The following is a 56,049-nucleotide window of genomic DNA, read 5'->3' as shown; positions in this document are numbered from 1 at the left end:
TCAGCACACCTGCCGCGGCAAGAACGCCCCAATCCATCCCTGATGCGGAAACCGTCCGCGTCATTGTGGCTGCGATGGGTTTTGCCGCGACGGAGGTCAAAGTGCGCGACAGGAGCAATTCTACCCAAGAGAACATGAAGCAGAAGAAGGCGACAACGCCGACGCCGGATGCGATGAGCGGCAAGAAAATCTTGGCGAAGAATGCACCGAAGGAATAGCCGTCGATATAGGCCGTTTCATCGATTTCCTTCGGCACCCCGCGCATGAAGCCTTCCAAAATCCAGACCGCGAGCGGGACGTTAAAGAGGCAATGCGCCAATGCCACCGCGATATGCGTGTCGAACAAGTTAACTGACGAGTAGAGCTGGAAGAAAGGCAGCGCAAAGACGGCCGGCGGCGACATTCGGTTGGTCAACAGCCAGAAGAACAGGTGTTTGTCGCCCATGAAGCGGTAGCGCGAGAACGCATAAGCTGCAGGCAAGGCAACGGCAATCGAGATGATCGTGTTGAGCACCACGTAGATCAAGGAGTTGACGTAGCCCATGTACCAGCTTGGATCGGTGAGGATCGTCACATAATTGGCGAAGGTCAGATCGCTCGGCCACAGCGTGAACGCGGAGGTGATTTCAGTGTTCGTTTTCAAGCTCATATTTACCAGCCAGTAGATCGGCGTGAGCAAAAAGAGCAGGTATATCCCCATGACGACGGGTTGGGATTTCAGGCGCATTATTTGCCCTCCGCTTTATCGAGGCTCGTCATCACGGTGTAGAACACCCATGAAATCGCGAGGATCGTTAGGAAATACATGATCGAGAACGCTGCAGCGGGACCAAGATCAAACTGACCAACCGCCATCTTGACGAGGTCGATCGACAGGAAGGTTGTTGCATTGCCTGGCCCGCCGCCGGTTATCACGAACGGCTCCGTATAGATCATGAAGCTATCCATGAAGCGCAACAGAACTGCGATCAGCAAGACGCCCGACATTTTCGGCAATTCGATGAACCGGAAGATAGCCCAGCGTGACGCCTGATCAATTTTGGCGGCCTGATAATAAGCTTCTGGAATGGATTGCAGGCCCGCATAGCACAAGAGCGCGACGAGGGAAGTCCAATGCCATACATCCATGACGATGACCGTCGCCCAAGCGTCGACGGCATCTGACGTGTAGTTATAATCAATGCCCAGCGCGGCCAAGCTGCGGCCAAGAAGACCGATGTCCACGCGGCCAAAAATTTGCCAGATGGTGCCAACCACGTTGAACGGAATCAGCAGCGGAAGCGCCATCAAAACGAGACAGAACGAAGCCCAAAATCCCGATTTAGGCATATTCAACGCGATGAAAATTCCCAGAGGAACCTCAATCGCGAGGATGATTCCAGAGAAGGCGATCTGGCGTCCGAGCGCAGCCCACATCCTGTCGGATTGCAGCATTTCTTCGAACCACTCTAATCCGGCCCAAAAGAACTCGTTGTTCCCGAACGTGTCTTGAACCGAATAATTGACGACTGTCATCAACGGGATCACCGCTGAAAACGCGACCAAAATGAGGACTGGTAGAACCAGAAACCAAGCTTTGTTGTTGAGCGTCTTGTCCATCACTTGCCCTCCCCGACAGGTGCGACACGCCAGTCATCGGCGTAGACGTTGATTTTTTCCGGCGCAAAGAGAACGCGGTTTGCGCCGCTTGTGATTGGGGTGCCCTCGGGCACCGTAACGTTAAACGCCGTTCGATCGATTTCTCCGCGGATGATCCGGTGGCGGCCTACATCCTCGACGCGCAAGATTTTGAATGGCAGCCCGCCGCTTTCGGCAAGAATGCAGAATTCGGGGCGGATACCGATCTGGACGCGGCCCGCAATTGGCCCGTGGGCCGCGCCCAGCGGCACCTCGATACCGTGCACCACGGCCGAGGATCCCCTTACGTCGGCCTCCAGAAAGTTCATTCCCGGAGAGCCAATGAAATACCCAACGAACGTATGCGCTGGGCGCTCGAACAATTCCTGCGGCGTGCCCATTTGCACAACGCGACCTTCCGACATCACAACCACCTTGTCGGCAAATGTGAGAGCTTCCGTCTGGTCGTGTGTGACGTAAATCATCGTGTGCCCGAACTCGCGATGTAGTTCTTTTAGCTGTGTGCGCAGTTCCCATTTCATATGAGGATCGATGACGGTCAGAGGCTCGTCGAATAAGATCGCATTGACGTCTTCACGTACCATGCCGCGGCCGAGCGAGATCTTCTGTTTCGCATCCGCCGTCAGGCCCCGCGCTTTCTGGCCGAGCTCAGCTTCCATCCCGATCATCTGCGCGATTTGTGCGACGCGGTCCTTGATATAGGCTGGATCCATGCCGCGATTGCGCAGAGGGAAGGCGAGGTTATCGCGGACGGTCATCGTATCGTAAACAACGGGAAACTGGAAAACCTGCGCGATGTTGCGCGCGGCGGTATCGGCCTCCGTAACATCCTGATTTCCAAACAAAACCTTGCCGTGCGAGGGCTTTAGCAGGCCGGAAATAATATTGAGCAGCGTTGATTTTCCGCAGCCCGACGACCCAAGGAGCGCATAGGCCGAGCCATCCTGCCAGACGTGATCCATTTCTTTCAGCGCAAAATCAGCATCAGACTTTGGATTGGGGTAGTAGCTATGCGCCAGATTTTTCAGGGTGATTTGTGCCATGATCTTACCCTGCCATCGCGTAGGAGGCAGGCGCTGCGAGTGCGCCGTCCTCGGTGAAGAGATAGATAAAGCTCGGATCCACCGCGATTTTCAGTTCCGTTCCACGATGCAAATCGTGAACGCCGTGAATAAGCCCGACCCAAGCTTCGTTTGAACCGACGTCGCCGTTTCTTCCAAGATGCAGGAATGTTTCAGAGCCTGTGATTTCAGTTCCGCCTAAGCGACATGTGAACTCGATTGCGTTGCCATCATGGCGCCCCGCCAAGGCCAGGTGGTTGGCCCGGAAGCCTGCGACGTAACGGCCATCAGCTAAGGCGGCGAACTCGCCGCTTGCGGGAGCGTGAACGCCGCCACCGAAATCAAGCTGGTTGCCGCGCTTCACAAGGGGCGTGAAGTTCATCGGCGGGTCCGAGAATACGCGCGCGGTTTGGCGATCTGCGGGGCGGCGGTAGACCTCCGCCGTCGGGCCGAATTGCGTCACGCGCCCCTCCCACAATGCTGCGGTGTTCCCCCCCAACAGCAGCGCCTCCTCGGGCTCGGTCGTCGCGTAGACAAAGATCGCGCCGGAGGCTTCAAAGATTTTCGGGATTTCGACGCGGAGTTCCTCGCGAAGTTTGTAATCGAGGTTCGCCAATGGCTCATCGAGCAAAACGAGCCCTGCGCCCTTCACCAATGCGCGTGCTAAGGCGCAGCGTTGTTGTTGGCCACCCGAAAGCTCCAACGGTTTGCGGTCGAGCATCGGCGTTAACTTCATCATGTCGGCGGTCGCACGAACCTGCCGATCAATCTCGCTTTGGGAGACTTTCATTAGACGTAGGGGGGAGGCGATGTTGTCGTAGACGCTCATCGCAGGGTAGTTGATAAATTGTTGGTAGACCATCGCGACCTTGCGATCTTGCACACGCATACCCGTCACGTCGCGCCCTTGCCAAAACACGCGGCCACGCGTGGGCTGATCCAAGCCCGCCATTAGCCGCATCAACGAGGTCTTCCCCGCCGATGTGGGCCCCAAAAGTACGTTCATCGTCCCCTTTTCCAGGGTCAGATCTGTCGGGTGTATGTGCACACGCCCTTCGGCGGTGCTTGCCACCGCTTTCAATTCCAAAGTCATTCTCTCTCCCCTGACCGCGCAGCCCTCCTCTGGCTGCTACGGCCTTTTTAGCTGTGCTGGGATATATACATATCCAGCGCCGCAATCTCCTCAGGCGTCATTCGCAGGCCAAGCTTGGTACGACGCCAAACGACATCCACCGCGGATCGCGCCCATTCTTTTTCAATCAACCAACGCACCTCAGCGGCATAGAGTGTCGCGCCAAAGCTTTCCCCCAAATCGGTCACAGAATGTGCCGAGCCGAGGATGTCCCTGGCCTCAAGCCCGTAATGTCGGATCATCCGCTCCGCCCACGCATGGGTCATGAAGGGGTAGTCACGCTCAATTCCGGCGATCAGCGCGCTCGCATCATCCGGAGCAAACGCGCCTCCTGGCAGCGTCGTGCCTTCCGTCCAAGGCGCGCTGAGCCCTGCGAAATGTGGGGCGAGCTTCTCCATCGCGGATTCTGCGAGGCGCCGATAGGTGGTGATCTTCCCGCCAAACACGTTAAGTAAGGGCGCGCCTTTCGCATCCAAAGACAGAACATAATCGCGGGTTGCCGCCGTCGCGGAGCTTGCGCCGTCGTTATACAATGGGCGCACGCCGGAATATTTCCAAACGATATCATCACGTGTGACGGGGCTCTTGAAGTAGTTCGAGGCAAAGTCGCACAGGTATTGCTGTTCTTCGGGCGTGCATGAGACGTCAGACGGAGCGCCTTTATGATCGGCGTCGGTGGTCCCGATCAGGGTGAAATCCTGCTCATAGGGAATGGCGAAAATGATGCGCCCGTCTTCGCCTTGGAAGAAATAGCAGCGATCATGGTCATAGAGCTTGCGCGTGACGATATGGCTGCCGCGAACCAGTCGAACGCCTTCGGTGGAATTCACCCGCACAACGTTGCGGATCAGGTCTTCAACCCAAGGTCCGCCCGCATTTACCAGCGCCCTCGCGGTGTGTTCTTGTGTGCCGTTTTCTGTTTGGGTGACGATATGCCAAAGCCCATCGCGGCGCTCGGCTGAGACAACTTTCGTGCGGACCATAATCTGCGCGCCTCGTGCTTGGGCATCGCGCGCGTTGAGAACGACAAGGCGGGAGTCTTGAACCCAGCAATCGGAGTATTCGTATGCCTTACGGAATTTGCCATTCAAAGGCGCGCCGGCCGGATCTTGCGCGAGGTCGAGGGTCCGTGTGCCAGGCAGGAGTTTCCGCCCCCCCAGCGTGTCATACAAGAAAAGCCCGAGGCGGATGAGCCACGCAGGGCGACGACCTTTCATCCAAGGCATGATGAAAGACAAAAGCTTCGACGTCGGCGTCTCGCTCTCGAAGCGCATATCGGCGTGATAAGGAAGAACAAACCGCATGGGCCAGCTGATATGCGGCATCATCTTCAGCAGGATTTCGCGCTCCTGAAGGGCTTCGCGCACAAGACGGAATTCGAAGAATTCCAGATAGCGTAAGCCGCCGTGGAAGAGCTTTGTCGAGGCCGAGGACGTCGCTTGCGCCAAGTCGCCCTGTTCGGCCAGTCGAACCGACAAGCCGCGACCAACAGCATCGCGCGCGATGCCGCAGCCGTTGATGCCGCCACCGATGATGAACAAGTCGATTGGTTGAGTCTCTTCCATCGCGCCGTCGCTTCCTATCGGGTTCACGCGTCAGACGCGTTCAGGTTTTCTTAAGGGGCGCGGATTTGCCCCGAATGTCAAACATATTTTTCGAAAATGTTCGGTTTTGACAAATTCGAACATCATTTCGCACATGCGGCATTTGCACTGCGCTGCGGCGCCATGCCTTCGTTTTGACCAGCCTGACTTTACTTCACGATATTCGAATGACATTTGTTCTCGAATGTATTGATGGGAGGCGCCGCCGTGGCCCATAATTTCCGCCAAACCGAGATCTTGGAAATCGCACGCAGTGAGGGGCGTGTGGTTGTCGAATCTCTGGCCGAGCGTTTCAATGTAACTTTGCAAACCATTCGCCGTGATTTGACGGAACTTGCCGATGAGGGTCTCGTCGATCGGGTGCATGGTGGCGCGGTCATTCGAACAGGGGTGACGAATTATGCCTACGCCGAGCGGCGGAAAATGGCGGAGGCCGCGAAAGCCGCAATCGGTCGAGCCTGCGCACAAAATATTCCGGATAACTGCTCGCTGATCCTCAACCTTGGGACGACCACTGAAGCGGTCGCGCGGGAATTACTTCATCACAAAAACATTACTGTCGTGACGAATAATATAAATGTCGCAAATATACTTTTATCAAATGAAAGCTGCGAGATAATGGTCGCAGGGGGAAACCTGCGCCGTTCCGACGGTGGGCTTGTGGGTGATCTTACGGCAGATTTCATGAATCAATTTAAAGTTGATTACGCGGTAATTGGTGCATCTGCGTTAGATCTTGATGGAGATCTTTTAGATTATGATTTAGCAGAGATCCGCGTTAGCCGAACGATCATCCGTCAGGCGCGCACGAGTTTCTTGGTCACCGACCAAACCAAACTGGATCGGGTCGCGCCTGTTAAGCTGTGCTCGCTAGAAGATATTGATGCGGTGTTTATTGACGCTCCGCTCCCCGACGTTCTGTCAAAGCGGTGCGCTCAGTGGGGAACACGGGTAGAGCTATGCCCCTCCGAATAATGTAAGGGTTTTCTGGAAGCTTTAGGTCATGTTGTCAAAAGACGCAGCCAGAGGCGGATGGACGTGATGTCTATGAAGCCGAGGAAGCTCTCGGCGCTTTTGTCGTAGCGGGTTGCGACGCGGCGAGCGTTCTTCAGCTTGTTGAAGCACCGTTCGACCAGGTTGCGCAATGAATAGAGGGAGTGATCGACTCCGACGCGCATCTTTCGTGATTTGCGCATGGGGATTTGGGTCAACACATCCCGCGCATCCATCTTTTGGCGAATGCTGTCAGCATCGTAACCTCTGTCTGCCAGCAGAACGCTCGGCTCGGGCAAGTTGTCGGCCATGACCAGATCAAATCCCATGTAATCGGATGTCTGGCCCGGCGTGATCTCGGTTCTCATGGGCAGGCCTGCTGCGTTGACGCGGAGGTGGATCTTGGTCGTGAAGAACCCTCGCGAACGGCCGAAACCCTGCCGCGGAGTCCCCCTTTTGCGCCCGCTGCCTGATGATGGGCGCGGATGACGGTGCTGTTGACCATTTGCAAGGCGTCCGGCACGGCACCGCTTTGGTTCAGCGCGTCCATGATGTCCTCCCACAGCCCGCGAGCGTCCATCGTCGGAACCGGCGGTAGACGCTCGACCACTTGCCAAACTCTTCGGGCAGATCCCTCCAAGGGGCGCCCGTGCGGGCAATCCAGAAAATCCCATCAAGAACAAGACGGTGGTTGGTGGGTTTCCGCCCGTTCGGGGCGCGGACTGCCAAGATGAAACGTTCAAAGAACGCCCATTCCTCGTCCGACATCAGGTCTCGTGCCAAGCTGGTCTCCATCGCAGATACCAGCTTGAATCACGCTCACGGCACGGTGTGAATCCCTTTTGTCAACACGGCCTAGCCACCAGAAAACCCTCTCACAGAGCTACATGCGTTACGCAGATGGTTCAGATGGAAATGTCTTCCATCGTCTTTCCTGATTCCAACGCCTCAACAACCCAGCGCGGCTTACGGCCACGTCCCGTCCACGTGTCGGACGGATCGGCGGGATTGGCATATTTGGGTTCAACCGCTTTGCGTTTTCGCGCCACGTGAACGCCGGTTAAATCAGCCAAAGAATACCCCATCTTCCGAGCGGTCTCTTCCAACTCGACGAGGGCTTCGTGTTTTTTGCGTTCTTCATAGCTATTAATCGCGCGCTCTACTCGGGAGCGAAGATCTTTTAACTCTGGCAACGACAGAACATCGAGATTATCGGTCATTTGGTTCCCTCTTTATTTAAGGGTCCAAGTAATTTTCATTTCTACACTTAATCAAGCGTAAAATGAGCCGATCATCAAATGTTTACTCAAAGGAATAGTTATCTTGGCCCGCGCTTGGCGAGAATCCGCTGCAATGTCCGACGGTGCATGTTCAAACGGCGTGCTGTTTCAGAAACATTCCGGTCGCATTGCTCATAGACCCGCTGGATATGTTCCCAACGAACGCGGTCGGCGCTCATAGGGTTTTCGGGCGGCGGGGGGAGCGACTCTCCGCGTGCTAAAAGCGCATTCGTGACATCTGTCGCGTCGGCGGGCTTTGATAGGTAATCAGTTGCCCCCATTTTTACCGCAGCGACAGCGGTTGCAATTGCGCCATAGCCGGTAAGGACAACGATACGCGCGTCTGCGCGTTTCTCGCGCAATGCCTCCACGACATCGAGCCCACTGCCATCTTCGAGCCGTAGATCGATTACCGCATAAGCGGGCGCTCGTGACTGGGCTATCGCCTTGCCCTCCGTGACCGTCTCGGCGGTGAGGGTGGTGAAGCCGCGCTTTTCCATCGCACGTGCGAGGCGGCTTAGGAATGGCACATCATCATCAACCAGCAGCAATGTGCGGTCTGGGCCCAGAGCAGCGAATTCATCCTCGGACATAAGACCTCCCAAACACTTTGATGTGGGTAGATGTAGGGCGAGAGGGGCGGCGGGTCAAACCATCGGATAAAATCGGATAGAAAGGTCTACCGACACAGGTTTTATCCGCCGCCCTCCGCCCGTTTACGCTTGCTCGGCGGCTTCGAGATAGCAGGCCATTTTCTCGGCCACGAGATCGGCGCTGTCGTTATGACTGAAGAAATCGACGAAGCCGTATTCGGGGAGCATCAGGTATGACTGTGTCGAGTGATCAATAAGGGTGTAGGGATCGCCAGGCGTCTGGACGCTGTAATAGGTTTTGTAGGCTTGGCTTGCGGCCTTAATTTGCTCCGCGGAGCCGGTGAGGCCAATCATTCGCGGGTGCATGATGTCGGTGAACTCCGCAAGGACTTCCGGCGTGTCACGCTCTGCATCCACCGATATAAAGACCGGAGTTACGTCATATCCCTGTTCGTCGAGTTGGTAGGTTGCCTCGGCGTTCCGCGTCAAATCGAGCGGGCAAACATCAGGGCAGAAGGTATATCCGAAATACACAAGCGTCGGGCCGGTGATGACATCGGTGTTCGTGACGGTTTTTCCAGTTTCGTCTACCAGTTCGAACGGACCGCCAATGGTGCTCGCGCCGCCGGCCACTGCGCCGTTGCGGCATGCGGCGAAAAGATCGGCCGCGGGACGGGTAAGGGTTGCAATTGTCATTGCGCCGATGCCGACTAGCGCGACGCCTCCGGCTAGAAACGCGGCTGTTTTCGGGGCGATGGACATGAAAAACTCCTCATCAGTTTGGCGCATTGATCGCTGATTGTAGCTTCGGTATCAATGCCTCCAGCGAAGATGTGACAATTCGACCATTCGGGCAGGCGTCGTCGCGCCGGGAAAGTCCCAGACGTCTTGAGGAGAGCCGCACGATGAAACAGGGATCAAATCTTCCCGCGCTCGAAGCTCACGGCGATTGGGTGCGCTTGCGAACCTTGATTTTCCTACGCTGGACTGCCGTTGTGGGGCAGTTATGTGCGATTTTCGCGGCGCGTCTCGTCTACGACATCGCGATTGACCTGCCGCTTTGTTTGCTCACGATCGGGGCGGCGGTCGCGGGTAATCTTGTCGCCATTTTTCTGTTCCCCGAGACAAAGCGCCTGACGGAAAGTGAAACATTGGCGATGCTGATGTTCGATGTCGCGCAGCTCGCCTTGCTTCTGGGGTTGACGGGGGGGCTCGAAAACCCGTTCGCGCTGCTGATTATTGTTCCTGTGACGATTGCCGCGACTGCGCTGCAGACCCGCGCGACCATTTTTCTTGGCGTCGTGACGATCGTGGTGGTCTCGTTGATTGCGGTGACGGCCTTGCCTTTGCAATTTGACGACGGGACGCTTTTACAGGTGCCGCGGCTGTTTCTCTTCGGGTTTTGGCTGGCGATCGTGATCGGCGTTATATTCCTCGGCGTCTATACGCACCGGATCGCGACAGAGAATCATTCGATGGCGGATGCGCTGATCGCGACGCAGCTTGCCTTGGCGCGTGAGCAAAAGCTGACCGATCTTGGCGGCGTTGTGGCCGCGGCGGCGCATGAACTGGGTACGCCTTTGGCGACGATTAAGCTCGTGAGCGCCGAATTGGCCGATGAGCTGGACCGCGAAGATCACCGTGAAGATGCATTGTTGATCCGCGCGCAAGCCGATCGATGCCGCGATATTCTGCAATCGATGGGGCGTGCGGGAAAAGATGATCTCCATCTGCGCTCGGCCCCGCTTCTGGCGGTTTTGCGAGAGGCGGCTGAGCCCCATACGGCGCGCGGGAAGGACGTCCATTTTGAGGGTGTCGGGCAAGGTGGCGCGCCGCAACGCCAGCCAATTATTTATCGCTATCCCGAGTTGATCCACGCGTTGCGGAACCTTGTGCAAAACGCAGTGGATTTCGCACAATCGACCGTTTGGGTTGATGCGTCTTGGACGAACGAGACGCTGACCGTACGTATCTCCGATGACGGGCCGGGGTATCCGGCAGGGCTTTTGGGCCGTATCGGTGACCCTTTCTTGGCGTCCAAACGCACAGATGCCGCGCGCCCTGGATATGACGGGATGGGGCTAGGGCTGTTTATCGCCAAGACGTTGTTGGAGCGCACGGGCGCGCGCCTGTCGTTCACGAATGGGAGTGACCCGTTTTTGACGGCATCGGAGGCGGGGCTTGATCGCGGAGCGATTGTGGAGGTCACCTGGCCGCTCGAGCGTTTGCTGGCGGAGACGTCCGGCGGGCTGGGCGCAAATATGGCATTCGAGTAGACAATTCGCGCCGCTTCGCTCTATCGATCAATCAAGATTAACGCGACATTAACTATTATTGACGAACCTCTCCCGATAGAACGCGTGATCGGAGAATGCGGCGTTGGACCATTGGATCTTGGCGGTTATCATTGTGACAACGTCCGTCGCCTCGGCGGTCGTGGCCCTCATGATCCTCGCGGCGACTGGCTCGACCAGAAAAAGCGCCGCGCTCCGGCTTTCAACGGGAGACCGATTGGAGCAAACCGTCTTCTTGTTTGACGGGGAGGATTTGCTCGATGCCACTGCGAGCGCGCATCGATTGCTAGAGGTTGCGCCTGTCGCGCACACGGATTGGGCACGGCTCGCAGCTTTTCTGATCCCTCGGTTTACGAATTTCCTCCAAACGATGGGCCGCTTGGCAGAGGAGGGCCGCCTCGAAATGTCCTCTCGCCTCTCCCCTGGCGAGCACGCCCCGATCCGCCTCGTCGCTGAAAGCGTGAACGGAATGGCGCGCATCACGCTGATCGATCCGGATGCGGAAGGGCACGGTGTCTTGGTTGACGGGTTGAGCCAACGAGCGTTGGAGGACGAGCTGGATTTGCTTCGCAATACCGTTGATCGCGCGCCGATTTTGGCGTGGCGTGAAAGCTCCGATGGCTCTGTGACATGGGCAAATCGCGCGTATATCTTAAGGTCCGGGGCACTGAATCTGACGGATGATGTATTGGCATGGCCGCTCCCACGGATTTTCGCGAATACGCCGATGGGCACGGGCACCGTTCCGCGCCGGCTGAAAGTCGATGGCGATGACGACCGGGTGCACTGGTATGAATGTCACTCGCAACTGCTGGAGAATGGCGCGCTCCATTTTGCGCTGCCGAGTGACTCACCAGATAGGGCAGAACGCTCTTTGCGTGAGTTTGTGAATACGCTTTCCAAAGCCTTTGCGGATTTACCAATCGGCCTTGCGATATTTGATCGCCAACGGACCTTAGAGATCTTCAACCCCGCCTTGCTGGATTTGCTCGGCTTGAGCGCCGAATTCCTCGCGGTCCGTCCAACGCTTTACGCCTTCTTCGACCATCTCCGCGAGGGGCGGGTGATGCCCGAGCCAAAGAATTATCGCAGCTGGCGACAGCAAATGTCCGCGCTCGAAAAGGCGGCGTCCTCTGGCGATCATACGGAAATCTGGAGCCTACCGTCTGGCCAGACTTACCGTGTGACGGGGCGGCCGCATCCCGACGGCGCTATCGCGTTCCTGTTTGACGATATTTCCTCCGAAATCTCACTGACACGCCGTTTCCGCGCCGATCTTGAGCTGGGGAATGAGGTTCTTGACACGCTTGGAGAGGCGATCGCGGTCTTCCAATCCTCCGGTGATCTGATCTTGTCGAATGCGGCCTATGTGCGGATGTGGGGTGTTGACCCGTCTGAAACGCTGGGCCGAACGTTGATATCGGATGCTATCAAAGGCTGGAAATCCCATTGCGAGGAGGCTGAGGCCTTTTCGAAAATCCAAGAGTTTGCCGATCAACTCGGTAAACGCGAGCCTTGGTCGCACACTATAACCCGTAAGAACGGGCTGGTTTTGACGTGTCGCGTTGTTCCAATGTCGGCAGGCGGGACGTTGATCGGATTTTCGTTACCGTCGTCTGTCTCGAGCGCAGGTGAACCGCTTTGCGCAGAACACCAGCGAATTCTCAGTTAGGCGCATAGCGGCTTGCAGCGGAGGCTGGGCAGGATAAGACTGCGAGCATGATTGAACATGACGCGCTCACCGATCCGATTTTGACGCTACACCTCCCCGACGCTGAGGCAACGGGACGATTAGGTGCGGCTTTTGCTACAATTCTGAATGCTGGCGATACGGTTTTGCTCGACGGTCAGATTGGCGCGGGAAAAACTCATTTCGCGCGATCGGTGATCCAAGAAATCCTTGCGCTGCATGGGATTTGGGAAGATGTCCCAAGCCCGACCTTCACCCTTGTCCAGACCTATGAGGCGGAAGGCGTGGAGATTTGGCATGCAGATCTCTATCGGCTTTCCAATCCGTCAGAGGTCGATGAGCTTGGCCTGACCGACGCCTTTGGCAATGGGCTCTGTTTCGTCGAGTGGCCGGATCGGCTTGGCCCGCACCTCCCTAGCGATGCCCTACGCATAGCGTTCAGACTCTATGGTGACGGGCGGACAGCGCGCCTTTACGGCGATAATCGGTGGGCCGAACGATTGGCAGGGGCGGATTTATGACGGCAGCAAATGATCAAGCCATGTTGCGCTTTTTAGCGGACGCTGGTTGGGGAACTGCGCATCGGGCACCGCTCGCCGGAGATGCCTCGGCTCGTCGGTATGAGCGCCTGACGCCGGAGGCCGGTGCCGACAACGCCGTCTTGATGATCGCGGAGGATGCGGAAGACGAGATCGGGCGCTTCGTGCGCATCGCCGGGTGGCTCAATGATGCGGGGTTTTCGGCACCGCGTATTTTGGCGCAATCTGCCGCGCAGGGCTATGTCTTGTTAGAGGATCTAGGGGACGATCTAGTCGCCCGCCTCGTCGCCAAAGCACCGTGCCGGGAGGATGAACTTTACCGCGAGATTACGCGGTTTCTGCTCGCGCTACATACCCACGCGGCGCCCGAGGATTTGCCGGGGATCAATGTTAGTAATTTCGGCGAGATGACTTCGCTCTGCGGCGATTGGTATTTGCCCGCCGCAGGCCGCGCGCGCGCCGATTTCGCCACTCCGCAGGCGCTTGCGAGGGCCTACGGCCGGTTAGCGCCTGTGACAAGCGTGATGTGTCTTCGTGATTTCCACGCTGAAAATCTGCTATGGCTTCCGGAGCGCGAAGGTGTCGCGCGACTCGGCTTGCTGGATTTCCAAGATGCGGTTACGGCGCATCCCGCATATGATTTGGTGTCTGTCTTGCAAGATGCGCGACGAGATGTGAGCCTTCTCGTCGAGGCCTCCGAGAGGGATTACTACGCCCAGTCTGCCGGTTACGACTTGGCAGATTTTAAGGCTGCTTACGCGCTGATTGGTGCGCAGCGCTCGATACGTATCTTGGGGATTTTCACGCGGCTTTGTTTGCAAGCAGGAAAAGCCGCGTATGTTGACCTCATCCCGAGAACTTGGGGCTACATAGAACGCAATCTATCGCACCCCAACCTCGCGACATTGGCAGATGAATTTTACGCGGCGACTCCTGCGCCGACTGACGCTTTACTGCAAAGGATTAAAGATCAATGCGGAACACTCCGGACGCGTTAATGCTATTTGCGGCAGGCTTTGGTACGCGGATGGGCGCGTTGACGAAAGATCGCCCCAAGCCGATGGTCCAAGTGCAAGGGCGGCCACTCATCGATTACGCACTTGATCTGGTTCATGGAGCCGAAATTTCGCGGGTTGCGGCGAATGTCCATTATCTGCCTGATCAAGTTCGGGCACATCTCGCGCCGCTACTGGTTGCGATTTCTGACGAGAGTGACGAAATCCTAGAAACGGGCGGTGGGTTGCGCAAAGCGCTTCCGCTTTTAGGAACGGGGCCAGTTTTCACGTTGAATACCGACGCCGTGTGGCAGGGCGAGCAGATCATCTCGCGGCTTGGGGCGGCGTGGGATCCCGACAAGATGAGCGCGCTTTTGCTGCTCGTTCCAACATCTCATGCGGTCGGGTATCGTGGCGAGGGCGATTTCAGCCTTGGCGCGGATGGGCGCCTCGCGCGGGGGAAGGGGTATGTCTACACCGGCTTGCAGATCATTGATCCCGCAGGATTGGCCGATGTTCACGAGCGCGCGTTCTCGCTGAATTTGGTGTGGGACAAAATGTTGGCGGAGGGACGGTTATTCGGCACGGTTCTCGCAGGCCGTTGGTGCGATGTTGGTCGTCCTGACTCAATCCCACTCGCGGAGGCGATGCTGCGAGGTGAAGATGTTTGAAGCGCAAAGCTCCCCTCGGTTCTTCGGATTGCCGCTTGGCGCTGACTTCCCGCAGGCTTTTGTAGACGGTCTAATCGACCGGATGAAGGATGCGCCGCCGCATGAGATGGCGCGTGTCGAGGTCTACCTGAACACCTCGCGCATGCTGCGGCATGTTCGTGAGGCATTTGATCGTCGCGGGGCGCGCCTGCTGCCAAGGTTGCGTTTGCTTACCGATCTCGCACATCTGCCCCTTGCGCATATACCGCCAGCGGTCCCGTCTTTGCGCCGTCGGTTGGAGCTTGCGCAGCTTGTGTCCGGTTTAACGCAAACGATGCCGGATTTCGCGGCAGGAGCGAATCTTTATTCGCTCGCGGATAGTTTGTCGGGCCTGCTGGCGGAGATGCAGCAAGAAAACGTTCACCCCACGGCGCTTGCGCAACTCAATATCGCGGCCAATCATGCGGCGCATTGGCAGAAAAGCCTCAGCTTCATCAACATTATTACGCAATTCTTTGACGATACGGATGCGCCCGATGGGGATGCGCGCCAGCGGCTTGTGATCGACCATCTAAGCGATCAATGGGCGAAGGTTCCGCCATCGCATCCAATCTTGATCGCGGGTTCCACGGGCTCGCGTGGCGCGACTTCCGCCTTCATGCGTGCGGTTGCAAATCTGCCGCAAGGGGCGGTGATCCTGCCGGGATTTGATGCGGATATGCCCGCATCGGTCTGGGCAACGCTTTCGCAAGGGAAGATGCCGATCGAGGATCACCCGCAATATAGGTTCGCGGCGCTGTGTGCATCTGCGGGTATTACGCCGCAAGAGGTGCGTGATTGGGCCAATTCGCTGGCCCCTGCGCCCGCGCGCAACCAAGTTGTGTCTTTGGCATTGCGTCCTGCGCCCGTCACCGATCAATGGATTGATGAAGGCAAATCATTGCCCGATCTAGACGAGGCGATGTCCGGTATTACCCTGATTGAGGCACCTGACGTCGCGCGAGAAGCCATGGCAATCGCGCTGGTGTTGCGTGAGGCGGCCGAGAATGGAACGCGATCTGCGCTCATTACGCCCGACAGGACTTTGACGCGCCGCGTCGCCGCCGCTTTGGGTCGTTGGGGGATTGTGCCCGACGATAGCGCGGGGGAACCGTTGCAGCTTACGGCGCCCGGAACGTTTTTGCGCCATGCCGCGCGGGCCATGACCGAGCCTATGACCATCGAGACGCTTCTCGTGTTGCTCAAGCATCCCTTGACCGCGACAGGGGCGGAGTTGGCGGTAGATGCGAGCTTTGATGCCGAAGCTCAGGGTCACAGTTGGCGCGGTATGCATAAGCTGTTCACGCAACGCCTTGATTTGCATCTGCGCCGGAACGGACCCGCCTTCCCGAATGCCGAGGCGCTCGTGGCATGGGTCGACACGCAGAAAGATCCTTCAAGCGGGGTTTGGGCGCAATGGCTGATGCAGGTTCTGGAGGCCGCGCTTCCCGCGGACGCGGGCCATCTGCGCGAATGGTTGGATCGTCATCTTGCATTTTGCGCCCTTTTGGCGGCCGGGCCGGAGGGCACGGTGGAGGCAAGTGAGCTATGGTTGAAAAAGGCAGGGACGCAGGCACAAAAGGTGATGGCAGGTCTGCAAGCCGAGGTCGAATTCGGCGGCGCATGTACAGGGCCGCAATATTGTGACCTGTTAGACGAACTTCTGGGCGAAGATTCCGTTCGTGAAAGCGAGGCGGCCCACCCCCAGATCGCCATCTGGGGAACATTGGAAGCGCGTGTCCAAGGCGCGGATCTCGTCGTCCTTTCAGGCCTGAACGAGGGAATATGGCCGCCCGCGCCCGCGCCTGATCCGTGGCTGAGCCGTCAGATGCGGCACGAGGCGGGATTGCTTTTGCCTGAACGCCAAGTCGGGCTTTCCGCGCATGATTTTCAGCAAGCCATGGGGGCGCCCAAGGTTGTGCTCACGCGTGCGGTGCGCGACTCGGAGGCCCAAACGGTGCGGAGCCGCTGGCTCAACCGTTTGCTCAATATGATGGAGGGTTTGCGCGAAAAGCACGGGCCCGAGGCGATTGCGCGGATGCGCGCAGATGGGCAGGTGTGGCTCGATCAGGTGCACGCCCTTGAGCAGGTGACCCCGACCGCGCCTGCGTTGCGTCCCTCGCCCCGTCCGCCCGTGGCCTTGAGGCCGCGCGAGTTACCTGTGACGGATATCACGCGGCTCATTCGTGATCCCTATGAGATCTACGCGAAGCGCATTTTACGCCTTCGCAAACTTGATCCGATCCGCCCGAATCCCGATGCGCGCTTACGGGGGCAAGTGTTGCATTTGATTGCCGAAGGATTCACACGGGCCGTGGGGGACGAAGGGTGCACGGCGCTCACGCCTGAGAGGATGGTTCAGATCGCGGAAGAAGTCCTTGAAAAGGAGGTCGTCTGGCCAACCGCGCGCCGCTTGTGGCTCGCGCGGATCAAGGCGATTGCGTCTGTATTTGTCGAGGCCGAAACCCAACGTCGTGCACAGGGCGCTCCGGTCGTGTTGGAGCAATCAGGTGCGCTGGAACTCGGTCAGCCGGTGTTCCGATTGACCGCACGGCCTGATCGGATTGACCTGCTCGTAGATGGCACGGCGCATATCTATGATTACAAATCCGGGGAGCCGCCGAAAGATAAAGAGATGCGGCTTTTCGATAAGCAACTGATACTTGAGGCGTTAATGGTTGAACGTGGCGCTTTTCCTGCTTTGGGGCCGCGGCCCGTCGCGGGGATAACATATCTGCGCTTGGGTGGAGGGGGAGAGGTCGCGCCGCGCCTTTTGTCTCCAGAACTCCTTTCGGATACATGGTCGCGACTGCGCACGTTGATTGCACATTATATGCGTCCTACGCAGGGGTACACCGCCCGTCGCGCGCCTCAGTTTATCACGCATAGTAGCGATTATGATTTGCTGTCGCGTTACGGCGAATGGCGCGATGTCAACGAACCCGTAGGGGAAGCGGTCGGCGAGGATCTTCCATCGGTGTCGGCACAGGAGCAAAACCAATGAAACGCAACGCAGCGAGCCAAGCACAGTTGCGGGCGGCCGAACCAACGGCTTCCACATGGCTGTCCGCCAACGCAGGATCTGGCAAAACGCGTGTTTTGACTGACCGTGTTGCGCGGCTTTTGTTGCGCGGCACTGAGCCGCATAAAATCCTTTGCCTCACCTATACCAAAGCCGCCGCCGCAGAGATGCAAAATCGTTTGCTTGAGCGGCTCGGCACTTGGGCAATGCTGAATGAAGAAGATTTGCGTAAGGAGCTTTGGCTCTTAGGGGAGGAGGGCGAAATCCCGCCTGAGAACTTGCGCGAGGCAAGGCGATTGTTCGCTAAGGCGATCGAGACACCCGGCGGCCTTAAAATTCAGACGATCCACTCATTTTGTGCATCATTGCTACGCCGTTTCCCTTTGGAAGCAGGCGTCTCGCACGGCTTTAAAGAAATGGACGATCGATCGGGTGCTTTGCTCCGGTCGGAAATTGTCGATGAGATGGCAGGGCAGGGCGATACTTCCGTTCTCGATGCGATGGCGCCATACCTGCCCGAGAAAGATCTTGATCAGTTTTTGCAAACGCTCGCGCGTCATCATGCGCTTTTTGCCAAGCCGCTGGATCTTGCTGGGTCGCGGGCGTTGTTTGGTCTCGCGCCCGATACCAGCTGCGAGGGTTTAATTGCGCAAACCCTGCCCGCCTCCGACATTGACATGCTGCAAAAACTTGCGCCGATCCTCGCCAAGGGGGGGGCCACTGACATCAAACTGGGCGACACTTTCGCACGCCTCAAGGCGCATGATCTGGCGTCCTATTTGCGCCTTGAGGCGGCGTTGCTATTCGGTCCGACTGCTGCGGTTCCTTACGGCGCGAAGGTGGATAAAATTCCCACGAAGGCGCTTCGTGAGGGTGCGGCTTCGGCGTTTATGCCCGAACTCAACGATTTGATGGAGCGCATGATGGCGGCGCGTCCGGAGCGGCTCGCGATATTGGCTTCCGATCAAACCTACCTCTTGCACCGTTTCGCGGATGCCTTCCTTCCTAAATATCGTATGCGCAAAGCTGCCCGCGGCTGGCTCGATTTCGATGATCTGATCGAACGGGCAGGCTCCTTGCTGTCAGATTCCTCAGTAGCACAATGGGTCTTGTTTCGCCTTGATGGCGGCATTGATCATATTCTCGTCGACGAGGCGCAAGATACCAGTCCTGCACAATGGAAGGTGATCGAGGCGCTGGCTGATGAGTTTACCGCCGGTGAGAGTGCGCGCGACATTGGCCGAACATTGTTTGTCGTCGGAGATAAAAAACAGTCCATTTACTCATTCCAAGGCGCGGATCTGTCCGCGTTCGGGCGGATGGAGACGCATTTCAGCGAGCGCTACGCGGCGCTTGGCGTGCCGATGCAATCGCTTGATCTTGCATACTCCTTCCGGTCTTCCCCGGCCGTTTTAAATCTCGTCGATCAGACGTTTGACGAACGCGTGCGTCATGGGATCGGCGGCGAAGCAAAGCATATCGCTTTCTTTGGTGACATGCCGGGGCGGGTGGATCTTTGGCCGGCGATTTCAAAACCGGAAAGTGCTGATGCGGACGAGAACTGGGAGGATCCACGCGATCTGCGCGGCGAAAACGACGAGAATGTTGTCCTAGCAGGGCGTATCGCGGATGAAATCAAGCGCATGATTGATACCGGCGTGCAGATCCCCGATGGGGCTGGCGCACGGGCCGTGAACGAAGGCGATTTTCTTATTCTTGTGCAACGGCGGAAGGCGCTGTTTGATGAGATTATTCGTGCCTGCAAAACGCGCGGATTGGCGATTGCGGGGGCGGACCGCTTAAAGCTCGGCGCGGAACTCGCCGTGCGCGATATCGGGGCGCTGATCGCATTTTTGGTGACGACGGATGATGATCTATCGCTTGCAGAGGCATTGAGATCCCCTCTGTTCGGGTGGTCGGAGGATGCGCTTTTCCGGCTTGCACAACCTCGCAAGGGCAGGCTTTGGGCCGCGTTGCGCGCGGACGAAAGTCATACAGAAACCCGCGCCATCCTGAGCGACCTTTTGGATGGGGCAGATTTCCTACGTCCCTACGAGCTTATCGAGCGGCTCTTGGTGCACCACGGCGGGCGGGAGCGATTGATTGCGCGGCTCGGGCGTGAGGCCGAGGAGGGCATCGACGAATTGCTGTCGCAAGCGTTGAAGTTTGAGCAAAGTGAAATTCCGAGCCTTACCGGTTTTCTAAGCTGGCTGTCGTCCGGCGATGTCGAGGTCAAACGGCAGATGGACGGAGAAGGTGCCGCTATTCGGGTCATGACCGTGCACGGGGCGAAGGGGCTTGAAGCGCCGATTGTCATTTTGCCTGAAACGCAAGACCGTAAAAATCCGAACGCCAGCCCTTTGGTGGAGTTTGGCGGAAGTATTGTCATGGCCGCATCCCGAGATCGTGTGCCGCAAGCGCAGGCGATCGTTCAGGCAGAGCAAGTCGAGCGCAGCGTCGAGGAGCGATTGCGGTTACTTTACGTGGCTTTAACCCGTGCAGAAAAGTGGCTCATTGTCTGCGGCGCGGGGAAAATCACCGAAGGAAGCCAAAGCTGGTATGCATTGGTGAAGGATGCGATGGCAAAAAGCGGCGCTGTGTTGTCGGAGTTGTCTTCCGATATGGGCGAAATTCTCCGTGCGGAATTTGGTGTTTGGCCCGCGGATGGGGTGCCGCGCAGCACACAGTCGCAATCGATCGCGGATCTCTTTCCTTGGGCGCAAACGCAAGCTCCTCGCGGAAAGGAGCCCGAGAAAATCCTGTCACCATCTGACCTTGGTGGATTGAAGGTAGTTCTTGGGAGCAGTTCAGACTCGGAGCAAACTCACGACGCGTTGTTACGTGGAACATTGATCCACGCCGTAATTGAGGCGGTCTTCCATCTCCCTTCTGACGCTTGGGAGGCGGCTACTGAAAGTGTCATGCACGCCTTTGGTGACGTGCCGCCAGATATGTGGGAGGGCGTGAAGGCCGAGGCATTTCGAACGGCAAGCTGCTCGCAACTTGATCCTTATCGCGGTGCAGATACTTTTGCTGAGGTTGCGTTCACGGCGCGCCTCGAGGCGTTGGGTGATGCATTGATCAATGGGACGATTGATTTACTTAAGGTCGATCCCGATGCGGTGAAGCTTGTCGATTTCAAATCCAACGCTGTCGTGCCCGACAATCCCGCTGATGTGCCGGTTGGAATTTTGCGACAGATGGGGGCCTATCAGGCGGCAATTAAACAGATTTATCCTGATCGTGACGTTGTGGTCGAGATCTACTGGACCGCGAACAACACGCTAATGCGCTTGGACGGCGCACAGGTTGATGCTGCTTTGCGTCTGGCTACTGCATCTTGACGATAAGGGGGGGCGAGCATACCTTGGCCCCAACAACGTATTAGGAGATTCCCATGTCTACTGTCGCAGTGACCGATGCAACTTTCGATGCTGAAGTTCGCCAATCCAACGTTCCTGTCGTCGTCGACTTTTGGGCTGAATGGTGCGGTCCTTGCCGCCAGATCGGTCCATCGCTCGAAGAACTCTCCGCAGAATACGGCGACAAAGTGAAGATCGTCAAAATCAACGTTGATGAAAACCCGGACAGCCCTGCTCAACTCGGCGTGCGCGGCATCCCGGCGCTCTTCCTGTTTAAAGACGGGCAACCGATTTCCAACAAAGTCGGGGCGGCCCCAAAAGCTGCATTGAAAGTCTGGATCGACACAGCGCTCTGAGCACGATCCTTCGAGCAACCAATTGAAAACGCCTCCGACTTGGATCGGGGGCGTTTTTTTAAAAATAGCTTCGTACGAGTGCGCTGGAGAGCAGTGTCCACCCGTCCGCCACCACAAAGAACGCGAGTTTGAACGGCATCGATACAACTGCCGGAGGGACCATCATCATCCCCATCGACATCAGCACCGCAGATACGACTAAGTCGATGATTAGAAATGGTAGATAGACCAGAAAACCAATTTCGAACGCGCGTGAAATCTCGGATAGCATAAAGCTCGGGATGAGCGTCGACAGGGGCGCTTGAGTGAGCGATGCGAGCGGCTCTGATGCGGGCCGCAGTTCCGCAATTGCGGTGTAGGTGTCCAGATCTGCGCGCCCGGCCATGAACACGCGAAACGGCTCTACCCCCTCCCTAAACGCGGTTGGTAGATCTATGGCGCCGTTCATCAGGGGTTGCAGCGCTGTTTCCCAACTCTCGGTAAAAACCGGCTCCATAATGAACCAAGTCAGGAATAGCGACAGGCTGATGATTAACATATTGGGCGGTGCTTGTTGCAGCCCAATTGCCTGTCTCAGGATCGAAAACACCGTCACGATGAACGGAAAGCAGGTCACCATAATCGCGAGCCCTGGGGCGAGGCTCAGGAGGGTAATCCCTGCAATCAGCAACATTGAACGTCCCGCGAGGCTATCCCCCTCTCCCAAGTTAAGAGAAAGTTCTTGCGCAGCGGCCGGCGCCGACAGCATTGCTAAGATAGTGAAAGCGCCAAGGAGCGACTTCTTATAGCCCATTTTGAAGGTCCACTACCTCTGTCAACCGGACAGCCAATTGCCCCGCTTGATCTCCGTCTAGCTCGGTAAGCTCGCCGCGCGCGATGAGTTTATCGCCGATGTAAAGCTCAACCGGGTCGTCAATTCGCCGGTCAAGTGGCAGGATTGAGTCCGCTTTCAGCCTGAGCAAATCACGGACGAGCGGGCGCGCTTTTCCGACCGAGATCGTGATCTCAATAGGCACTTGTGTGAACGGATTCGCAGGAATTGTGTCTGCGCGAGTGGGCTCAGTCATGGGGTAACTCCGCGGGTTTAACTTTGAAATACGTGTCGATCGCCTCTCCGATCGCTTTGGTTACGCTATCCATGTCAATGTGTTGCTCGGATTGATCCATGCGCAGATAGACTTGTCCTTCGCCTAAGGTGGGCTCCGACACGAATTGCAGGGGTAAGCTTGTTTCCGTTGATAAGAGATCACGGACTTGGGGTAAGTTTGTTGGATGGCATATCACTTGGATCGGCGCACCGGACGACGCATCCGCGAGGGGGATCAGGTGCTCCATCACGATGTGTGGCAAAGAGGATTGTGCAATTCGCGGCATGACTTTCGCAACCATGTCATGCAGGAGAGGATGAATGGCTTGAAGTAGATGGCCTCGAACGGTTTCGTAAGTCGCAGAGAGTTCCGCCATGTTACGGCCCAGATCGCCGCGCAATCGGGCGGTTTCCGCATCCTGTGCCGCTGTCGCATCTTCCCACCCTGCGGCATAACCCTGTTCGAATGAAGCGAGTTTCGTTTCCTCGAATTCGATTGGCCCAAATGAAATTTGGTCACTTGGAGCCTCAGGTTCGGCAAACTCTTCGAGCTTTAAAGGGGACATCACGCGGTCTCCTCTTTATCTTCCAGCCAGCCTCGCAAAATCTCTACAGACTCGGTCTGCCGCTCTTCGATCAGTTTCCGCAAGCGCTCCACAGGATCGGAGTCTTCGCCGCCACTGCCAAAGTCGCCCATCGCCATACCCATGGTTGGCAAGCTCAGGTCTTCCATATCGAAATTGGAAACGACTGACATGTTCGGGTTCATTGTATCTGCTGAGTTGTCGATCTCGCCGGTGAGTGCGGGGTAGTCTGCTTGCCGATAATCCGGCCCTGCGAGTGCATTCTCTTGGGGCGTCTCGGCAGGGCTGTTCGTCTGGGTCAACATAGGCCGTAGAACGAATAGGCCTAGCACCAGCGCGACAAGCGCGAGCACGGCACTTTGGATGATGCTTGTCAGATCTATCGACATGTTATTCATCGGGCTGGCGATCGCTTCGGTCCCCGCTACGGCCACCGGTTCGAATGTCATTGAGCGAAGCGTGATCGTATCGCCACGCGCTTCGTCGAAGCCGACAGCGGAAGCCACAAGCTCTTTCAGGTTCTCAAGTTCTTCTGCTGGACGGTCTTCCCATGTAACGTTGCCATCCGCATCCGTGCGCTGGATGCCGTCTATGAGGACGGCCACCGAGATCTTTTTGATCGTACCAGGCGCGCGCACGATTTCGCGCGTTGTTTCTGAGACTTCGTAATTTGTGCGCTCTTTGGTTTCGTTTGATTGGCTTTGGGAGCTGCTCGGCTGGGCGCCCTCTCCGGTGGGGAGATTCGAGGCAACAGTGACCGCGCCAGATCCCGAATCGTCCGCTTTACTGTTTCGCTCTTCGACCTCGGATGAGATCGCGACGCGAGAGTCAGGGTCAAAACGGCGTTCTGTTACGGCTTCGCTTTCGGTCACGGTTTCCACCGATACCTCGACGACCGCCTTTCCATATCCGACGCGTGCCTCAAGAAGGCGTTCGACGTTTTGTTTGAGCTTGAGAGACCTATCGTTTTCGCTGGTTGCGAGGTTTTCCTGATCCCCCGAGGAGATCAAACCGGTTTCGCTATCGATGACGGAGACATCCTCTGGTTTCATGCCAGTGACGGCGGAAGCGATCAGAAACTTGAGCGCCTTGGCTTGCGCTTGGGAAACAGAGCCGTTCGCCGAGGTGATCCAGACAGATGCAGAGGCGCGAAGGTCCTTTCGAAAGGGTTGCGCGGTAGCGTTTGCGATATGAACTCGTGCAGCGCGAACCTGTGAGCTTGCGAGAATTGTTCGCGCCAATTCCCCCTCCTTGGCGCGCCAATATGCAGCATCAAACATTTGGGATGTTGTTCCAAAACCGGTCAGACTATCCAGCAATTCGTAGCCATGGCCGTTGGCCGCAGGGAGGCCTTCGCCCGCAAGCATCATTCTCAGCTCATCGCGCCGCGGTGCTTCGACGAAAATCGAATCGCCTTTTATCTCGTAAAGGGCGCCACGTTGTTCAAGCGCGCTCACGACTTCAGCTGCGGCTGTCCCTTCCAGCCCCGCATATAACAGCGACATCGAAGATTTTCCCGCGATACTGGAGAGGCCTAGAACCGCGGCAAATACCAAGACTGTCGTTCCGGCAACGACGGCCCGCCGACGAGTATCCAAGTTTTGCCACAAGGCAATCAATTGCTGCACAATGCTTCTCCTCTAAATGGGCTTCTGCCTCATCGTCGTCATCAGGAGTCGCAGATCGCGCTTAACAATCGGTTAGTGTGTCTCGGTTTATATCGGAGGAGGATAATAAAAGCGGGTGATCAAATGGCGGAAGCTGCCTCGGAGGCCGATGAGGCCCCTAAGAAAAAAACGAAACTACCCTTGATTATCGGGCTCGTGCTTATGCTCGTATTGGGGGGGGGCGGTTTTTTTGCTGTATTCACAGGCATGATTCTCGGCGGTGGGGAGCCCCCCGCACCGACCACACCCGAGATTGTCCCGGAGGCGATTCCCGATATTGCCTTCATCCCCTTGGACCCAATGGTTGTCTCGATGCAAGGGACCGCGGCGAGACATCTGCGCTTTACGGCACAGTTGGAGGTTTCCAAGGCATTTGTCGCAGATGTGGAATTGCTTAAGCCTCGCGTAATGGATGTGTTGAATGGCTATCTACGCGCGGTTGATGCGAAATCTTTTGAAGAACCTGGCAGCCTTGTGCGGTTGCGCGCGCAAATGTTGCGCCGGGTTCAGATTGTGACGGGCGAAGGTCGTGTTCGCGACCTCCTAGTCATTGAATTCGTTCTGAATTGAGGACCTCACTATGCAACTGGTTTCTGATATTTTGCTGGGTGTAAGTGCAATTTGCGTTGCCGCCTACTGTCTGGTTCATGCGCGTCGGATGCGACGCTTTAATCAACTGGAAACCGGCATGGGGGGAGCCATCGCCGTTCTTTCCGCCCAAGTTGACGAGATGACGCTTGCGTTGAAAAAGGCGCATGCTGCGGCAGAGGTGTCGTCACAAAGCTTGGTCGAAGTTACGCAGCGCGCAGAGCAGGGGGCCGAACGTATCGAGCTTTTGCTCGCATCATTGCATGATCTTCCCGATCCAGAGGAGTTTACGCGTCGAAGGTTGTCACGTCGACGCGCCCGTCCCGATGCGGGAGACAGTGAATGACACAGAGCAACGAACCGGAAAATGCCCCGCGCGCAGCCAAAGCAATTGAGGGCGCGAATTCTCAGTCGGTAACGACGAAAGCGACGTCGGCAACAGGTGATAAATCTACGACCGATAGAAAAGCGCCGACCAAACATCGACAAGCGAAACGCAAGAAAGACTCCGGTTCCGGCCGCAGGGTTATGATTGCGATAGCGGTCTTATTGGGGTTCTCCGGTATCGTCCGGCTCGCGCAAGGAGCGGAACGGATATTCATGCCGCATGTTACGAATCAAGTCGCTGCAGTGCCCGATGAGACATGCGCGCCGATTGTTGATGAGTCGAAATTCTTGATAGATCTGCGTGAGCGCGCGGCGGTGTTGGCCGAAAAGGAACGCGACATCGAGGCACGCGCGCAGACAATCACGATTGCCGAGGCCGCTATTACAGCAAAGCTGGATGAGCTTGCATTGGCAGAGGCTGAATTAGCTAAGACGATGGCCTTGGCGGATCGTGCGGCTGATGATGATGTCGCACGGCTCGTGACCCTTTATGAAAACATGAAACCCAAGCAGGCGGCGCCTCTTTTCGAGGAAATGGCGCCCGAATTTGCTGCGGGCTTCCTTTCAAGAATGCGACCCGACGCAGGTGCGGCGATCCTCGCTGGGCTTGACCCGAAGATCGCTTATTCGATCAGTGTCTTAATGGCCGGCCGCAACGCAAATGCTCCAAAAAATTGAATTGAATAGGGTTTTTTAAGACCTCGCAGTGCAATTTATAGGCCAACCGGAGGTGTAGATATGATTGGTGTAGCTGGCATTGTAATTGTCTTTGTCATGGTTTTTGGCGGGTACGTCGCCCACGGCGGCAAGATGGGGATCGTCATCGAGGCTGCTCCGTGGGAAATGATTATGATCGGTGGCGCAGCTGTCGGAGCCTTCGTGCTTGGCAACGATATGAAATCTATCAAACACACACTGAAGGATGTCGGGAAGGTATTTAAGGGGCCGAAATGGCTTCCGCAGGATTACCGAGATCTCCTGTGTTTATTGTTCGAGCTCATTCGCCTCGTGCGTCAGAACCCTGTCGCGATCGAAGAACATATCGAAGCTCCTACGGAGTCGTCGATTTTCGGCAAATATCCGAAAATTTTGAGTGATCACGAAGTTGTCGATCTTATCTGTGATACCTTGCGATCTGCCTCAATGAATTACGACGATCCGCATCAGGTCGAAGAGGTTCTCGACAAGCAACTTGATCAGCAGCTCGCACACGCGCAACATTCCGCCCATGCTTTGCAAACAATTGCCGATGGGCTGCCCGCATTGGGAATTGTTGCTGCTGTGCTTGGGGTTATCAAGACGATGGCGTCAATCGATCAACCTCCGGAAATTCTCGGTGGGATGATCGGCTCGGCACTCGTTGGGACCTTTATGGGGGTGTTCATGGCCTACGGTCTCGTCGCGCCATTTGCCACAAAAGTGGGCACTGTGATTGCTGAGGATAGCCACTTCTACAAACTCGTGCGCGAAGTTTTGATCGCAAATTTGCATAATCATGCAACCAACATTTGCATCGAGGTTGGTCGACAAAATACCCCGCATCACATTCGCCCAAGCTTTTCGGAGCTCGAGGATGCACTCAAAGCTGTGAAGCAGGATGCAGCATGAAATGGGTTGCTTTAGGACTTTTGGTCGCCTTGCCAACTTACGCAGAGACCATAAAAGTACAGACTGGCGAACACACAAATTTCTCGCGCGTTGTTTTGTCGCCGGCCCGCATTACGGCTTGGAAACTCGTGCCGACGGAGCAAGGATATAACGTCAATTTCTCACGGGATGATATTACCTTCGATACGACGAATGCCTTTGATTTGATTCCCAAAAACCGGATCGAGAGCATGCGCGCGCAAGGGCCTGGCGGTACGCTAGAACTCATCTTGGCGCCACGTATGGTCGCGCGCAGCTTCGAGACTCGCGAAGGCGCCGTCGTGATCGATATTCTGTCTGAGGAGGAGGCGAAACTCCTCATATCCCTCGACGCAGAAGGTCAGCTAGCGCCGCCGTTTGACGTAGGTCGCCAATCGCCGGTTCGGAACGCTTCTCGTCAACCCTTAAGCTCGCTCGGCGCGAGCCAACAGGTGCAGGCCGATTTCTTCTGGAATGGAGTTTTGGACGGCTTGCCGCCGGCTCAAGCCGCCCAAACGACATCCGACACGCCGGCAGTGATGCTTGAACAGCTCGCCTCAAATCCGCGTGTCGCCCTAGTTGAGGAACAACTTTTGCGGCAATTGAGCCGTGCGGCGTCCCAAGGCTTGGTTCGCGTCGAACCCACTAAGCAAGCCCCTCCACCATCCGCGGGCGATGAAGATCAAAGTGAGCCTTTGGATCAGATTTCCCAAGAGACCGGCGTCCCCAGCGACATTGCTGCCAAACAGCAAGAAGCTGACGCGAGAACTGAGCAATCTGACCTAGCATATTCGATGAAAACGTCACTTGATCGTGAAGTCGAAACACGGCCGTCGAAGCATGGTTACACCGACGAAGGATTAAGCTGCCTTCGTGACGATGCCCTCAGGCCGCAAGATTGGGCAACTGATAGTTCACCGGTTTCGCAAATTGCGGAAACGAGATCAGTTTTGTTAGGTGAGTTCGACACTGTAAACCAAGAGGAAGCGGTTAAACTTGCTAAGCTCTATCTATCTTTCGGATTTGGAGCTGAAGCGGAAGCGGTACTCGACGCGTTTGCAATAAAGACCGAGGAAGTTGATCTTTTGCGGTATGTCGCTCGCGTGTTGGATTCTCGGTCTGTCGATGCGTCGTCGCCTATCTTGACGATGTCTGGCTGTGAAGGTCCGGGCGCGATGTGGGCCGTTTTGGGTTCGCAGAAGGATTTAGACACCGACACGATTAACGTTGAAGCTGTTCAACGGTCGTTCGCCGCGCTCCCTCAGTCCCTGAGAAATCTCATAGTCGATCCACTCGTCGAACGCTTAATCATGAACGGAGAGGTTGCAACAGCGCGTATCATTCGCGGTATCGCGGAACGCGTCGCGCGCGATGACATGCCTATGGACATGATCGATGCGCGGATTAGCCTCGCGCGGGGCGATACTGAAAACGCGACCGAGAATTTGAAGACTGTGATCAAGGATAACGGCGCAGGGGCCGTCGACGCGATGGTTATGTTAATCGACGCGCAGGTAGGGGCTAATGAAACCGTTGGGGATGATTTGGTCGAACAAGTCTCAGCTATGGCGTTCGAGCATCGTATGACGCCACGCGGACCAAATATTGAGCGCGCGTTTATCTTGGCGGCAAGTGCCAACGGCCAGTACGCGCGCGCCGTCGACGCACTGACACGTTGGCCTGAGGATGAACCAGGTTCGCGAGAGGAGATAAGCTTGAAAGTCTATCGGGCGCTGTTGCAGCGCGCTGGAGACGTAGACTTTCTGCGGTTTTCTATTGAAAACGCTGCGTTGTGGGGAGCCCTCTCCACGGACGAAAATTTGAGCTTGGAGACCGCTAAACGTTTCATATCGCTTGGGTACTTTGATCAGGCGTCCCTTGTCTTAGAGGCTGAACTGAAGTTAAGCGATCAATTGCGACTCTTGCGTGCTGAGGCATTTGTCGGGCTTGGTGACGGGCAGGCAGCCCTCGACGCGCTAGACGGACTTACAAATGATCAGGTTGGCTCACTGCGTGGCGAAGCACTGGCGCTAGTTGCTCAGCCCATAGCGGCGGCGGAGGCGTTTGCGCTGAGTGGCGAAAGTGGAGAGGCGAGTAGGCAGGCATGGAAGGCTGGCGCACCTGACCTGATCTCTGAATTTGGTAGCGATCAGCAAAAAGAGGCTATCGACTCACTCGCATCGACGAACGCCGACAATCAACAATCTGCGGAAGGTCCCTTGGGCCGCGCGGAGGTTCTAATTGATGGCAGTTCCCGTATGAGATCCGCGCTTAGATCTTTGTTAGATCCTAAGATTTAGCCCATTGCTTTGTGGGCATTAACTTTTCTGATCTGCCTAATTTGGATTTCTGGAAGCTGACGTTTTCGTTTCACGTTCAAGCTAGGAGGCGATCGGAAGCAGAGCATGGCGTCGAGGGAGCCGCGCGTACTTAAGGCGCATACGAGTAGTCGCGGTAGGGAAAACGGCTCCACGGGATGAATTATTAAAAAGCAAAATAGGCGGTGAGACTTCCGTTAAGGGGCTGTAAAATTAAGTGTCAGGTAACCACTTGAAATAACAGAGCCTAACCAAGATGCATCTCCATTGAGCCGCGAACCTGTCTGAAAAAGCAGGAGCTCTTCAGTGCGACCGCCGGGGGTCTTGACCGAGGCAACCTTCAAGCCCATCTGCCTTGACTGATCGATGTTGCTCGAAAAAACCCGACCGCAACGATCGTGCCGCTGCGGGTCCATTGATCGTAACCGCCCGATTGCCACCGCCTGCCTGAATTTTCGCTGATCTGATATGGCACGTTCATAGCGACGTCGTTTGCGACGTGTCTTATGCGGGGTTTGCGATGCGTGGCGATATTCTGGGACTGGAACGGCGACGGCGGTGGAGCGACGAGGCGAAGCTCGAGATCGTATTGTCGGTTGGGGCGGACGGCGCGACGGTGACGCAGGTTGCGCAGCGGCATGATGTGACGCGCCAGCAGATCTATTCTTGGCGGCACGAGATGAAGAGGAAGGGGTTGCTTTCGGCGTTTCCGGAGGCCCTGTTCCTGCCGGTGGAGCTGGAGATGCCGGCAGATCTTGCCGTGCCTGCGCCGAGTGTAGAGCCGGCGGCGGCGCCCCCTTCCAACATCGAATTGCAACTGGCCAATGGCCGCTGCCTGCGCTTCGACCCGGCTCTGGATACGGGCACGCTGACGCGTCTGATCCGCATTGTAGAAACCGCATGATCGGGCCGGGCACCGGGGTTCGAGTTTATCTGGCCTGCGGCGTGACCGACATGAGGAAGGGGATCGCAGGCCTGGCGGCCTTGGCGCAGGATCACCTGCGGCAGAAGCCCACCAGTGGTGCGGTCTTCGCGTTCCGCGGGCGTCGGGGCGACAGGCTGAAGCTGCTTCATTGGGACGGTCAGGGGTTTTGCCTCTACTATAAGGTGCTGGAGAAGGGCCGCTTTCCGTGGCCCGCGCGCGGTGACGGCGCAGCGCGGCTGACTTCGGCGCAACTCGCCATGCTCTGGGAAGGGATTGACTGGCGCAGGCCGGACTGGGGTGCGCCACCGGCTCGCGTAGGCTAAGAAATGGCGTTGAAACGCCTTGTTTTTATGGTCTTTCTTGGGGCCTTGTGGTATCAGGGCGCATGTCGAAAGCGGCCCAAACTCTTCCTGATGATCCGGCGCTTCTGAAGGCGCTGGTCGCGGCCTTGCAGGCGGAGAACGCGAAGATCTCGGCCACGTTGCGCGCCCATGACGCGCTGATCCAGACCCTGCGGTTGCGCATCGCCAAGCTGAAGAAGCAGGTCTTCGGCCAGTCCTCGGAAAAGATCGAACGCGAGATCGAGCAGCTGGAGCTGGCACTGGAGGATCTGCTGATCGCCGCGGCCGAGAGCGAGACGGCGCTCATGGAGGACGGCCAGGACAAGGGCGCGCTGGAAACGGCTGTCGCCGGCGAGGTCGCCGATCGCCCATCCCGCCGTCGACCCCGGGTCTCGGACAGCACGCCGCGCGAGCGGCAGGAGCTCGACCCTGGCAGCTGCTGCCCCGATTGCGGCGGCGACCTGCGGATGGTGGGTGAGGATGTCAGCGAGATGCTGGATCTGATCGCGGCGCAACTGAAGGTCGTCCAGATTACCCGCCCCAAGAAATCCTGCCGCCGCTGCGAGCGCATGGTGCAGGTGCCTGCGCCCAGTCGGCCCATCCCGGGCAGCATGGCCGGTGCTGGCCTGCTGGCCCACATCCTTGTCTCCAAGTTCGACGATCACCTTCCCCTCTATCGCCAGCACGAGATCTTTGCGCGCATGGGGGCCGATATCCCCGACAGCACGCTGGTCGACTGGTGCGGCCGCGCCATGAAGGTGCTCCAGCCGCTGATCGAAAGGATCGAGGCGGATGTCATGGTCAGCAACCTGCTGCATGCCGATGATACACCGATCCGGGTGCTGGACCGGTCTCAGCGCGACAAGGGGCTGGTCAAGGGCGTGAAGAAGGGCCGGATCTGGACCTATGTCCGGGATCAACGCCCTTGGGCAGGCACGTCGCCACCCGGCGCGGTCTATGCCTTCGCGCCGGACTGGAAGGAAGAACACGTCCATCGCCATCTCGCCCAGACCCGCGGCATTCTGCAGGCCGACGGATACAAGGGCTATGCCAAGCTATACGGCCCGGACCCTGACGGGACGCCCCGTCTGCGGGAGGCCGCCTGCTGGGCTCACCTTCGGCGCGACTTCCATGATGAATGGGGCAAGACGAAATCCGCAATTGCCCGCGAGGCGCTCGACCGCATCGGCGCGCTCTATGACATCGAGCGGGAGATCAACGGCTGTTCGGCCGAAATCCGTCTCGCCGCCCGCCAGAAGCTCAGCGCCCCGAAGGTTGCGGCCTTCTTCGCCTGGTCAGAGCAGCAGCTCTCGCTGATCCCCGGCAAGGGTGATCTGGCCAAGGCGTTTCGCTATGGGCTCAGCCGACGGGGCGCCTTCAGTCTCTTCCTCGAAGACGGCCGGGTGGCCGTCGACAACAATCCGGCCGAACGTGCCCTGCGCCCGATCGGCATCGGCCGGAAAAACTGGCTCTTCGCAGGGGCCGACACCGGCGCTGAAACGCTGGCCCGCGCCATGACCATCATCGAGACCGCCAAGATGAACGGCCTCAATCCGCAGGCCTACCTCGCCGACATACTGGCCCGCATCCACGATCATAAGATCAATCGGATCAATGATCTGTTGCCATGGAACTGGTCGCCGCTGACCACGCCTCAGGCGGAGGCCGCCTGATGGCAATCGTCAGCCACGTCTGCACCCTCGACCATGTCACCAAGATGCTGGGTGAAGACCCCGAGCTTCTGGAGGCCATCGTCTACAAGGACGACAATCTGAGCTATGGGGCAATCATCAGCGTCTATACCGGCCCAGACGAGACTATCACCGCCTTGACCGATGACGGTATCGATGAACTGAAAGATATGCTCAGGGACGCGCGCGTAACGACCGAAACCTGGCATACATTCCTCGACGACTTCGTCGACGACGAAGACCTCGTCGCTCGCATCAAGGCCCAGTCACCGCGGTAGCAACCGGTTGGTTACCATTGATCTTGTGCAGCAGTGCGGCGAATCCTGTCGTGCTATTGGTTCGAACGGCTAGCGGGAATGGTGCGCCTGAGTTATCGGCGGCTCTACTCGCTCCTTGAGTGCGCAGGATGCGGCGCGTGAGACCGAAGCCGAACGATGAGTGCACCGAAGTAACCGAGATCAAGTATGCCTCCTTCTGGCGCTAGTTGACATACCCTCGTGGGCCGCGGGGCAAGGGAGTTTAATGACAATCAATTGGCGACAGGTGTGAGCTACTCCCCATTTGTTGGACAGGATCTGGCGTAAATTAAGCTACTCTTTGCACCTGCTGATCGGGGTTGGTTGTTTTAATTCTCTGCCAATAGACCACGGCAGGTGGCCTGCCGCCAAGCGAGGAATGCGGTCGCTTGTGATTGTAGAACTCGATCCATTTTCTGATGCCTGCTTTCGCCTCCGATCCGGTTTCCCAAGCATGCGGGTAGACGCATTCATACTTCAGGGACCGCCACAGTCGTTCGACGAAGATGTTGTCAAGGAAGCGGCCCTTGCCATCCATTGAAATGCGGACATTTGAGCGGCTCAGTCGGTCTGTCCATGCAAACGATGTGAACTGTGAGCCTTGGTCGGTATTCATAATCTCAGGCGGGCCGAACTTGTGGATCGCTTCGTTCAACGCATCGACGCAAAACTCTGCCTCCAGCGTGTTTGAGATGCGCCAAGCCAGCACCTTGCGTGTGTGCCAGTCCATGATTGCCACAAGATACAAGAATCCGCGCCGCATTGGCAGATAGGTAATGTCGGCGCACCAGACTTGGTTGGGCCGATTTACCCGCAACCCACGCAGCAGGTAAGGATAAATCTTGTGCCCCTTTGCCGCCTTGCTGGTGTTCGGCTTCTGATAGATGGGCATGAGGCCCATCAGCCGCATAATGCGTCTGATCCGTTTCTCGTTTACGACGTGATCCTCATTTCGCAGGTGCCAAGTCATCTGGCGCACGCCGTAAAACGGGGTTTCCAGGAACTGCTTATCAATCAGCCGCATCAGGTCGAGGTTCATTTCACTTTCGCCTTTCGGCTCATAATAGAACGAGGATCGAGAGATCGACAGCAACGCGCATTGCTTCCCAACAGACAGCCCAGGCAGATTGGGCTCAACCATCTTGCACCTCATTTGTCGGTCCAGGGTTTGAGCTTTCTTGCCAAAAAATCGTTGGCGACGGCCAACTCCCCAATCTTGGCGTGCAGGTCTTTGACCTGCTCTTCATCGACTTCCGGTGCCTTCCGGCCGCCACGCTCAAATACGCCAGACGCACCTTCAAGCAGAGCACGTTTCCATTGATGGATCATCGTGGGATGCACGCCGAACCGACTGGCCAGCTCGCTGACCGTCTCTTCGCCCTTCAGCGCTTCCAACGCTACCTTGGCTTTGAATTCTGGATGATGTTGCTTCCGTTTCGACATCGTCGATCTCCTTCGTGTTGAAGATCAACAGACAACAAATCGCAGCTTACGTCAGTGTCCTAATTTTAGGGGGTAGCTCAGGTGAGTAGTTACAGCTTTCGATTATCGTGTCTCACAGTATATCAGTGCAGACCTTGCCGCGATCCTAGATGGGATGCCTGCCATACGGCCGAACCGGAGATGATTACGAGAAAGCAAAACCGCAAATCCATCTCTCATTACTTGAAGCTGAGAAGTGTTTTGTCGCGGGGTCACGCGCGGCTTTGCAAGTTTAGCCTAACGGATCTGCCTTCGTCTGCGGCCAGATAATCAGGCTGGGTGGAGACGAGCCGAGCTCGAATGGCAAATCCCGTGCAACGCCTTCATAGGTTTTGTACGGGGGCGGTGCTGGACGATGTGCTATGACGCTTCGGCTGACCTCACTCAGAGTTATTGAGATAGTTCCAAATGTTCCCCATCCTAGGCCAAATCCGCGTTGCAGAAGACGGCGCCTTGTATGCCTGCGGAGCATCTCGACGAGAGCTTGAACAAAAAACTCACCTATGTATCTTGGCGGATAATGTCCGAGACAAGAACGTCGTTGACGTCCGTTCCGAGGGTCTTCTTCGCCACTTCAAAAAGAGCGTTACGAAGCAAGTCCATGTTGTTTGACGAAGTGAACGCGCCGTCGAAACCACCGGTATTGGCGTGATCGAATAGCACTTGCAGAAATGCGTCACGCAGCTTTGGTTCGACGGCGTACACTTTTTGAGTGGCGCCTGTCTTCACCTCAAGACTAAGGGATAAAATAACGAGAGACCCAATCGTCTCCTGCGCGACAACTGGAATAACGAACTGATTGTTGATCTTTACATATTCAAACAGGGGTACTTCTGGGTCGGCGGGCGCGTCTTGCTCCGGAACTTTGACGTCACCGCAAGGAGCCTCTGCCAGGCTTTCCTCCGCCGGAGGCGGGCGGAGAGCAAAACCTGCCCCGCCGCCGATACCGAGGCCAACAAGTGCCAAAATGATAGGGATTAATTTGCCCATACTGCCTCTCAAAATGGTAGAATGACGTCGGCGACTTGTTGGCCGAGTCGAGGTTGCTGGACATCCGTGATCTGGCCGCGTCCACCATATGAAATGCGCGCACCAGCAATTTTGTCGTATGTGATTTCATTTTGGCGGCTGATATCTTCAGGGCGAACAAAACCGGTGACGATTAATTCACGGACTTCAAAGTTTACTCGAACTTCTTGGCTGCCTTGGATACGTAAAATTCCGTTGGGCAGGCGCTCCAAGATCGTGGCGGCGACACGGAGAGTGAGCTTTTCGTTCCGCTGGACTGATCCGTCACCGCTGTAAGATGAAGATGACGAGGTGTTATAGGCATCAGCCATTGATGCACCCTCAGGAAGCTTGGCATCCAATCGCTGCGGAATGCCGAACATAGACGTGACACCCATCTGTTCCGAGCCGCTTCGGCTGCGCCCTGTGGAATTCGAGATTTCTGCCTTGTCGTTGATTTCGATGACAACCGTCATAATGTCGCCAGCGAGGCCCGCACGACGATCCCCCAGCAAGGAGCCACGTGATCCCGACCACAGGGATGCTTCGGCGCCTTCTTGCGAAGGGGTGAACTCGGGCAATTCGGATCCCTGCGTCATCGCGAAATATTCGCTGCTTGTCTCGACGGGTGTAAAATCGGGCGCTTTGCCGACATCTTCGAGCCTTTGGCAGCCCAAAAGTGCCACCGCGCATAAGAGTTTGAAGCTGGCTTTCATAGATTATCTCCCTAGTACGTCGTCACCTGCACCCGCCCTGGCGCGGTAACGCGGGCGGACACTGTGGCGCGAGAGCTCATGTTCATAACCCGCACGGTCTCACCAATGGCGGCGCGGTCGAGCGATCTTCCCTCCGCAGATATGTTGAGAAGACCACGCGAATAGACCATTTCAACGGTCTGGTTTCGTTCAATTGCCGCGGGTTCGGTGATGTCTTGCGGCCGAATGGGTCTATTGGCGTAAAGGGTTACACGAGCTTCCATCCCTATTGCATCTTGCAGATCAGAGATGAGTGATTGGCTCTCGCCCTCAGCAACCCTTAGATCTTCGGCGGATATGACTTCCTGCGCTTTGATCGTTCGAACTGGGTGAACAACATCCGCATACGCGATCTCGGCGGATGCGATTCCGAGGCATAGAATGTAAGCACTGGACTTCATCAACGCACCTGTGCCGTTGCGCCTAGCATCTGATCTGCGGCTGAGATGACTTTAGCGTTTAGCTCGTATCCTCGTTGGGCTTTGATCAGATCTGTGATCTCGCGTACCGGATCGACCGAACTTTCTTCCAAATATCCTTGGCGCAGAGTGCCCAAGCCATTTTCCCCCGGAGTTGAGACGAGCGCAGGACCAGACGCCCCCGTTTCAAGAAAGAGGTTTGATCCAATGGCTTCCAGCCCTTTTTCATTCGTAAAGTCTGCAAGGGTGAATTGGCCAAGAAGCTGCGGCTCGACCTGATCTGAAAAATAGGCATAGACCTCACCTTCTGCATTGATCGCGATAGCGTTCGAATCCGCAGGAATCGTTATGCCAGGGGCTACTTCATACCCATCCGAGCTAACGATGAGCCCGTCGGCCGTACGTTTCAGGCCGCCATCGCGCGAATAGGCCGAAGTTCCGGAAGGCAACGTTACCTCCAAAAAACCAGCGCCGTCGATCGCCAGATCAAGGTCGCCTCCGGTTGCACTGAGGGAGCCTTGCGCCAAATTGATGGATACCGCCGTTGGGCGAACGCCTAGCCCGAGTTGAACGCCTGCAGGCACGAGGGTGCCGTCGCTTGCCGAGATCGTTCCGGGCCTCGTGACTTGCTGGTAATGTAAGTCCGCGAATTCGGCGCGACGCGCGTTGTAGCCAGTTGTAGACATGTTTGCGAGGTTGTTTGAGATGACCTCGACGCGCGTTTGTTGGGCGGCCATGCCCGTTGCGGCGATTTGAAGTGCACGCATTAAAGCCTCCTATCGGGTGAGGGTTGAAATGACGCCGCGAATGCGCTCATCTTCTTTGTCGAGGAAGGTTTGACCTAGCTCATAGGCCCGTTGGACCTCGATCATCCGGCTGATTTCAGAAACCGCGTTGACGTTCGACTCTTCCAAATAGCCGTGAAGAATGGTTGCGCCTTCTGTCGCCTCGGCTCCTTCTGGTGCGGCAAAACGTGTGCCGGCGACATGCGTCAAGCCTTCGGGATTTGTGGGAAGAAAGACGCCAACTTGAGCAATTGGCGTGCCGGATGCTGAAATCGTGCCATCTTCGCTGGTAGAAATTGCGCGCGCGTCACTCGGAATAAAAATCGGCGTGCCTCCTTGATCAAGCAACCTGTATCCGTCCATGTCGACCAGTTCCCCGTTTTCATTCGGGGTGAAGGTGCCCGCGCGGGTCAGTTGCGCTCCCTGTGGCGTTTCGACCTGAAAGAATCCCTCGCCCTCAATTGCAAAATCGAAGGTTCCTCCAGTCTGGACGAGAGGGCCTTGAGCTTGGTCGATCATGCGGCCGTTCGCGAAGGCCATGGATAGGCTCTCCCTGCGCTTCTCGCCCTGCATTACATGCTCGGCGAAGATCACTCCCTCTCGCCGAAAACCGGTCGTCGAAAGATTGGATATGTTGTTCGATATCGTCCGCATTTCGTTCATAAGGCCAGACTGCCGGTTCAAAGCCGCGTAGATAGCGTTGTCCATTTACCTATATCTCCGCGATCATCGGAATGAGGCGTTCAGTGAAGAACGCGACAAGGCTTTCCGACATGAACGACATGGAAACCCAGAACACTGCCAGCATCAGGCCGACCTTCGGCACAAAGGTGAGTGTCATTTCCTGAATTGATGTCAGGGCTTGAAACAAGCCAATGACGACCCCCGCCAACAGGGCCACGGCGAGCATGGGGGTCGATATCATGACTGCTATCCAGAGGCCTTGCCGCATCGTGTCAAAGAAGATGATATCTTCAACCATCACACGGGCATCCGGAGTATTTCTTGATAGGCTTCGACGACCTTGTTACGCACGGTCACAGCAGTTTCCACGGCAAGTTCACTTTCCGCGAGCGCTTGAACCAAGGCATGCGGATCAGCATCTCCGATCATAGCAGCCTTCGCGGTTTCTTCGCCGCTTGCGAGAGTGTCGGCAAAGTCGACAGCGAAGTCGGATGCCAGATCCGCGGCTGACTGCTCCGGCATGGGCTTCGCAGCTTCACGAGCTTTGGTGTAGGCTTGCGTGGCAAAGGAAGAAAGTAAGTCCATTCTAGACCTCCATAGTGTGGGATTGATTATTTCCGTAAGATTTCGAGCAGCGAGGACGACATTTGCCGTGTCTGCTCGAACATTTTGAGGTTCGCCTCATAGCTTCGCTGTGCCTCACGGGCGTCAGCAATCTCAATGACCAGATCAACGTTTGAGCCGTCAAAATAGCCTTCGTCATCCGCCATCGGGTGGCTGGGTTCGAAAATCCGTGTCAGCGTGGTTTGATCCAGCTTGACGGGCCCCAGTTGCACTCCGCCGACACGATCACCCGAGGGGTTCGCGATTTCGAAAGTCGATAGCTTCCGGCGGTATCCGGGGGTATCGGCATTGGCTATATTTTCAGAAACATGGCGTAACCTACCGGCTTGCGCCCGCATGCCTGAGGCGGATTGGGAAAGCGTTGTTGAAAAATCGGACATACCTGACCCTCCTTAACGTCCGATGCTCGTCCGCAGGACGTTCATCGATGTTTTGTAAATTGTCAGCGCAAGGTCGTGCTGGCGTTTGATGTCGACGGCCCGGACCATCTCGTCCTCAAGGGAAACCGAATTGCCATTTGGCGATTGGACAGCGTTTGTGGCGGCCGGTTTGACGGCGGCATTAAGTGTGGCGCCAGAATCGAGATGCGACGCACGCGTTACCTTTAACGGCGTTGTGCTGGTGGATTGGTACGTTGCCGAGAACGCGTCGACATCGCGGGCCTGATAGCCCGGAGTATCTGCGTTCGCGATATTTTGAGACACTGCCGCCTGACGGAGACCAGCGTGAGAGGCCATCGCTTGGGCCATTTGCATGACTTCGATCTTGTTGATCATCGGGGTTTCTCCTCCGAGCTATCAACTAAGATTTAAGGGATAATGGTTTATGAAACGTTTAGCGAACACAGGAGGTGTGTATGGCTGTCGTTAATTTTGAGACGCTTCGCGCAGAAATTGCGGATATTGCCGATACCCATGCGGTCGGCCGTGTTGTGGAGGTTGGGGCTGGGCGAATCGAGGTTGCAAAACTCGCCGAGATTGCCGCCTTCGGGGATCGGGCGCTTATACATATGAAGTCCGGCGCTCAGCTTGGCGCTGAGGTGCTGGCCCTCAAGGGGGGCACGGTTACGCTCCTTGCGGATGGTGCGGCCGATGGTGTGTCGCTCGGTGATCGTGTTGAGCTATTGGGGCAGGGAGGTATTTATCCCGATGCGAGTTGGGTCGGCCGAATTGTCGATCCCTTTGGGCGCCCGCTTGACGGCCGACGAATTCAGCGGGGCCGAGATGAGCGTCCGGTTCGTGCAAGCCCGCCCCCTGCAACCTCGCGCAAGCGGTTGGGGAAACGGCTGGCGACCGGAATGACGGTGTTTGATACGATGCTTCCTCTCGTCCGTGGGCAGCGAATCGGACTTTTTGCGGGGTCTGGCGTCGGCAAATCTTCCTTGCTTGGTCAATTTGCGAAGGGTTTGGATGCTGATGTGGTGGTCATTGCGTTGATTGGTGAGCGGGGTCGCGAGCTAAGGGAGTTTGTTGAGCAGACTCTTGGACCTGAAGGCATGAAAAAAGCCGTTTTGGTCGCGGCAACGTCAGATCAGTCGCCGCTCGTGCGCCGGCGTTGCGCTTGGGCAGCCATGACCGTCGCCGAGTATTTCCGTGACAAGGGGCGACATGTTTTGTTTCTAGCCGATAGCGTTACGCGCTTTGCAGAGGCGCACCGTGAGGTTGCACTCGCGGGCGGTGAACAGCCGAGCTTACGAGGATACCCACCCTCAACGTCACATCAAATTATGTCCCTTGCGGAAAGGGCAGGGCCTGGACACGATCACCTCGATACGCCTTCGGGCGATATTACAGCGATATTTTCCGTATTGGTCGCAGGTTCAGACATGGAAGAACCCGTCGCGGACATCTTGCGCGGCGTTCTGGATGGGCACGTTATCCTTGACCGAAAGATCGCCGAGCGGGGACGTTTCCCTGCGATTGACCTGTTGCGGTCGGTGTCGCGCTCGCTACCCGAAGCCGCCACAGACGACGAGAATCGTTTGATCGCAAAAGCGCGCAAGCATCTCGGGATATACGAAAATTCAGAGATGATGATACAAGCAGGGCTGTATACCTCTGGCTCCGATCAAGCGATCGACAGCGCAATCAGAGTTTGGCCCAAGTTAGACGCGTTCATCGCGGAGTTTGGGGCGAATGGTTGCGAGCAAAGCTTCCAGAAACTGTCGGAAGCTCTCGTATTTGAATAGTTTATAACAGAAGGTTTGCCAGAACTGTTTTCTGACCAAAGGCGCGAACGGCTTCTGCTTTTCGCGTCATTATTTCGATATCGAGGCCCTTTAGGCGTTCCGCATGATGTCGCATTTCAATTCGAGTACGCGATTCGATCGCAGCGATTTTGCCCCCAAACGTTATGTCTTGTTCCGCATATTCGTAAGCGGATAGCAGCGAGGCGTTCAAATCATCCATCGCTTTCAGAATAGCCAAGCGCCGATCCATCAGATCAGAGAGCGCTTTTAGCGCGCGATCAGACTTCATGTGTGCAAGGTCGCAAAGGCGGATGTGTTTCGGGTCGCGCATTAGGTTGACCTCATTTTTCCTGCACGAATTCGCATTTTCTCGGCAAATCGTATTGCTGCCGCAACGGGTTTATAGTGTCGCGGATCGATTTCTTGGCCGATTTCAACACTCGCATAAAGCGCTCGCGCAGTTGGGGGATCGGAATGAATCGGAACCCCAGCCTCTTGGGCCGTCTCTCGAATTTTGAGAGCAATCTCGTCGACGCCTTTGGCAAGGCATACAGGCGCGCGGCCCGACCCTTTGGTCCATTTCAAGGCGACGGCGTAGTGTGTGGGGTTCACAATAATAACATCGGCTTTCGGGACATCAGCAAGCATCGTATTGGTCGCGATCGCAATCGCGCGCTGCCGGCGTTGAGCCTTGATATGCGGGTCGCCTTCGGATTGCTTCATCTCGTCGACCAATTCTTGCCGCGACATCCGATTCCGGCGCATGAAATCTGCCCGTTGCCACAGGTAATCCACGGCTCCGATGATTGCTGAAAAGACTGTGACGATGATGATAAAGCCAACGCTCATATCGCAAAGGAGTTGGACCGATGTCACGGGCTCCAAATTCTGCGTGCTTAAAAGCTCTGGCGCGCGACGCACCAAATACGAGCCTAGCAAAAGAGCTATGACCACCATTTTTACGAAACTTTTGGCGAATTCGAACAAGCCCGAGCGGCCGAATTTTTGAGTAAAATTCGATATTAGGCTGACGCGCTGTGCTTTGAAATTCAGCTTTTCTGGCGCAAAAACAATAGCTTGCTGCGCGACGAGCGATCCGAGAACAAGTGCGAAAGGCACAGCAAACCAAGGAATAACAGAAATACCGATAGAAGCCATGAGATGCCCTGCGGTAGCGGACCCGCCTCCAAACATCTCGCGGGCCAACCTGTCGGATTCTCCGATCATATGAATCGCGTTGTTTCCCATATGCACAACCAGCGCGCCGCCAAAGGCAGTGGCGGCAATCACCGCCCCCAAGTATGAGGCAGCGGCTGTCAGCTCGGTCGATTTGACCAGTTCTCCGCGCTTGCGGGCCTGATCAAGCTTTTGTTGCGATGCTTCGTGTTGCTTATCGTCGTCTTCCTCGCTCATCACCACGCCCCTAAAGGATTGGCTAGGAAGCTGATAAGCCTCTGATGCCAAATAACAATGCCGGTCGGAACACAGAGCATTAGCAAAATCAGCCCACCGGCAGTGATGGCGGGAGCGCCAACCATCGCAACCATGAGCTGGGGCATCGCTTTGTTAATCGCGCCAAGGGCAACGTTGTACACGACGCTTGCGATCAAAAATGGGGCTGCGAGAACGAAAGCTAGAGAGAACGTCTTGGCGATACTGACAAGGCCCCATTCTTTCACATCCTCTGCCTGCGGAATCGCGCCTGCGGGAAGGAAGTCATATGACTGGATAATGGCCTGCGCGAGATGGACGTGGAGGTCCATCATGACGGCAAAGGCAAGTGCGCCTGTGGTAAACAGATGCCCGACGACGGGTTGCGGCTCGCCCGCCGTGCCGCCGAATAACTGTGAGAGGGAAATAGCTTGCGCGGCGATGGTACCGGCCGTCTGAAGTGCCAAAACAAACAGGCGCATGACGAGGCCAAACACGAGGCCAATGACCAATTCTCCTGCAAGTACCCGGACGACCTGCCGATCGTCAGAAAACGCGTGCGAGAAATTTTGGCTGACCATTGGGAAGACAATAAGCGTGAAGGCGAATGCGATAACCAGACGGACACGCTGCGGCACTGCTTCGTGACCAAACGCGGGAAAGCCAATTTGCGCGCCACTCACGCGCAAGAATACTGCGAATGCGACAAGCAATGCATCTTGCGATAGGTCTAGAAGGGTGGCGAGTTGGTGCAACATCAAGCAGGAACGATCCCGACCATAGAGGGGCGGGCGTCGGTTCCGATTTCGTCAAAGCTGAACACCGGAGCAGCGATCCCTTTCGCGCTAAGGACGGTACGGATGAAGCGGCGCCTGCGGGCGGAGGTGATAAGCGCGGGATAGATTCCGCTCTCTCCTGCTTTTGCGATTTTCTCTGCGATGTTATTGGCCAACCGATTGAATTTATCGGGAGGGAGCGCAACGTCGCCGCGCCCGAACTCATCTGAAATTTGAAATCGCGCAAAGGTCTCCTCCCAATCCGAGGCAAGCTGAATAAGGGGAATTGTGCCGTCTTCGCGTCGGACTTCGGTGACGATCTGGAAACCGAGCCGCTGCCGCACGTGTTCGCAGATCGCATCCGGTGTCTGGAGGCTCCGCGCTTCGGCGATAGCTTCCAAGATCAACATGAGATTTCGAATGGAGACGCGTTCCTCCAGCAAAAGCCGTAGAACTGCGAGCAGCAGGTCCAGCGGTACCTTATCCGGGATCAATTCATCGAGTAGTTTACGAGTTGATTCAGATCGGCGTTGATCGGACACATTTGTCACCTCCTCCAGCAGGCGCCGAAGCGCGCGCAGGGTCATCAAGCGGCTGAAGTTTCGTTTAATCACCTCCAGCAGATGCGTGGCGAGAACTTCCGTTGGCCCCACAACGGTAGATCCACACAAGGCGGCTTCTTCTTGCATATCAGAAGGAAGCCAGCGCGCAGCAGCGCCGTAAACCGGCTCCTTAACATCGTCGCCCTTGGGTAGGATCTCGCGGTTGTCCGCGATGAGCGCCAATATTTTTTCCGGGTAGAGCGTGTCACGGGCGACCTCGACACCTTGAATGCGGATACGATAGCTGCCGCGCTCGAGAGCCCCGTCGTCCGTTAACCGGATTTCGGGAAGTATAAGGCCATACGCGCCTGCAACGTGGTTACGCATGTTGTTAATGCGGGAATCCAGCCCTGTGGCGGGGTCCAGCGCCATCGGCACCAGATCTGGGGCGAATTCGACGTGAATATCATCAATATCCAAGATATCGCCCAATGATTTTTTTCGAGCTTCTTCAACAGGTGCAGGCATTTTCATCGCTTCGCGAGCCAGCCTCTTACGTTGGTTCACATTGATGAGATAAGCGCTGCCACCGAGCACGAGCGCGCCAGCCATGAATGGAACGAATGGCAGCCCCGGCACGAGACCGAACAATCCCATAAGGATCGCAACCGTAATCAAGGCTGGCGGGTATTTACCAAGTTGCCCAAAGAGATCGAGATCTGCAGACCCTTTCGCGCCACCACGTGAGAGCAGCAAGGCAGATGCGATGGAAATGATGACGGCGGGGATCTGACTGACAAGACCGTCCCCCACTGTCAAAATTGCATAAGTTTCAAGGGCTTCTACCAATGGCATCCCGTGCAGCACTGTTCCGATGATCAACCCCATTACAAGGTTTAAAAGCGTGATCATCAGGCCCGCGACCGCATCCCCCTTCACAAACTTCGAGGCCCCGTCCAGTGAGCCAAAGAACGTCGTTTCGGCTTGTTCGCGTTCGCGGCGCAGGCGCGCTTCTGTGTGATCGATGGCGCCCGCGCTGACGTCACTATCAATCGCGAGCTGTTTGCCCGGCATCGCATCGAGGGCGAACCGTGCGCCCACTTCCGCCATCCGTCCCGCGCCTTTCGTGATGACGATAAAGTTCACAATCAAGATCACGCCAAACACCACGAGCCCGATTAACACCGAGCCGCCCATGATGAAGTTTGCGAAGCCCTCGATGACGTCGCCGGCCGCGTCCGCGCCTGTGTGGCCTTGCCCGATGATGAGTTTCGTCGAGGAAACGTTGAGCGATAGGCGCAGCATCAGCGAGGCGAGCAAGATCGTCGGAAAAGACGAAAAATCCAGCGGTCTTTCAATAAATAATGTGACCGTGAAGATCAGGATCGCGATCGCGAAAGAGGCTGCCAACCCGATATCCAGCACCCACGCCGGAACCGGTAAGATCATCATCACGATCACTGCCATGAGCGCGAGCGCCAATAGAATCGTGGGTTGGAAAATCTTTGATATCGAAAGAGGAGCCATTATTCGATCACCGATCCTATTGGGGAGGAAAAGAGCGATTGCGACGCCGCGGCGGCGTTGTTCATGGGAACCAAAGATGCGAGCCCACCGCCGCCGCCTGTGCGCAGCAGTGGATAGCGGTTTACGCGGGGTGTGGGTTCGACGGTTTGGGCATTCGCGACCTGAACGATGTCGGGAATGCTGGGAATATCGTCATGTGCGCCCGCTTGTGCACGGTAGTCTCCGTACGATGTCTGCGCGACGAAGGCTGCCTCGCTGGCGGGCGCAGTCATTTGCGCGACTTGCGAATCTTCAACAAGAAATTTCTCACGAAATTTATCGAACCGCGCTGTGTAGCGGTTTGCGTGCACTGGCGTGCGTGAATGAAAGGCACCTGCTGCTTTACGCCAGTCTCCAAATTCGGCGTAAAGTTCAGTCAAAAACTTCGCAGCATAACGCGCATTCGCGGCGGGCTCGAACATCTCGTCGATGGAGCTGAAAGCGGTATGATGCCACTTGTAATTAATTTGAAAACAACCAACGTCGAAGCTTCGCGCACCCCGTTTGAACTCCTTGAAAACATAGGCGCGCGCCTCGTCCCGCGTCTCAAACCAATGGCCCGCCCCCTCCATGTTCACCGTCCAAGCCCATGGGCGAAACTCGCCGTTGAGCTTTCTTCCGGTCTCATTTAGCGAGATCGCTTTGAGTACCGAGACAGGAACGCCGGACTGCTGGGATGCTATCACGGCAGCCGTTTCGCAGGTTTCTGCGAAATTCTCGGCTTCTGCCGTATTGGACAGACTAACACTGACCAGTATGCAGATTACTGCTGTACGGATCAGGTGATTGTGGGAACCCATCGATTTCTACCTCGGACGCAATTCTTTGCTGACCGTCAGGCTAGAAGGTGATGGTTGATAAATCGTAAGCAGTCGAACGTCTGCCGGCCAACGCATACGGGTTTTGAAACGCGCGATGCGCCTGCAAAACTGCTAACAAAATATGTAAGTGTTATGGTGAGCCGGCAGGGGTTCGAACCCTGGACCTACTGATTAAAAGTCAGTTGCTCTACCAGCTGAGCTACCGGCTCTCACCATTGCGGATAACATTGCTAGTGCAAATTATCTCGCTACAAACTTCACGCTGCAGAGGGTTTCAAGAGCACCGCCTGATGTGTCGCTTGCGTTGGGGCCTTCTATGGATCTGCGTTGGTGGGGTCAAGGGGCATTTTTGAGAAAAATTGGCCCACTGGAAAAAACTTTTGCCGAGGCGTATATCGCGCCTATGAAAAACACGCTCGCACCTCTCGGTCAGCCGTTCATGAAGATGCACGGACTTGGCAATGATTTCGTTGTGATTGACGCCCGCGAGGGCGATGATCCCGTAACTCCTGCGCTGGCTCGCGCATTGGGGGATCGCAATCGCGGCGTGGGGTTTGACCAGTTGGCAGTCATCCTGACCTCGCAAGACTCTGATTTCAAAATAAAATTCTGGAATTCGGATGGCACAGAAGCCGGAGCCTGCGGCAATGCTACGCGGTGCGTCAGTGATTATATGATGACGCAGCTTGGGGTTGATGAGGTGAAGCTCACGACACGTCGCGGCGCCCTATCGGCCCTCCGCAGGGATGATGGGATGGTCAGCGTCAACATGGGGGCGCCGATTCTCGAGGCCGCTTTGATTCCAGTCACCGCCGATCCTCTGGCGCTGCCGTTGAAAGGTGCGCCTTTGGCGGTTGGCATGGGCAATCCGCACTGCGTTTTCTTTGTTGAGGATGTCGAGTCGGTTGACGTGGCAGGGTGGGGCGCGCAAATCGAGCATGATCCGCTTTTCCCTGAGGCAACGAACGTTGAATTTGCGACTGTAACTGGGCCAGACCGGTTGCGAATGCGCGTGTGGGAGCGCGGGACGGGTATCACTCTTGCCTGCGGGTCCGGCACATGCGCGGCCGCAGTGGCCTCCCATTTGCGCGGCTTGACTGGACGCAAGGTAATCGTCGATGTCGATGGCGGAACGCTGGAGATCGATTGGCGCGATGACGGGGTCTGGATGACAGGGCCAACCGCGCATGTCTTCTCCGGGCAATTGACCCAAAGTTTTATGGAGTCGCTATGACCGCGCCCGTTTTTGCAACGCTAGGCTGTCGGCTGAACGCCTACGAGACCGAAGCGATGAAGGAACTTGCGGCACAAGCCGGGGTTCAAAACGCCGTCGTTGTAAATACATGCGCAGTGACAGCCGAGGCGGTTCGTAAGGCTAAGCAAGAAATTCGCAAGCTTGCGCGCGAAAATCCGGGCGCGTCGATCATCGTGACAGGATGCGCGGCCCAGACCGAGCCGGAGACGTTTTCCGCGATGTCGGAAGTCACGAAGGTTGTGGGAAACCATGAGAAGATGCAGGCCGATACATGGGCCGGCTTGCGCGCGCCTGATTTGATCGGTGAGACGGAGAAGGTTCTCGTCGACGACATCATGTCCGTGAAAGAAACTGCTGGGCATTTGATTGACGGTTTCGGTCGACACCGCGCCTATGTTCAGGTGCAAAACGGATGTGATCATCGCTGCACATTTTGCATTATCCCATACGGACGCGGAAATTCGCGATCGGTTCCTGCCGGGGTTGTGATCGAGCAGATCAAACGCTTGGTTGATAAGGGGTTCAATGAGGTCGTTTTGACCGGTGTTGATCTTACCTCTTGGGGCGCAGATCTTCCGGCGACGCCACGTTTGGGGGATCTGGTGATGCGCATTTTGCGACTTGTGCCAGATTTGCCGAGGCTCCGGATTTCATCGATCGACTCGATTGAGGCGGACGAGAATCTGATGCTTGCCATCGCGACCGAGCCTCGTTTGATGCCGCATCTTCATCTTTCGTTGCAGCATGGCGACGATATGATCTTGAAACGTATGAAGCGTCGTCATTTACGCGATGATGCCATTGCGTTTTGCGAAGAAGCGCGCCGCTTACGTCCGGAAATCGTCTTCGGCGCGGATATCATCGCAGGGTTCCCGACCGAAACCGAAGACATGTTCACGAATTCCCTCAAACTCGTCGAGGAGTGTGGCCTGACATTCTTGCACGTCTTCCCGTATTCAGCGCGCAAAGGCACGCCGGCGGCGCGCATGCCAGCCGTCAAAGGGCCGTTGATCAAAGAGCGTGCCGCGCGGTTGCGGGCCGCAGGCGATCTCGCGTTAACGGCCCATCTCGATACGCAGGTCGGTCTGACGCGGCGCGTGCTGACCGAAGGTCCGCGTTTAGGGCGAACTGAAGGATTCGCGGAGGTTAGCTTTGATACCGATCAACCCGAAGGCTCGTTGATGGATGTGCGCATCATTGGGCAGGCGAGCGGGCGTCTTCTCGCATAAGTTGCCGTAATTTCGGTAGGCAAGGATGCCACGACTGGCCTTGTGACATTCGGGCGGGTATATCTTGGCCAAAGAAGGAGCCCATGCATGAACGAACCACAAGTCGATATTCAATCCATGAGTTTCGAGGCCGCGATGGCTGCGCTGGAACAGGTCGTGCGCGATCTCGAGAGCGGAAATGTCTCGTTGGATCAATCAATTGCGCTTTATGAAAAGGGCGCGTTGCTCAAAGCGCATTGTGAACAGGCGTTAAAGAAGGCTGAAGAACGGGTCGAGAAAATAACTTTGGGCGAGGCAGGCCCTATCGGGACGGTTCCGGTCGAGGGGCTTTAATGTCGCGAAATACCGAATTTGACGCGCGACTGGCGCGCGTGCAGCGGGAGGTTCAAGCCGCGCTGGATAGTGCGGTCTTAACTTTCCCTGACGGCGCCCTGCGCGATGCCATGGCTTACAGTGTCCAAGGTGGGAAGCGCTTGCGAGCGTTTCTCGTCTTGGAGTCCGCCCGTCTCCACGGTATTGAGTCAGCGCGTGCGATGCCAGTTGCGGCAGCTGTCGAGGCATTGCACGCCTATTCGCTTGTGCATGATGATATGCCTTGCATGGATGATGATGATCTGCGGCGCGGACAGCCGACCGTCCATATCAAATGGGATGAAGCGACGGCTGTTCTGGCGGGTGATGCGCTGCAAACCCTCGCGTTTGAGCTGTTGTGCGATCCGCTGATTGCTGCGGCGGAGCAGCGCATGGATCTGGTCCGCGCGCTTGCAAAAGCATCCGGCGCGGCCGGCATGGTCTACGGGCAGGCACTTGATATCGCCGCCGAGACCGTGTCTTTGCCGCTCACCCTGCCGCAGATTACACAGCTTCAGGCGGGGAAGACCGGCGCGTTGATCTCGTTTTCAACCCAAGCTGGGGCCTTGATTGCAGGCGCAGACCCGACCCCGTTGCAGCGCTACGCGGACGCGCTGGGCCTCGCGTTTCAGATTGCCGATGATATCTTGGATATTGAGGGGGATGCTGCGCTGGCAGGAAAGCGGCTTGGCAAAGACGTCGATGCGGGCAAGGCTACTTTCGTATCTTTGCTTGGGCTGGAACCCGCCCGTGCCCGCGCTAAATCGTTGATCGAGGAGGCGAGTGAGGCACTCTCACCCTATGGCGCGGATGCGGATCTCTTGCGGGAAGCGGCGCGGTTCGTTATCTCGCGCCAGACCTAATGCCGGGAGGCAGCGATGAGCGAGCGACCCCATACCCCGACTTTAGACCGTGTGGCGTCGCCAGCGGATCTGAAAGCTTTGTCCGACACTGATCTGAAACGTCTGGCGGATGAACTTCGCGCAGAGACGATTTCTGCCGTGTCTGTGACCGGCGGGCATTTGGGCGCCGGGCTTGGCGTTGTCGAATTAACGGTCGCGTTGCATGCGGTGTTCGATGCACCGCGCGACAAGATCGTTTGGGACGTCGGCCACCAGTGTTATCCGCACAAAATTTTGACGGGGCGCCGAGATCGTATCCGTACTTTAAGGATGAAGGGGGGGCTTTCGGGCTTCACAAAACGTTCGGAGAGCCCCTACGACGCATTTGGCGCGGGGCACAGTTCGACGTCTATCTCCGCAGCAGTCGGCTTTTCCATGGCGCGCGAACTGGGTGGCGATACGGGGGATGCGATTGCAGTGATCGGGGACGGTGCACTGACAGGGGGGATGGCGTTTGAGGCGCTGAACCACGCGGGGCATTTGGGCAAACGCGTCTTCGTCGTGCTCAATGACAATGAAATGTCGATCGCGCAGCCGGTCGGGGCGCTCTCCACTTATCTCACGCGGCTTTATACAGAAGGTCCGTTCCAAGATTTGAAATCGGCGGCGAAGGGAGCGGTCAGCCTGTTACCTGAGCCGCTGCAAGAGGGTGCGCGGCGGGCGAAAGAGATGCTCAAAGGCATGACGATCGGAGGCACCCTGTTTGAAGAGCTTGGCTTTTCATACGTAGGCCCCGTCGATGGTCACGACATGGAACAGCTTTTGCCGCTCTTGCGTACATTGAAATCGCGCGCAACGGGGCCTGTCCTTATTCACGCCGTCACGAAAAAGGGCAAAGGCTACGCGCCTGCGGAAGCACGGGCTGACAAGGGCCATGCAACGGCGAAATTCGATGTTGTGACCGGCGCGCAAGTCAAGGCGCCGTCGAACGCGCCGAGCTATACCAAAGTCTTCGCTGAAAGCCTTATTCGCGCAGCCGAGGTCGATGAAAAGATTGTGGCGGTTACCGCAGCTATGCCCGATGGGACCGGCCTGAATCTGTTCGCGGAACGGTTCCCACGGCGGTGCTTTGATGTCGGAATCGCGGAACAACACGGCGTGACCTTCTCCGCGGGCCTTGCTGCTGGTGGGATGAAGCCATTTTGTGCGATCTATTCGACATTCTTGCAGCGTGGGTATGATCAGATTGTCCATGATGTTGCGATCCAGCGCCTGCCAGTGAGGTTTGCCATTGATCGTGCGGGGCTTGTGGGGGCGGATGGTGCCACCCATGCAGGCGCTTTTGATATCGGATTTATGTCGAGCTTGCCGGGAATGGTCGTGATGGCTGCCGCGGATGAGGCAGAACTTGTGCATATGGTGGCGACGGCGGCGGCGTATGATGAGGGGCCAATTGCCTTCCGATTCCCGCGCGGCGAAGGAATGGGCGTGGAGATGCCTGAACGCGGTGTGCCGCTCGAGATCGGCAAAGGCCGGATCGTCGCCGAAGGTGCGCGCGTTGCGATTTTGTCTTACGGAACGCGTCTGGCCGAAGTGCTTAAAGCGCGCGAAAATCTCGCGCAGCGCGGGCTCACACCGACCATCGCAGATGCACGTTTTTGTAAGCCGTTGGATCAAGATCTGATCTTGCGTCTGGTAGCGGAGCATGAAGCGATTATTTGCGTCGAGGAGGGGGCTGTCGGCGGATTTGGTAGCCATGTCGCGCAGTTCTTATCCGATGCTGGCGTGTTTGATCATGGCTTTAAGTTCCGTTCGATGGTGTTGCCTGATACGTTTATCGATCACGCATCCCCCGAAGATATGTATGCGAGCGCAGGTATGAATGCGCCGCAGATCGAAGCTAAGGTTCTGGAAGTGTTGGGGGTTTCGGTAGCAAAGCGTGCCTGACGCTAAGGCCTTTCGGCTTTGAGTAAAGCGCGCAAACCTGCGCGGTAATCGGGATAGCGCAAGGTCAGCCCCAGCGATTTGATCCGATCATTTCGAACCCGCTTGCTTTCAGCGTAGAAGCTTCGCGCCATGGGTGTCATTTCGGCGGTTTCCCAGCTTTCCGCAGGCGGAAGCGGTTGCCCCAAGAGATCGGCCGCATATGCGATGACATCTTCGGGCGGGGCGGGATCATCATCACAAAGATTGTAAATCGCGCCCGCGTCAGGCGACTGAATTGAAAGCTGCAACGCCGTGGCGATGTCCTCGACGTGAATGCGTGAAAAGACCTGATTTTGCTTCACGATCCGTCGTGCCGTGCCATCTAAAACCTTCGCGAAGGGGCCGCGACCCGGCCCGTAGATGCCCGCCAACCGAAAAATATGGAGCGGCAATCCGCTTTGCTCTGCCACTTTTTGCCACGCGGCCTCCGCGCGGATGCGTTCCTGACCGCGTTTTGTTGCGGCCAAAAGGTCGGAGGCCTCGTCCACCCATCCGCCCTCCCTATCGCCGTAAACGCCAGTTGTGGAGAGATACCCCACCCAACTCAAATGTGTGGCGCGTGTGATTTGGTCTCTCGCGGCGTCAAGAACCGGATCGTCGCTATCGCCCCGCGGAGCCACGGAGGTCAGTAGGTGAGTCGAGCGGTCCAAAAGCGGCCCTAGGTCCGTTCCAGGCCAGATATGCGCCTCTGCGCCGGTCAGACGGATCTCGGCGGCCTTTGCCTCGGATCGCGTCGTACCTATGACTTTCCACCCAAGCGGAATGAGACGCGCAGCTAGGGCGCGCGCGGAATAGCCGTGACCGAGGGAAAGGAGCGTGTTCATAACGCGAAATATCGGCAAAGCGGAGGTCAGACGCAAGATGTCATCGGATGACATCTTGTCTCCGTGAAAAACGGGTGCAAGACTCGGAAGCTCAAGCGTTTTCGCGCAACGCCTTTTTGAGGGGCGCGTTCGCGATGCACCGCACTGTCCGAAGGAATGAATGTTCGATGACCCCAGCACGATTCTTGCCGATTAAAACTCCGACAGATTATGCGCATAAAGTATTTTCGGACGCAGGCGCTGCCGTCGCGCATCTCATTGATCTCTACCAAGAGGCGACAGATTTCTTGCTGGCGCATTTCAACGAAACGCTGAGCGAAGGTCGCCCTGAGTCGCGTTTCCGTGCGTTTTATCCAGAGGTTCGGATCACGACCACCTCGCATGCCAAGACAGATTCGCGTTTGGCATTCGGTCACGTACCTCTGCCTGGAGCCTATGCGGCGACGATCACACGGCCTGATCTGTTCCATAATTATCTCGTGCAGCAACTGGGCTTGCTGATCGAGAATCACGGTGTCCCCGTATCAGTCGGTTGGTCAACAACGCCTATGCCTGTGCATTTCGCGGTCGCCGCGCGTCCGGGAGTAAATGTTCCGCAAGAGGGGGTGTTGGATTTCTCGCTGCGCGACGTATTCGACGTTCCTGACCTAGCCTCAACGAATGATGATATCGTCAATGGCACCGCCGCGCCCCATGCGGACGGCGCGGGTCATCTTGCGCCCTTCAGCGCGCAACGCATTGATTACTCGTTGGCGCGCCTTTCGCATTACACGGCGACCCTGCCAGAGCACTTCCAGAACCATGTTCTGTTTACGAACTATCAATTCTACGTCGATGAGTTCGAGGCGGTCGCCCGCGAGATGCTGGCCGATCCTGACGCGGGATATTCATCCTTCGTGGGGCCGGGCAACGCCGAGATTACGGCGCCAGATCAAGACCTTCCCGTCCTCGCGAAGATGCCGCAAATGCCATCGTATCATTTGAAGCGTCCCGACGGGCAAGGTATCACTTTGGTCAATATCGGCGTGGGGCCATCGAACGCGAAGACGGCAACAGACCACATCGCGGTGCTCCGTCCCCATGCATGGTTGATGGTCGGTCACTGCGCTGGATTACGCAATTCGCAAAGCTTGGGGGATTTCGTTCTCGCGCATGCTTATCTGCGTGAAGATCATGTTTTGGACGATGATCTACCGGTTTGGGTGCCTATTCCTGCCTTGGCGGAGATCCAGATCGCGCTTCAAGAGGCCGTCGCAGAGGTCACGAAGCTTGACGGATATGAACTTAAACGGATCATGAGGACCGGCACTGTGGCGACGATTGACAACCGGAATTGGGAGCTTCGCGACCATTCGGGACCGGTGCATCGCTTGAGCCAATCCCGCGCTGTCGCGTTGGATATGGAAAGCGCAACCATCGCCGCAAACGGCTTCAGGTTCCGTGTGCCGTATGGCACGTTGCTGTGCGTGTCCGATAAGCCGCTGCATGGGGAACTGAAACTGCCGGGGATGGCAACGGAGTTTTATCGCACGCAGGTCGCAAACCATTTGCTGATCGGTATTCGCGCGATGGAGAAACTTCGCGAGATGCCGTTGGAACGAATTCATAGCCGGAAGCTACGCAGCTTTGAGGAGACTGCATTCCTCTAATCCCAGCAAAAAGGCGCTGATTACGACGAATTGTGCTTGCCATATTGGGTGAAACCGGATTTTAGAGGCAAATCAAAACCGCGACCGGCGGCAGATATGATCCCGTAAAGGGGCGAATTGAGAGGAGACAGACATGTCGAAACCGATGACCAAGACCCAACTTGTTGCCGCTCTTGCCGAGACTATGGGCATGGATAAGAAAACCGCTACGACCGCATTGGATGCGATCGCCGATGTAGTGTCGAAAGAAGTCGCCGCAGGCGGCGCAGTAACACTCCCAGGCATCGGCAAAGTCTCCTGCCGTGAGCGGCCAGAGCGTCAGGTCCGTAACCCGGCAACGGGTGAGACCATGACCAAGGCTGCTGACAAGCAAGTTAAAGTCACGATCGCGAAAGCTCTCAAAGACGTTGTGAACGCTTGATCGTGTGGCATCGGGTAAATCCTACCCGATCGTAAATGAGGGCCGTCCCGATCAAGCGGGGCGGCCTTTTTGTTTGAAAATCAATTTCTTGAGGTGAATTGTGGACTTTCGCGCCTTGGCAATGGGGTTGGTTTTCGCCCTGATGTGGTCCTCAGCGTTTACCTCTGCGCGAATGATCGTGGCGGATGCACCGCCCATGACAGCGCTGGCTTTGCGGTTCTTTGTATCGGGGTTGATTGGCGTAGGCTTGGCCTCGATGATGGGCCAATCATGGCGCCTGACCCGCGCCCAGTGGCGCGCAACGTTTATCTTTGGGCTGTGCCAGAACGCGCTCTATCTCGGTTTGAACTTCGTCGCTATGACGCGAGTTGAGGCATCTCTGGCGGCGATCGTCGCCTCAACGATGCCGTTAATGGTGGCCTTCTTCGGCTGGGTTCTGTTCCGTGAGAAACTGCGTCCCTTGGCGCTTGGAGGGTTGCTGGCAGGCGTGGTTGGCGTCGCAATCATCATGGGCGGTCGCCTTTCAGGAGGCGCTGACGTCGGATACGTAGCGCTCTGTTTCTTGGCGGCGCTGGCCCTCACCGTGGCGACTCTCTCGGTCCGTGGAGCATCCTCAGGGGGCAATGTGATGATGATTGTTGGCCTGCAGATGTTTGTGGGCGCTGCGTTACTCGCTATCACAGCGTTGATTTTTGAGTCGTGGACCATCAATTGGACACCGCGTTTGATTGGCGCATTCGCCTACACCACACTTGTACCTGGCGTGCTGGCAACTTGGGTTTGGTTTTGGCTGGTGGGCCGGATTGGGGCGATCAAAGCGGCGACGTTCCACTTCCTCAACCCGTTCTTCGGAGTTGCAATTGCGGCGCTCCTGCTTGGCGAGAAAATTGCCGCGGCCGATCTTCTTGGTGTGGCGATCGTCACTGGCGGAATTCTTGCCGTGCAGCTTTCGCGGCAGGCGCGCTGAGATTCAATCGGCGGTAAATTCAATCAACGTTTATTTTCGCACCATCAAACTCGAACAGAACCGCCGAGATGTCATCCGCAACTTCGCCGTCGGTATAATTCGCGACATGCCACTGGATAGCCTCGAGCATTTGAGGTCCGCGCAGCGATCGGCTTTCCGAGATCACTCGTAGAAATCCGTGCTCATCCAGCAGATTGCCATGAGCGTCTGCCGCTTCCGTGACGCCATCGGAAACCATAAAGAGCCTGTCACCGGGAAAAAGTTGCGCTGTGATGGTTTCATAGGTCGCGTCTTCGATCAGACCTATTGGCAAACCGCCGAATCCCAAAGCTTTGAACGAGCCATCTGCGCGCAAAATGACGGGATGGGGATGCCCCGCTTGCACCAGTTTGACGACACCGGAGATGAGATCAATATCGGCATAGATCATCGTAAAATAGGACGATGTTTGCATCTCATGCAGGACGAGATCATTCAGATATGAGGCTATTTCTGCGGGATCCCGCGCGTCGTATATGCCGTATTCGGTTTGCACCAGGGCGATATTCTGGTCGGGCGATGAGCCTGAAAGATAGCCGGCGATTCGCGCGGTCATCAGCGCGGATGTAATTCCGTGTCCGGAAACATCGAGACCGAAGATCGCGACACGGCGGGCATTAATCGGGAAAAAGCCGACGAGGTCGCCG

56 protein-coding genes, 1 tRNA gene and 1 pseudogene (2 of these 58 running past the window's edge) are annotated in these 56,049 nt (G+C 56.6%); 27 read left to right on the top strand and 31 right to left on the bottom strand.

What is annotated here, in order from left to right; all coding sequences use genetic code 11:
- The 5 genes in view from SJY32_RS12470 to glpD are tightly spaced (at most 47 nt apart) and all read right to left on the bottom strand, a layout consistent with a single transcriptional unit that may run on beyond the window.
- Nucleotides 1-727: the 5' portion of a carbohydrate ABC transporter permease gene (locus tag SJY32_RS12470; protein WP_376875743.1), read on the bottom strand. It extends 77 nt beyond the left edge of the window; 727 of the gene's 804 nt are visible here — the first part of the coding sequence; its start codon is at nt 725-727; the stop codon falls past the left edge of the window.
- Complete coding sequence (locus SJY32_RS12465; RefSeq protein WP_376875740.1) at nt 727-1,599, bottom strand: carbohydrate ABC transporter permease; 873 nt, start codon at nt 1,597-1,599, stop codon at nt 727-729. Before SJY32_RS12465 ends, SJY32_RS12470 begins: the two co-directional genes overlap by 1 nt.
- Nucleotides 1,599-2,681, bottom strand: a complete 1,083-nt coding sequence (locus tag SJY32_RS12460; protein ID WP_376875737.1) for an ABC transporter ATP-binding protein — start codon at nt 2,679-2,681, stop codon at nt 1,599-1,601. Before SJY32_RS12460 ends, SJY32_RS12465 begins: the two co-directional genes overlap by 1 nt.
- Nucleotides 2,682-2,685: 4 nt before the next feature.
- Nucleotides 2,686-3,792 carry an ABC transporter ATP-binding protein gene (locus SJY32_RS12455; protein WP_376875734.1) on the bottom strand — a complete coding sequence of 369 codons (1,107 nt, stop codon included), beginning with the start codon at nt 3,790-3,792 and terminating at the stop codon, nt 2,686-2,688.
- 47 nt (nt 3,793-3,839) lie between these two features.
- A complete protein-coding gene (glpD, locus tag SJY32_RS12450) occupies nt 3,840-5,396 on the bottom strand; it encodes a glycerol-3-phosphate dehydrogenase (RefSeq protein ID WP_376875731.1) in 1,557 nt (518 codons plus the stop codon).
- Between the two features lie 246 nt (nt 5,397-5,642).
- On the opposite strand from glpD, the gene SJY32_RS12445 reads away from it, so the two are divergent.
- Nucleotides 5,643-6,410, top strand: a complete 768-nt coding sequence (locus tag SJY32_RS12445) for a DeoR/GlpR family DNA-binding transcription regulator (protein ID WP_376875728.1) — start codon at nt 5,643-5,645, stop codon at nt 6,408-6,410.
- 26 nt (nt 6,411-6,436) lie between these two features.
- Here the strand turns inward: SJY32_RS12445 and SJY32_RS12440 are convergent.
- The 4 genes and pseudogenes from SJY32_RS12440 to SJY32_RS12425 form a co-directional block, all read right to left on the bottom strand.
- Nucleotides 6,437-7,223, bottom strand: a pseudogene (locus tag SJY32_RS12440) (IS5 family transposase).
- Between the two features lie 110 nt (nt 7,224-7,333).
- Complete coding sequence (locus tag SJY32_RS12435; protein ID WP_376875725.1) at nt 7,334-7,648, bottom strand: H-NS family nucleoid-associated regulatory protein; 315 nt, start codon at nt 7,646-7,648, stop codon at nt 7,334-7,336.
- 98 nt (nt 7,649-7,746) lie between these two features.
- Complete coding sequence (locus SJY32_RS12430) at nt 7,747-8,301, bottom strand: ActR/PrrA/RegA family redox response regulator transcription factor (protein WP_376875722.1); 555 nt, start codon at nt 8,299-8,301, stop codon at nt 7,747-7,749.
- A gap of 123 nt (nt 8,302-8,424) precedes the next feature.
- Nucleotides 8,425-9,063, bottom strand: a complete 639-nt coding sequence (locus SJY32_RS12425; protein WP_376875719.1) for an SCO family protein — start codon at nt 9,061-9,063, stop codon at nt 8,425-8,427.
- A gap of 143 nt (nt 9,064-9,206) precedes the next feature.
- Here SJY32_RS12425 and regB point away from each other — a divergent pair, with 143 nt between their 5' ends.
- The 8 genes from regB (at nt 9,207) to trxA (ending at nt 21,248) form a co-directional block, all read left to right on the top strand.
- Nucleotides 9,207-10,577, top strand: a complete 1,371-nt coding sequence (gene regB / locus SJY32_RS12420) for a sensor histidine kinase RegB (protein ID WP_376875716.1) — start codon at nt 9,207-9,209, stop codon at nt 10,575-10,577.
- Between the two features lie 103 nt (nt 10,578-10,680).
- Complete coding sequence (locus SJY32_RS12415; RefSeq protein WP_376875713.1) at nt 10,681-12,267, top strand: PAS-domain containing protein; 1,587 nt, start codon at nt 10,681-10,683, stop codon at nt 12,265-12,267.
- A gap of 47 nt (nt 12,268-12,314) precedes the next feature.
- Nucleotides 12,315-12,806 carry a tRNA (adenosine(37)-N6)-threonylcarbamoyltransferase complex ATPase subunit type 1 TsaE gene (gene tsaE / locus SJY32_RS12410; protein WP_376875710.1) on the top strand — a complete coding sequence of 164 codons (492 nt, stop codon included), beginning with the start codon at nt 12,315-12,317 and terminating at the stop codon, nt 12,804-12,806.
- Nucleotides 12,803-13,822 (top strand): aminoglycoside phosphotransferase family protein, encoded by a 1,020-nt coding sequence (locus tag SJY32_RS12405; RefSeq protein WP_376875707.1) that lies wholly within the window; start codon nt 12,803-12,805, stop codon nt 13,820-13,822. Before tsaE ends, SJY32_RS12405 begins: the two co-directional genes overlap by 4 nt.
- Nucleotides 13,798-14,490, top strand: a complete 693-nt coding sequence (locus SJY32_RS12400) for a nucleotidyltransferase family protein (RefSeq protein WP_376875704.1) — start codon at nt 13,798-13,800, stop codon at nt 14,488-14,490. Before SJY32_RS12405 ends, SJY32_RS12400 begins: the two co-directional genes overlap by 25 nt.
- On the top strand, nt 14,483-17,512 hold the full coding sequence (gene addB / locus SJY32_RS12395) for a double-strand break repair protein AddB (RefSeq protein WP_376875701.1): 3,030 nt from the start codon (nt 14,483-14,485) through the stop codon (nt 17,510-17,512). The genes SJY32_RS12400 and addB overlap by 8 nt, the downstream gene beginning before the upstream one ends.
- A complete protein-coding gene (addA, locus tag SJY32_RS12390) occupies nt 17,509-20,874 on the top strand; it encodes a double-strand break repair helicase AddA (RefSeq protein ID WP_376875698.1) in 3,366 nt (1,121 codons plus the stop codon). Before addB ends, addA begins: the two co-directional genes overlap by 4 nt.
- Before the next feature lie 53 nt (nt 20,875-20,927).
- Complete coding sequence (gene trxA / locus SJY32_RS12385; RefSeq protein WP_376875695.1) at nt 20,928-21,248, top strand: thioredoxin; 321 nt, start codon at nt 20,928-20,930, stop codon at nt 21,246-21,248.
- Between the two features lie 58 nt (nt 21,249-21,306).
- On the opposite strand, the gene fliP is transcribed toward trxA, so the two are convergent.
- Genes fliP through fliF form a run of 4 tightly spaced genes read right to left on the bottom strand, consistent with a single transcriptional unit; the run spans nt 21,307 to nt 24,547 of the window.
- Nucleotides 21,307-22,041 (bottom strand): flagellar type III secretion system pore protein FliP, encoded by a 735-nt coding sequence (gene fliP / locus SJY32_RS12380; protein WP_376875692.1) that lies wholly within the window; start codon nt 22,039-22,041, stop codon nt 21,307-21,309.
- Complete coding sequence (locus SJY32_RS12375; protein ID WP_376875689.1) at nt 22,031-22,315, bottom strand: FliM/FliN family flagellar motor switch protein; 285 nt, start codon at nt 22,313-22,315, stop codon at nt 22,031-22,033. Before SJY32_RS12375 ends, fliP begins: the two co-directional genes overlap by 11 nt.
- Entirely contained in the window at nt 22,308-22,901 is a 594-nt protein-coding gene (locus tag SJY32_RS12370; RefSeq protein WP_376875686.1) for a flagellar biosynthesis protein, read from the bottom strand. Before SJY32_RS12370 ends, SJY32_RS12375 begins: the two co-directional genes overlap by 8 nt.
- Nucleotides 22,901-24,547, bottom strand: coding sequence for a flagellar basal-body MS-ring/collar protein FliF (fliF, locus tag SJY32_RS12365; RefSeq protein WP_376875683.1), 1,647 nt, complete (start codon nt 24,545-24,547; stop codon nt 22,901-22,903). Before fliF ends, SJY32_RS12370 begins: the two co-directional genes overlap by 1 nt.
- Before the next feature lie 123 nt (nt 24,548-24,670).
- Here fliF and fliL point away from each other — a divergent pair, with 123 nt between their 5' ends.
- The 9 genes from fliL to SJY32_RS12320 all read left to right on the top strand — a co-directional run bounded on the left by fliL (nt 24,671) and on the right by SJY32_RS12320 (nt 32,740).
- A complete protein-coding gene (gene fliL, locus SJY32_RS12360; protein ID WP_376877723.1) occupies nt 24,671-25,156 on the top strand; it encodes a flagellar basal body-associated protein FliL in 486 nt (161 codons plus the stop codon).
- A 10-nt stretch (nt 25,157-25,166) separates the two neighbouring features.
- Nucleotides 25,167-25,520: a hypothetical protein gene (locus SJY32_RS12355; RefSeq protein WP_376875680.1), complete on the top strand. Its 354-nt coding sequence runs from the start codon at nt 25,167-25,169 to the stop codon at nt 25,518-25,520.
- Nucleotides 25,517-26,239 carry a MotE family protein gene (locus SJY32_RS12350; protein ID WP_376875677.1) on the top strand — a complete coding sequence of 241 codons (723 nt, stop codon included), beginning with the start codon at nt 25,517-25,519 and terminating at the stop codon, nt 26,237-26,239. The genes SJY32_RS12355 and SJY32_RS12350 overlap by 4 nt, the downstream gene beginning before the upstream one ends.
- Nucleotides 26,240-26,299: 60 nt before the next feature.
- Complete coding sequence (gene motA, locus SJY32_RS12345) at nt 26,300-27,169, top strand: flagellar motor stator protein MotA (protein ID WP_376875674.1); 870 nt, start codon at nt 26,300-26,302, stop codon at nt 27,167-27,169.
- Nucleotides 27,166-29,487: a hypothetical protein gene (locus SJY32_RS12340; protein ID WP_376875671.1), complete on the top strand. Its 2,322-nt coding sequence runs from the start codon at nt 27,166-27,168 to the stop codon at nt 29,485-29,487. The genes motA and SJY32_RS12340 overlap by 4 nt, the downstream gene beginning before the upstream one ends.
- A gap of 538 nt (nt 29,488-30,025) precedes the next feature.
- On the top strand, nt 30,026-30,409 hold the full coding sequence (locus tag SJY32_RS12335; RefSeq protein ID WP_376870856.1) for a transposase: 384 nt from the start codon (nt 30,026-30,028) through the stop codon (nt 30,407-30,409).
- Nucleotides 30,406-30,753 (top strand): IS66 family insertion sequence element accessory protein TnpB, encoded by a 348-nt coding sequence (gene tnpB / locus SJY32_RS12330; protein ID WP_376870854.1) that lies wholly within the window; start codon nt 30,406-30,408, stop codon nt 30,751-30,753. Before SJY32_RS12335 ends, tnpB begins: the two co-directional genes overlap by 4 nt.
- A 62-nt stretch (nt 30,754-30,815) precedes the next feature.
- Nucleotides 30,816-32,444, top strand: a complete 1,629-nt coding sequence (locus SJY32_RS12325) for an IS66 family transposase (RefSeq protein ID WP_376870851.1) — start codon at nt 30,816-30,818, stop codon at nt 32,442-32,444.
- Nucleotides 32,399-32,740 (top strand): hypothetical protein, encoded by a 342-nt coding sequence (locus tag SJY32_RS12320; protein WP_376870849.1) that lies wholly within the window; start codon nt 32,399-32,401, stop codon nt 32,738-32,740. Before SJY32_RS12325 ends, SJY32_RS12320 begins: the two co-directional genes overlap by 46 nt.
- A 307-nt stretch (nt 32,741-33,047) precedes the next feature.
- On the opposite strand, the gene SJY32_RS12315 is transcribed toward SJY32_RS12320, so the two are convergent.
- The 10 genes from SJY32_RS12315 to SJY32_RS12270 all read right to left on the bottom strand — a co-directional run bounded on the left by SJY32_RS12315 (nt 33,048) and on the right by SJY32_RS12270 (nt 39,291).
- Nucleotides 33,048-34,201 (bottom strand): IS3 family transposase gene (locus SJY32_RS12315; protein WP_376870199.1). Its coding sequence is split into 2 segments (ribosomal slippage): nt 33,048-33,934 and nt 33,934-34,201, totalling 1,155 coding nucleotides; the frame shifts between segments, so codons are not numbered across the junction.
- A gap of 540 nt (nt 34,202-34,741) precedes the next feature.
- The gene (locus SJY32_RS12310) at nt 34,742-35,230 is read right to left on the bottom strand and encodes a flagellar basal body-associated FliL family protein (RefSeq protein ID WP_376875668.1); all 489 of its coding nucleotides are present in this window, start codon (nt 35,228-35,230) and stop codon (nt 34,742-34,744) included.
- A gap of 8 nt (nt 35,231-35,238) precedes the next feature.
- Nucleotides 35,239-35,964, bottom strand: coding sequence for a flagellar basal body L-ring protein FlgH (flgH, locus tag SJY32_RS12305; protein WP_376875665.1), 726 nt, complete (start codon nt 35,962-35,964; stop codon nt 35,239-35,241).
- Between the two features lie 11 nt (nt 35,965-35,975).
- A complete protein-coding gene (gene flgA / locus SJY32_RS12300) occupies nt 35,976-36,404 on the bottom strand; it encodes a flagellar basal body P-ring formation chaperone FlgA (RefSeq protein ID WP_376875662.1) in 429 nt (142 codons plus the stop codon).
- On the bottom strand, nt 36,404-37,189 hold the full coding sequence (gene flgG, locus SJY32_RS12295) for a flagellar basal-body rod protein FlgG (protein ID WP_376875659.1): 786 nt from the start codon (nt 37,187-37,189) through the stop codon (nt 36,404-36,406). Before flgG ends, flgA begins: the two co-directional genes overlap by 1 nt.
- 9 nt (nt 37,190-37,198) lie before the next feature.
- Nucleotides 37,199-37,915 carry a flagellar hook-basal body complex protein gene (locus SJY32_RS12290; protein WP_376875656.1) on the bottom strand — a complete coding sequence of 239 codons (717 nt, stop codon included), beginning with the start codon at nt 37,913-37,915 and terminating at the stop codon, nt 37,199-37,201.
- Between the two features lie 4 nt (nt 37,916-37,919).
- On the bottom strand, nt 37,920-38,189 hold the full coding sequence (locus SJY32_RS12285; RefSeq protein ID WP_376875653.1) for a flagellar biosynthetic protein FliQ: 270 nt from the start codon (nt 38,187-38,189) through the stop codon (nt 37,920-37,922).
- Nucleotides 38,189-38,476, bottom strand: coding sequence for a flagellar hook-basal body complex protein FliE (fliE, locus tag SJY32_RS12280; protein ID WP_376875650.1), 288 nt, complete (start codon nt 38,474-38,476; stop codon nt 38,189-38,191). The genes SJY32_RS12285 and fliE overlap by 1 nt, the downstream gene beginning before the upstream one ends.
- A gap of 26 nt (nt 38,477-38,502) precedes the next feature.
- On the bottom strand, nt 38,503-38,895 hold the full coding sequence (flgC, locus tag SJY32_RS12275; protein ID WP_376875647.1) for a flagellar basal body rod protein FlgC: 393 nt from the start codon (nt 38,893-38,895) through the stop codon (nt 38,503-38,505).
- A gap of 12 nt (nt 38,896-38,907) precedes the next feature.
- On the bottom strand, nt 38,908-39,291 hold the full coding sequence (locus SJY32_RS12270; protein ID WP_376875645.1) for a FlgB family protein: 384 nt from the start codon (nt 39,289-39,291) through the stop codon (nt 38,908-38,910).
- Nucleotides 39,292-39,371: 80 nt separating this feature from the next.
- Here SJY32_RS12270 and SJY32_RS12265 point away from each other — a divergent pair, with 80 nt between their 5' ends.
- Nucleotides 39,372-40,703: a FliI/YscN family ATPase gene (locus SJY32_RS12265; protein ID WP_376875642.1), complete on the top strand. Its 1,332-nt coding sequence runs from the start codon at nt 39,372-39,374 to the stop codon at nt 40,701-40,703.
- A 1-nt stretch (nt 40,704) separates the two neighbouring features.
- On the opposite strand, the gene SJY32_RS12260 is transcribed toward SJY32_RS12265, so the two are convergent.
- The 6 genes from SJY32_RS12260 to SJY32_RS12235 form a co-directional block, all read right to left on the bottom strand.
- Nucleotides 40,705-40,941, bottom strand: a complete 237-nt coding sequence (locus tag SJY32_RS12260; protein WP_376875639.1) for a hypothetical protein — start codon at nt 40,939-40,941, stop codon at nt 40,705-40,707.
- A 92-nt stretch (nt 40,942-41,033) separates the two neighbouring features.
- The gene (locus tag SJY32_RS12255; RefSeq protein ID WP_376875636.1) at nt 41,034-42,116 is read right to left on the bottom strand and encodes a flagellar biosynthesis protein FlhB; all 1,083 of its coding nucleotides are present in this window, start codon (nt 42,114-42,116) and stop codon (nt 41,034-41,036) included.
- Nucleotides 42,116-42,892 carry a flagellar biosynthetic protein FliR gene (locus tag SJY32_RS12250; protein WP_376875633.1) on the bottom strand — a complete coding sequence of 259 codons (777 nt, stop codon included), beginning with the start codon at nt 42,890-42,892 and terminating at the stop codon, nt 42,116-42,118. The genes SJY32_RS12255 and SJY32_RS12250 overlap by 1 nt, the downstream gene beginning before the upstream one ends.
- The gene (gene flhA, locus SJY32_RS12245; RefSeq protein WP_376875630.1) at nt 42,892-44,979 is read right to left on the bottom strand and encodes a flagellar biosynthesis protein FlhA; all 2,088 of its coding nucleotides are present in this window, start codon (nt 44,977-44,979) and stop codon (nt 42,892-42,894) included. Before flhA ends, SJY32_RS12250 begins: the two co-directional genes overlap by 1 nt.
- The gene (locus tag SJY32_RS12240; RefSeq protein WP_376875627.1) at nt 44,979-45,818 is read right to left on the bottom strand and encodes a transglycosylase SLT domain-containing protein; all 840 of its coding nucleotides are present in this window, start codon (nt 45,816-45,818) and stop codon (nt 44,979-44,981) included. Before SJY32_RS12240 ends, flhA begins: the two co-directional genes overlap by 1 nt.
- A gap of 154 nt (nt 45,819-45,972) precedes the next feature.
- Nucleotides 45,973-46,048: transfer RNA gene (locus tag SJY32_RS12235), tRNA-Lys, on the bottom strand.
- A gap of 194 nt (nt 46,049-46,242) precedes the next feature.
- Between SJY32_RS12235 and dapF the strand changes: the two genes are divergently transcribed.
- The 5 genes from dapF (at nt 46,243) to dxs (ending at nt 51,463) form a co-directional block, all read left to right on the top strand.
- Nucleotides 46,243-47,073 (top strand): diaminopimelate epimerase, encoded by an 831-nt coding sequence (gene dapF / locus SJY32_RS12230; protein ID WP_376875624.1) that lies wholly within the window; start codon nt 46,243-46,245, stop codon nt 47,071-47,073.
- Nucleotides 47,070-48,323 (top strand): tRNA (N(6)-L-threonylcarbamoyladenosine(37)-C(2))-methylthiotransferase MtaB, encoded by a 1,254-nt coding sequence (gene mtaB, locus SJY32_RS12225; protein ID WP_376875621.1) that lies wholly within the window; start codon nt 47,070-47,072, stop codon nt 48,321-48,323. The genes dapF and mtaB overlap by 4 nt, the downstream gene beginning before the upstream one ends.
- 87 nt (nt 48,324-48,410) lie before the next feature.
- Nucleotides 48,411-48,656 carry an exodeoxyribonuclease VII small subunit gene (locus SJY32_RS12220; protein ID WP_376875618.1) on the top strand — a complete coding sequence of 82 codons (246 nt, stop codon included), beginning with the start codon at nt 48,411-48,413 and terminating at the stop codon, nt 48,654-48,656.
- On the top strand, nt 48,656-49,537 hold the full coding sequence (locus tag SJY32_RS12215) for a polyprenyl synthetase family protein (protein ID WP_376875615.1): 882 nt from the start codon (nt 48,656-48,658) through the stop codon (nt 49,535-49,537). The genes SJY32_RS12220 and SJY32_RS12215 overlap by 1 nt, the downstream gene beginning before the upstream one ends.
- Before the next feature lie 15 nt (nt 49,538-49,552).
- Nucleotides 49,553-51,463 (top strand): 1-deoxy-D-xylulose-5-phosphate synthase, encoded by a 1,911-nt coding sequence (dxs, locus tag SJY32_RS12210; RefSeq protein WP_376875612.1) that lies wholly within the window; start codon nt 49,553-49,555, stop codon nt 51,461-51,463.
- Between the two features lie 2 nt (nt 51,464-51,465).
- Here dxs and SJY32_RS12205 read toward each other — a convergent pair whose 3' ends face one another.
- Nucleotides 51,466-52,326: an SDR family oxidoreductase gene (locus tag SJY32_RS12205; protein WP_376877720.1), complete on the bottom strand. Its 861-nt coding sequence runs from the start codon at nt 52,324-52,326 to the stop codon at nt 51,466-51,468.
- Nucleotides 52,327-52,493: 167 nt separating this feature from the next.
- On the opposite strand from SJY32_RS12205, the gene SJY32_RS12200 reads away from it, so the two are divergent.
- From SJY32_RS12200 to SJY32_RS12190, 3 genes are all read left to right on the top strand, one after another.
- Entirely contained in the window at nt 52,494-53,975 is a 1,482-nt protein-coding gene (locus SJY32_RS12200; protein WP_376875609.1) for an AMP nucleosidase, read from the top strand.
- 133 nt (nt 53,976-54,108) lie between these two features.
- The gene (locus tag SJY32_RS12195; RefSeq protein WP_376875606.1) at nt 54,109-54,396 is read left to right on the top strand and encodes an HU family DNA-binding protein; all 288 of its coding nucleotides are present in this window, start codon (nt 54,109-54,111) and stop codon (nt 54,394-54,396) included.
- Between the two features lie 100 nt (nt 54,397-54,496).
- On the top strand, nt 54,497-55,363 hold the full coding sequence (locus tag SJY32_RS12190; protein WP_376875603.1) for a DMT family transporter: 867 nt from the start codon (nt 54,497-54,499) through the stop codon (nt 55,361-55,363).
- 19 nt (nt 55,364-55,382) lie between these two features.
- Here the strand turns inward: SJY32_RS12190 and SJY32_RS12185 are convergent, their stop codons facing one another.
- Nucleotides 55,383-56,049, bottom strand: the 3' portion of a protein-coding gene (locus tag SJY32_RS12185; protein WP_376877717.1) for a PP2C family protein-serine/threonine phosphatase. Its footprint extends 551 nt past the window's final position; only the last 667 of its 1,218 coding nucleotides appear in the window; its start codon lies beyond the right edge, outside the window — the gene reads right to left on this strand; it ends in the stop codon at nt 55,383-55,385.

The organism is Albirhodobacter sp. R86504 (assembly GCF_042466415.1).
Lineage (GTDB): Bacteria > Pseudomonadota > Alphaproteobacteria > Rhodobacterales > Rhodobacteraceae > Albirhodobacter.
The sequence above is the reverse complement of the archived record's forward strand: the minus strand, read 5'-3'. Positions and strand labels throughout refer to the sequence as shown.

Excerpts from the sequence above, each read along its gene's own strand:
- SJY32_RS12465 (WP_376875740.1), bottom strand. The coding sequence starts at position 1,599 with ATGGACAAGACGCTCAACAACAAAGCTTGGTTTCTGGTTCTACCAGTC.
- SJY32_RS12460 (WP_376875737.1), bottom strand. The coding sequence starts at position 2,681 with ATGGCACAAATCACCCTGAAAAATCTGGCGCATAGCTACTACCCCAAT.
- SJY32_RS12455 (WP_376875734.1), bottom strand. The coding sequence starts at position 3,792 with ATGACTTTGGAATTGAAAGCGGTGGCAAGCACCGCCGAAGGGCGTGTG.
- glpD (WP_376875731.1), bottom strand. The coding sequence starts at position 5,396 with ATGGAAGAGACTCAACCAATCGACTTGTTCATCATCGGTGGCGGCATC.
- SJY32_RS12435 (WP_376875725.1), bottom strand. The coding sequence starts at position 7,648 with ATGACCGATAATCTCGATGTTCTGTCGTTGCCAGAGTTAAAAGATCTT.
- SJY32_RS12430 (WP_376875722.1), bottom strand. The coding sequence starts at position 8,301 with ATGTCCGAGGATGAATTCGCTGCTCTGGGCCCAGACCGCACATTGCTG.
- SJY32_RS12425 (WP_376875719.1), bottom strand. The coding sequence starts at position 9,063 with ATGTCCATCGCCCCGAAAACAGCCGCGTTTCTAGCCGGAGGCGTCGCG.
- regB (WP_376875716.1), top strand. The coding sequence starts at position 9,207 with ATGAAACAGGGATCAAATCTTCCCGCGCTCGAAGCTCACGGCGATTGG.
- tsaE (WP_376875710.1), top strand. The coding sequence starts at position 12,315 with ATGATTGAACATGACGCGCTCACCGATCCGATTTTGACGCTACACCTC.
- SJY32_RS12405 (WP_376875707.1), top strand. The coding sequence starts at position 12,803 with ATGACGGCAGCAAATGATCAAGCCATGTTGCGCTTTTTAGCGGACGCT.
- SJY32_RS12400 (WP_376875704.1), top strand. The coding sequence starts at position 13,798 with ATGCGGAACACTCCGGACGCGTTAATGCTATTTGCGGCAGGCTTTGGT.
- addB (WP_376875701.1), top strand. The coding sequence starts at position 14,483 with ATGTTTGAAGCGCAAAGCTCCCCTCGGTTCTTCGGATTGCCGCTTGGC.
- addA (WP_376875698.1), top strand. The coding sequence starts at position 17,509 with ATGAAACGCAACGCAGCGAGCCAAGCACAGTTGCGGGCGGCCGAACCA.
- trxA (WP_376875695.1), top strand. The coding sequence starts at position 20,928 with ATGTCTACTGTCGCAGTGACCGATGCAACTTTCGATGCTGAAGTTCGC.
- fliP (WP_376875692.1), bottom strand. The coding sequence starts at position 22,041 with ATGGGCTATAAGAAGTCGCTCCTTGGCGCTTTCACTATCTTAGCAATG.
- SJY32_RS12375 (WP_376875689.1), bottom strand. The coding sequence starts at position 22,315 with ATGACTGAGCCCACTCGCGCAGACACAATTCCTGCGAATCCGTTCACA.
- SJY32_RS12370 (WP_376875686.1), bottom strand. The coding sequence starts at position 22,901 with ATGTCCCCTTTAAAGCTCGAAGAGTTTGCCGAACCTGAGGCTCCAAGT.
- fliL (WP_376877723.1), top strand. The coding sequence starts at position 24,671 with ATGGCGGAAGCTGCCTCGGAGGCCGATGAGGCCCCTAAGAAAAAAACG.
- SJY32_RS12355 (WP_376875680.1), top strand. The coding sequence starts at position 25,167 with ATGCAACTGGTTTCTGATATTTTGCTGGGTGTAAGTGCAATTTGCGTT.
- SJY32_RS12350 (WP_376875677.1), top strand. The coding sequence starts at position 25,517 with ATGACACAGAGCAACGAACCGGAAAATGCCCCGCGCGCAGCCAAAGCA.
- motA (WP_376875674.1), top strand. The coding sequence starts at position 26,300 with ATGATTGGTGTAGCTGGCATTGTAATTGTCTTTGTCATGGTTTTTGGC.
- SJY32_RS12340 (WP_376875671.1), top strand. The coding sequence starts at position 27,166 with ATGAAATGGGTTGCTTTAGGACTTTTGGTCGCCTTGCCAACTTACGCA.
- SJY32_RS12335 (WP_376870856.1), top strand. The coding sequence starts at position 30,026 with ATGCGTGGCGATATTCTGGGACTGGAACGGCGACGGCGGTGGAGCGAC.
- tnpB (WP_376870854.1), top strand. The coding sequence starts at position 30,406 with ATGATCGGGCCGGGCACCGGGGTTCGAGTTTATCTGGCCTGCGGCGTG.
- SJY32_RS12325 (WP_376870851.1), top strand. The coding sequence starts at position 30,816 with ATGTCGAAAGCGGCCCAAACTCTTCCTGATGATCCGGCGCTTCTGAAG.
- SJY32_RS12320 (WP_376870849.1), top strand. The coding sequence starts at position 32,399 with ATGGAACTGGTCGCCGCTGACCACGCCTCAGGCGGAGGCCGCCTGATG.
- SJY32_RS12310 (WP_376875668.1), bottom strand. The coding sequence starts at position 35,230 with ATGGGCAAATTAATCCCTATCATTTTGGCACTTGTTGGCCTCGGTATC.
- flgH (WP_376875665.1), bottom strand. The coding sequence starts at position 35,964 with ATGAAAGCCAGCTTCAAACTCTTATGCGCGGTGGCACTTTTGGGCTGC.
- flgA (WP_376875662.1), bottom strand. The coding sequence starts at position 36,404 with ATGAAGTCCAGTGCTTACATTCTATGCCTCGGAATCGCATCCGCCGAG.
- flgG (WP_376875659.1), bottom strand. The coding sequence starts at position 37,189 with ATGCGTGCACTTCAAATCGCCGCAACGGGCATGGCCGCCCAACAAACG.
- SJY32_RS12290 (WP_376875656.1), bottom strand. The coding sequence starts at position 37,915 with ATGGACAACGCTATCTACGCGGCTTTGAACCGGCAGTCTGGCCTTATG.
- SJY32_RS12285 (WP_376875653.1), bottom strand. The coding sequence starts at position 38,189 with ATGGTTGAAGATATCATCTTCTTTGACACGATGCGGCAAGGCCTCTGG.
- fliE (WP_376875650.1), bottom strand. The coding sequence starts at position 38,476 with ATGGACTTACTTTCTTCCTTTGCCACGCAAGCCTACACCAAAGCTCGT.
- flgC (WP_376875647.1), bottom strand. The coding sequence starts at position 38,895 with ATGTCCGATTTTTCAACAACGCTTTCCCAATCCGCCTCAGGCATGCGG.
- SJY32_RS12270 (WP_376875645.1), bottom strand. The coding sequence starts at position 39,291 with ATGATCAACAAGATCGAAGTCATGCAAATGGCCCAAGCGATGGCCTCT.
- SJY32_RS12265 (WP_376875642.1), top strand. The coding sequence starts at position 39,372 with ATGGCTGTCGTTAATTTTGAGACGCTTCGCGCAGAAATTGCGGATATT.
- SJY32_RS12255 (WP_376875636.1), bottom strand. The coding sequence starts at position 42,116 with ATGAGCGAGGAAGACGACGATAAGCAACACGAAGCATCGCAACAAAAG.
- SJY32_RS12250 (WP_376875633.1), bottom strand. The coding sequence starts at position 42,892 with ATGTTGCACCAACTCGCCACCCTTCTAGACCTATCGCAAGATGCATTG.
- flhA (WP_376875630.1), bottom strand. The coding sequence starts at position 44,979 with ATGGCTCCTCTTTCGATATCAAAGATTTTCCAACCCACGATTCTATTG.
- SJY32_RS12240 (WP_376875627.1), bottom strand. The coding sequence starts at position 45,818 with ATGGGTTCCCACAATCACCTGATCCGTACAGCAGTAATCTGCATACTG.
- dapF (WP_376875624.1), top strand. The coding sequence starts at position 46,243 with ATGAAAAACACGCTCGCACCTCTCGGTCAGCCGTTCATGAAGATGCAC.
- mtaB (WP_376875621.1), top strand. The coding sequence starts at position 47,070 with ATGACCGCGCCCGTTTTTGCAACGCTAGGCTGTCGGCTGAACGCCTAC.
- SJY32_RS12220 (WP_376875618.1), top strand. The coding sequence starts at position 48,411 with ATGAACGAACCACAAGTCGATATTCAATCCATGAGTTTCGAGGCCGCG.
- SJY32_RS12215 (WP_376875615.1), top strand. The coding sequence starts at position 48,656 with ATGTCGCGAAATACCGAATTTGACGCGCGACTGGCGCGCGTGCAGCGG.
- dxs (WP_376875612.1), top strand. The coding sequence starts at position 49,553 with ATGAGCGAGCGACCCCATACCCCGACTTTAGACCGTGTGGCGTCGCCA.
- SJY32_RS12205 (WP_376877720.1), bottom strand. The coding sequence starts at position 52,326 with ATGAACACGCTCCTTTCCCTCGGTCACGGCTATTCCGCGCGCGCCCTA.
- SJY32_RS12200 (WP_376875609.1), top strand. The coding sequence starts at position 52,494 with ATGACCCCAGCACGATTCTTGCCGATTAAAACTCCGACAGATTATGCG.
- SJY32_RS12195 (WP_376875606.1), top strand. The coding sequence starts at position 54,109 with ATGTCGAAACCGATGACCAAGACCCAACTTGTTGCCGCTCTTGCCGAG.